This is a genomic window from Plantactinospora veratri (assembly GCF_036421995.1).
GTDB classification, from domain to species: Bacteria; Actinomycetota; Actinomycetes; order Mycobacteriales; family Micromonosporaceae; genus Plantactinospora; species Plantactinospora veratri.
In genome coordinates this window covers 57,672-114,778 of sequence record NZ_JAZGQL010000005.1, presented here as the reverse complement: position 1 = coordinate 114,778, position 57,107 = coordinate 57,672, and the positions used below count along the sequence as shown (strand labels likewise).

The window sequence follows — 57,107 nt, the reverse complement described above, 5'->3', positions numbered from 1 at the left end:
GGAACTCGTCGCCGCCTTCACCGAGGCGGTCGGGCCGGTACGCACCCGCGACGCCCCGCCCCGCCCCGGCGACGCGGCCGGCTCGTTCACCCGGAGCACCCGCTCCCGGCTGCTGCTCGACTGGAAGCCGGAGTATTCCGTCGCCGACGGCATCCGGCACGCCGTGCAGTGGTGCCGGATCCGGGACGAACTGCTCGGCATCCGCCGACCCGCCCTGCACCTGCACCACTCCGCCGGCCGCTGACCGCCGCTCCCGCCCGCCGAAGAGCTGTGCCGCCGACGGGCCGGAGCGGGACGGGTCAGGTCTTCGGCTCGGCCAGTGCCACTGCCAGCTCCTCGGCGATCAGGCCGACCTGCCAGCCCCGGGCGCCGTACCCGCGCAGGGTCTCGGCGACCGTGTCTGCGGTGATCTCCTCCGGCGGAATCCAGGCCAGCCGGCGGACCGAGTCGGGGGTGATCAGGTTCTCCGGCGGCAGGGTGTGCGCCGCGGCGATCCGGGTCACCACCTCACGGCACCGGGCCAGCCGGGCCGCCGCCACGGGGTCCCGTTCGGCCCAGCGGTGCGGCGGGGGCGGCCCGTCGACCGTCGGGCTCACCGGCAGCGCGTCGTCGGGCAGTTGCCGGGCGTCGGCGAGGGCGTCCAGCCAGGTCCGGACGAGCCGGCGTACCGAGCGGCCGCCGAAGCCGGGCAGCATCAGCAGGGTCCGCTCGTCCTTCGGGTCCATCTCGGCGGCGGCGATGATCGCGGCGTCGGGCAGCACCCGCCCGGGTGCCGAGTCGCGGCGGGCGGCGATCTCGTCCCGGGCGTACCAGAGCGACCGCACCCGGGCCTGCGCCCGCGCCCCGCGCACCCGGTGGATGCCGGAGGTCCGCCGCCACGGGTCCGGCCGCTGCCGGGCCGGCTGGGCGCCCCAGGCCACCAGCGCGGCGAACTCCTCGGCCGCCCACTGCGCCTTGCCCTGCCGCTCCAGCTCGGCCGCGAGCTTGTCCCGCAGCTCGGTGAGCATCTCCACGTCCAGCGCGGCGTAGGTCAGCCAGGACTCCGGCAGCGGCCGGCTGGACCAGTCCGCCGCCGAGTGGTGCTTCTCCAGGGTGAAGCCGAGCAGTTGCTCGGTCAGCGCGGCCAGGCCGACCCGTTCGAAGCCGGCGAGCCGGGCGGCCAGCTCGGTGTCGAAGAGGCGTCTCGGCCGGAGCCCGAGGTCGGCGAGGCAGGCGAGATCCTGACTGGCGGCGTGCAGCACCCACTCGGCGTCCGCGATCGCCTCGTCGAGGGTGCTCAGGTCGCCGAGCGGCAGTGGGTCGATCAGCGCGGTGCCGGCCCCCGCCCGCCGGAGCTGGACGAGGTAGGCGCGCTGGCTGTAGCGGTAGCCGGAGGCGCGCTCGGCGTCGACGGCGACCGGGCCGGTGCCGGCCGCGAATCGGGACACCACGGCGGCCAGGCCGTCGGATGTCTCGACCGGGGCAGGGGTGCCGTCGCGAGGGGTGAGAAGCGGTACGGGCCCGCCGGGCGTTGGGTCGGGCCCCACTGTCTCGGGATCCGGCGCGGACGCCGGAAGGCTGTGCGGCTCGTCCCCTGCTCGGCGTTGCGCGGCCCGACGGCGCAGGGGTGGTTCGTCGGTCACCTGACAACCCTAGTCTTCGCCGAGATTCGCCGTCGCGCAGCCGGTCCGGCGAGTCGGCTCCGGGACGCCTGGGACTGCCGAAGCGGTTGGGGCGTACGAGGTTCGGCGGAAGTTGCGACCGCTCAGGCGGCGCCGGCCGGCCGGGAGTGCGGCAGTGCGGTGACACCGGGCGGCGGCAGCCCGGCGGTGGAGGCCAGCAGCGTGCACCAGGCGAGCAGGTGTGCCCGCAGGTCGTCGTCGACCGGGGTCCAGGAGGCGCGGATCTCGATGTCACCGGCAGCCGGCGGGCCGGCCAGCTCACCGAACCGGGTCGACATGGTCTGGGTCACCGTCCCGCCGAGCGCCCGGTAGGCCGCGTCCCGCGCCTCCAGCGCGTCGGTGAGCCAGGTCCAGCCGACGGCGGGGAGCAGCGGGTCGGCGGCGAGGTCGATCTCCAGGTCGGCGGTGACGTAGGTGACCAGGCGCAGTGTCCCTTCCCAGCCCTCGTGTCCGGCCGGGTCGTGCAGCAGGATGAGCCGGCCGGTGGCCACCTCCTCGCCGTCGCGCCGCACGGTGGCGGCCAGTGCGAAGGCGTACGGGGCGAGCCGCTGGGGGGCGCCCACCTCCTCGAGTACGATCTCCGCGCGCGGCGCCGCCGACCGCAACCCGGCCACCGCACGGGCGAAGGTCTCGGGCTGGACGATCGGGGAGGCCATATCCGCAGCCTAAGCCGATCGTCGGCACCGTGGTGGGGCGCCGCGCCGGTCGGCCCGGCCGGTCCGCCCGGTGCCTGGCCCGCCGGGGTACGTCTGGCAGGCCACAAAACCCGGCGGTGCGCGTCGGCGGTATCGGGGCGCGTGGCACGATTGCGCCGATGAGCACCACGACTGCGGGCAATGCGGCCCGAGACGACCAGCCGGCGCCCGGTGGCCCGGCCGATTCGCCCTTCGTCCGGGCCTGTCGGCGGGAGCCGGTGCCGCACACCCCGGTCTGGTTCATGCGGCAGGCCGGGCGTTCGCTGCCGGAATACCGCGAGGTGCGGGCCGGGATCCCGATGCTGGAGTCGTGCCGTCGGCCCGAGCTGGTCACCGAGATCACCCTCCAGCCGGTACGCCGGCACGGCGTGGACGCGGCGATCCTGTTCAGCGACATCGTGGTGCCGGTCGCGGCCGCCGGGGTGGACCTGGACATCGTGCCGGGCACCGGTCCGGTGGTGGCCGAACCGGTACGCACCCTCGCCGACGTCGAGCGGATCCGGGCCATCGACCCGTCGGACGTGTCCTTTGTGGACGAGGCGGTCCGGCTGCTCGTCGCCGAACTCGGCGACACCCCGCTGATCGGCTTCGCCGGTGCGCCCTTCACCCTGGCCAGCTATCTCGTCGAGGGCGGGCCGTCGCGCAACCACGTACGCACCAAGGCGCTGATGCACGGCGCCCCGGACGTCTGGCACGCGCTGCTGGGCCGGCTGGCCGAGATCACCCTCGCCTTCCTGAGGGTGCAGATCGGCGCCGGCGTCTCGGCGGTGCAGCTCTTCGACTCCTGGGCCGGGGCGCTCTCCGAGGCCGACTACCGCCGGTTCGTGCTGCCGCACTCGACGACGGTGCTGGGCGGGCTCGCCGACGCGGGCGTGCCGCGGATCCACTTCGGGGTCGGCACCGCCGAACTCCTCGGCGCGATGGGCGAGGCCGGCGCGGACGTGGTCGGGGTGGACTGGCGTACCCCGCTGGACGCGGCGACGGTGCGGATCGGGCCGGACCTGGCGGTGCAGGGCAACCTGGACCCGGCCGTGCTCTTCGCGCCCTGGCCGGTGGTGGAGGCGGAGGTGCGCCGGGTGCTCGGCGAGGGCGCCGCCACCGCCGGGCACGTCTTCAACCTCGGGCACGGCGTGCTGCCGGAGACCGATCCCGACGTACTGACCCGGGTCGTCGCCCTGGTCCACGAGGCGTCCGCGAGCTGACCGGGAGGCGGGCACGGTGAACGACACGACACGGTCCGGCGGGCCGCGGATCGCCGTGGTCGGCGGCGGGATCACCGGGCTGGCCGCCGCGCTCCGGCTGCGGGACCGGCTCCCCGCCGACACCGAGATCACCGTGTACGAGCAGTCCGGCGCGCTCGGCGGCAAGCTGCGTACCGGGTCGCTGGCCGGATCGACGGTCGAGTTCGGCGCCGAGGCGTTCCTGGCCCGTGACCCGGCCGGCGGGGACTCGGCGGCGGTCGCGCTGGCCCGCCGGGTGGGGCTGGCCGACGCGCTGGTGCACCCGGCGATCGGGCGGGCCGCGCTGGCGATCGGCGGCGAGCTGCGGCCGATGCCCCCGGGCACCCTGGTCGGGGTACCCGGTGACCTGGCCGCGGTGGCTCCGGTGGCCCGGCCGGCGGCGGAGCGGGACACCGACGACGGCGGCCCGCTGCTCGGCCCGGACGCCGACCCGACGGTCGGCGAGCTGGTCCGGCGGCGGCTCGGCGACGAGGTGGTGGACCGGCTCGTCGACCCGATGCTCGGCGGGGTGTACGCCGGCCGCGCCGACGAGTTGTCGCTGGCGGCCACGATGCCGGGGCTGGCCCGGGCGGCCCGCACCGAGCCGACCCTGACCGGGGCGGTCCGGGCGGCGCTGGCCGCGGCGCCCCGACCGGCCGGCAGCCCGGTCTTCAGCACGGTCACCGGCGGGGTGAGCCGGCTGGTGGCCGCCACCGCCGAGGCGGCCCGGGCCGGGATCAGGCTGAACGCGGCCGTCCGGGAGCTGCTGCCCGTCCCGGACGGCTGGCGGTTGGTGATCGGCCCGACCCGCGACCCGGAACTGGTCGAGGTCGACGCGGTGGTGCTGGCCCTGCCGGCCCGGCCCGCCGCCCGGCTGCTCGGCGGGGTCGACGTGGCGGTCGGCGCGCTGGTCGGCCGGCTCGACTACGCCAGCGTGGGGCTGGTCACCCTCGCCCTGCCCGCCGAGGCGGTACTGCCGGCGGAGCTGTCCGGGTTCCTGGTGCCGGCGACCGAGGGCACCCTGGTCAAGGCGGCCACCTTCTTCAGCAGCAAGTGGGCGCACCTGCGCCGGCCGGACGGGATGCTGCTGCTGCGCGCCTCGGTCGGCCGGCACGGCGAGGAACACCTGCTGCAACGCGCCGACGACGAACTCGTCTCGGCGGTGCACCGGGAGCTGTCCGGGCTGCTCGGCACCGAACTGCCCGACCCGGTCGACAGCCACGTGCAACGGTGGGGCGGCGCGCTGCCCCAGTACGCCCCCGGCCACCTGGACCGGGTGGCCGCGGCCCGGGCGGCGCTGCGGACCGCGCACCCGACCCTGGCGCTGGCCGGCGCCGGCTACGACGGGGTGGGGATTCCGGTCTGCGTACGCTCCGGCGAGACCGCGGCCGAGGAGATCATCAAGGTGCTGGGAGTATCGAGGGTATGACTGCGGAACAGAGCGGTGGCGCGGAGCGGGCCGAGGCGGAGCAGACCAACGCGGCACGGCTGCGCGAGCTGAACGAGAGCATTCGCTACACCATGTGGTCGGTGTTCCGGGCGAGCGGCCCACTGCCCGAGGCCCGGGACGGCATCGCGGCCGAGGTCGAGTCGCTCTTCGAGGAGCTGGCCGGCAAGGACGTGGTGGTGCGGGGCAGCTACGACGTCTCCGGGCTGCGGGCCGACGCGGACGTGCTGATCTGGTGGCACTCGTCGTCCAGCGACGCGCTCCAGGACGCGTACGGGCGGCTGCGGCGTACCGCGCTCGGCCGGCAGCTGGTGCCGGTCTGGTCGCAGATGGCGCTGCACCGGCCGGCGGAGTTCAACAAGAGCCACGTACCGGCGTTCCTGGCCGGTGAGCCGGCCCGGGGCTACATCTGCGTCTACCCGTTCGTCCGCTCCTACGAGTGGTATCTGCTGCCGGACGCCGAGCGCCGGGAGATGCTGGCCGAGCACGGCAGGATGGCCCGCGGCTATCCGGACGTCCGGGCCAACACCGTCGCCTCGTTCGCGCTCGGCGACTACGAGTGGCTGCTCGCCTTCGAGGCCGACGAACTGCACCGGATCGTCGACCTGATGCGCGACCTGCGCGCCTCCCGGGCCCGCCGGCACGTCCGCGAGGAGGTGCCGTTCTACACCGGCCGGCGACGGAGCATCGGCGATCTGGTCAACGCGCTGCCGTAGCGGTCGTCACCGGCCCGACCACTGTGGACGGTACGGCGCCGGGGGTCAGGCCGGCTCCCGGCGCATCGGCACGTGCGGGATGCCGTCCTCGATGTACTCGGGACCGCTCACCGTGAAGCCGAAGCGGGCGTAGAAGTCGAGCAGGTGCGCCTGGGCGTCGAGCACGCACGACCGGGAGCCGACCATGGCCAGCGCCTCGGTCATCAGCCGGCCGGCGTACCCGCCGCTGCGGGCCTGCCGGGCCACCACCACCCGGCCGATCCGCTCCACCCCGTCCGGGTCGACGAGCAGTCGCAGGTACGCGATCGGTACGCCACCCCGGGCCAGCCACAGGTGCCGGGTGCCCGGCTCGACGTCCCGGCCGTCGAGTTCGGGATAGGCGCAGTCCTGCTCGACCACGAAGACGTCGACCCGCAGCTTCAGCAGGTCGTGCAGGGTCCGGGTGTCGAGGTCGGTGAAGGAGGCGATCCGGAACTGGACCCGGTCCGAGGGGTCCGCCACCAGCGGTGGTGTCTGCGACTGCTGCTGCATGCCGCGATGGTAGGCCGGTCCCGCCGGGGGCCGCCGCCGGGGCGGCCCGACGGCGTAAGGACCCGCGGCGTAAGGACCCGGTGGATGGCGGTTCAGGCCGGGCGGGCGCCGACGGCGTCCCGGATCTCCGCTCCGCGCTCGCCCTCGACCACCCGCGCGCAGTGCCCGCAGCAGAAGAACCGGCCGGAGACCTCGACGCCGTGCCCCATGATCCGGATGCCGCAGTGCTCGCAGACCGGGGCGAGCTTGTGCGCCGCGCACTCGAACGAGTCAAAGGTGTGCACGTCCCCGCTCATCGTGCGGACCTCGAACGCGAGCCAGTAGTCGTTGCCGCAGACCTCGCAGGTCGTCGCCATGTCTGATTCCCCCGTTTCACCGCTTTTGCGGTGATACTACGTGGTCGAGGGGTCGAGGCGCATCGAGATCGAGTTGATGCAGTACCGGGCGTTCGTCGGGGTGAAGCCCTCACCGTCGAACCGGTGCCCGAGGTGCGAGTCACAGTTGGCGCAGCGCACCTCGATCCGGACCATGCCGAGCGAGCGGTCCTCCAGATAGCGGATGGCGCCGGGCAGCGCCCGGTCGAAGCTCGGCCAGCCGCAGTGCGAGTCGAACTTGGTGTCGCTGGAGAAGAGTTCCGCCCCGCAGGCCCGGCAGTGGTAGGTGCCGGCGGTCTTGGTCTCCACGTACTCGCCGGTCCACGGGCGTTCCGTGCCCGCCTGGCGGAGCACCCGGAACTCCTCCGGACTGAGCCGGACCCGCCACTCCTCCTCGGTACTGGGCAGCCTGTTCTCCCGGTCGTCCCGGACACTGTTGTCAGCCATACCCCTACGGTACGGCGGAGATCCTCGGCCGGCTAAGGCCGGCGGAACCGTCGGAAAACAGCGGGAAACAACTGGTTAATCACCGCCCGGCGGCCGAGTCGTTGACAGGACATGCGGGCGGCCACCAGGCCGGGCGGGCAGAGACGGCGACGCGAGCACCGGCCGGTGCTGGCCGAGTTCCGGCTGACCTGGCGGCAGGCGGTGGTCCGGGGGCTGCGCTGGGGCGGTCTCGGCAGCGGTGCGCTGATCGTGATCGCCGGTACGCTGCCCGGGCACCGCCAGCTCTCCGAACTGGCCTGGGTCGCCGTGCTGGCCCCGCTGCCGCTCGGCGTGCTCTGTGGCGGGCTCGACCGGCTCCGGGCCCGGAGCCGGCTGGACGAGACGGGCCTGCGGGGCCGGGGGTACGGGGCGTACGCGTTCGTGGCCTGGCAGCGGGTGGTCGACGTCCGGGCGGAGCGCCGCCGGGGGCGTACCGTCGTCGCGGTCTATCTCGGCGACGCCGCGCCGCTGCGGCTGCACGCCCCGTACGACGGTGGCCTGCTGGACCGGGATCCCCGGTTCGAGCAGAAGCTCGTGCTGATCTGCCAGGTCTGGGAGGCGCACCGGCACGGCAGCCAGAAGCCGGAGGCGCGCCCGCTACGCTGAGCGGCCCCCTGTGCTGACCGGCCGCGCCGGCCGTCGGCGTCTCCGTGTCGGGTCACCTTCGTCGGACCGTTGGCATAGGGTCGGCGCATGGCTGGTGGCAGCGCGAAGGCGAAGCCCGTCGAGGTCGAGGTGGCCGGGCACACGGTACGGCTGAGCAGCCCGGACCGGGTCTACTTCCCCCGTCGCGGGTTCACCAAGAAGGACATGTTCGACTACTACCTCGCGGTCGGCGACGGGATCATGCGGGCGCTGGGCAACCGGCCGACGGCGTTGCAGCGCTTCCCCGAGGGCATCGAGGGGGAGATGTTCTATCAGAAGCGGGTGCCGGCCCGGGGCGTACCGCCGTGGATCCAGACCGCGAAGATCCAGTTTCCGAGTGGCCGGAGCGCCGACGAACTCTGCCCGGCCGACCTGGCGCACGTGGCCTGGGCGGCCCAGATGGGCACCGTGGTCTTCCACCCGTGGCCGGTCCGGGGCGTCGACGTCGACCGCCCCGACGAGCTGCGCATCGACCTCGACCCGCAGCCGGGCACCGACTTCGCCGACGCGGTCGAGGCGGCCGGCGAGGTGCACGGACTCCTGGACGAGCTGGGCGCGACCGGTTGGCCGAAGACCTCCGGCGGCCGGGGCGTGCACGTCTATCTGCGGATCGAGCCCCGCTGGACCTTCACCGAGGTACGGCGGGCGGTGATCGCGTTCGCCCGCGAGGTGGAGCGGCGCCGCCCCGACCTGGTCACCACCTCCTGGTGGAAGGAGCAGCGCGGCGAGAAGGTCTTCATCGACTACAACCAGATGGCCCGGGACCGGACGATCGCCTGCGCCTACTCGCTGCGGGCCAACGCCCGGGCCACCGTCTCCACCCCGGTCACCTGGGACGAGCTGCCGGACGTGGAACCGGACGACTTCGACCTGAAGACGGTGCCGGAGCGGGTGGCGAAGATCGGCGACCCGCACGCCGGCATCGACGACGCCCCGTGGGACATCAGCCCGCTGCTGGAGTGGGCCGACCGGGACGACCGGGACGGCTCCGGAGACCTGCCCTATCCGCCGGACCATCCGAAGATGCCGGGGGAGCCGAAGCGGGTCCAGCCGTCCCGGGACCGCGACCGCAAGGAGTGAGCGGATGCCGGGGCCGGGACGGCGGTTACGGCCGGACCTCGGAGGGCTTGCGGAACTGCTCCATCATCGCCGCGTAGTCGCTGCCGCCGTACCCGTCGGCGACGGCGCGGTCGGTCAGCGCCTTGACGACCTTCGGGAGGTCGGCATTGACGCCCAGGGACTCGCTCTCCTGCACCAGGTGCTCCATCGCGGCGAGGTGGGTGTCGATGGTCGCGTCCCGGACCTGGTAGTCGCCGTTGTCGACCTGCCGGGCCAGGTCGGGCAGCCAGTCGCGTACGGTCCCGGCCAGCGGGCCGGCGATCCCGGCGAAGGTCGAGGCGTCCACCCCCGCCGTGCCGACCAGGGCGGCACCGGAGAGGAAACCGTTCAGCACGCTCCACATCACGCCGAGCAGTGCCACGTCGTAGAGCGCGGAGAGGCCGTGGTCGGCACCCAGGTATGTCGTCCCGGCGCCGAGCAGTCGCAGGGTCGACTCGTGCTGGTCGAAGGTCGCCCGGGGTCCGCTGTACAACAGGGTGGCCTCCGCCGTGCCGATGGCCGGCGGAACAGCCATGATCGCCCCGTCGAGATAGCCGGCGCCCCGCCGGGCCATCCGGTCGGCGGTCTCCCGGGCCGCCGCCGAGGTGCCCGAGGTCAGGTTCACCAGGACCCGACCGTCGAGGGCGTCGCCGAGCGGGTCGAGGAGTTCGTGTACGGCGTCGTAGTTCGAGACGCAGACGAGTACGAGCGGGCTGGCCGCGACCGCGTCGGCGGGGGAGTCGGCGAGCCGGGCGCCCTCGGCGACGAGTTCTGCGGCCTTGTCTGCCGTCCGGTTCCACACGGTCGTGGGGTGCCCGTTGCGCAGGAATGTTCCGGCCAGCGCCCGACCCATCAGGCCCAGGCCGACGACGGTCACCGGAGTCGTGTTGGTGGTCATGGCAGAATCGTGAACCTTCACACCGGTATGAAGGTCAAGGAGGCGTGGGCCACATGCTGATCGGGGAGCTGAGTCGGCAGACCGGGGTCAACACCCACCAGTTGCGTTACTACGAGGCACAGGGCCTGCTCGAACCGGCGCGGGGGAGCGGCGGCTACCGCGAGTACGGCGCCGACGACGTGGTCACCGTGACCCAGATCAGGAGACTGCTGGAAGCCGGACTCTCCACACAGGAGATCCGATTCCTGCTGCCCTGCGCCACCGGCTCGGCCCCCGACCTGGAGCCCTGCCCCGAACTCCTGGAGATGCTGCGCGCCCGCCTGCACGGGCTGGACGAACGCATCGACACGCTCGCCCGGTCCCGGGACGCCCTGGTCGACTACATCGCGGTCACCGAGCGGCGGGTGATGACGGAAGAGGTCCCAGCCGCCTGAGGGCGATGCCGGAACCTCTCCCGCCGGATCAGTCCCGGGTCACCTTGGTCACAAAGGACCGCCACGCGCCGGGACCGAACGCCAGCACCGGCCCGGACCGGTCCTTGCTGTCCCGGACCAGCACCCGACCCGGCAGGTCGTCGGCCACCTCGACGCAGTCGCCGCCGTTGGGGCCTGAGCGGGTCGACTTGCGCCAGCGGGCGTCCGTCACGTCCATGTCTCCGCCACTTTCCTGATCATCTCGATGGACTGCTGGAGGGGTAGCGCCATGCCGCGCACGTTCTCCCACGCGTCCCGGATGATCAGGATGTCGCCGGGTCGTTCGGCGACGACCCCCTGGAGTTGGTTGTCCAGGTAGGCCAGTTCCCGACTGTCCGTCAACGTCGCGATCGTGAACGGGCCGGCCAGTCCAAGGTACGCCCCTGCGTTGTTCGCCACGACGTGGATGTACACGTTCGGGCGCTCGGCCATCGCCACCAGGTGGTCGAGTTGTTCCCGCATCACCTGGGGCCCGCCGATGCTCCGGTGGAGCACGGTCGCGTCGAGCACCGCGATGAACGTCGGCGGATTCTCCGCGTTGAGCACTTGCTGGCGGTCGATCCGAGCCTGCACCTGCTGCTCAAGCTGTGTAGAGGTCAGTCCTCCGGCGGCGAGCAGCGCCCGCGCGTAGGCTTCGGTCTGGAGCAGCCCGGGAATCACCAGCGGGTTGTAGGTCTTCAGGACGAGAGCATCTCGCTCCACCTCGATCCATGGCCGGAACCAGATGTGCACGCTCTCCAGTACATGGATCTTTGCCAGCATTCGGGTGAAGAGGCCGCCGGTTTCGAATACTCGGTCGACCGCTTCGAGGTATTCCTCGGTGGGCGGGCGTTGGCCGGTCTCCACGGACGAGACGTGGCTCCCGGAATACTTGATCGCTTTTCCGAAGTCTTCCTGACTCAGGCCACGCGACGTTCGCAAGATCCGCAGTTCAGTGATCAGGAACTCAGACATGCTGCCCACGATCGCTCACTCTCGATTGGGGATATCGGCGCAGTTCCGATCCGCCGGCACGCGAGACCGTCCTCGTTGGACTGCCGACCCTATGAGGTGGTGATTGAGCTGTAAACACCGAATCGCCGGGGTCGACGCGATGGGAAACGACTGAGCAACGGAGCTCCATGATCGAGCAAAGCGACGGTATTGCATTCGCCAGAGTCGCCGGGTAGGGCGACTCCGCCTTGCGGGGTCCGCCGCAGGGATGAGGCCGGCAGGCGCGAGTTCACCCCAATGGTGGTCACCGGCCCGGAAACCACCAGCTACGCTCCCTTCATCCGATTTCCTACTGGAGGGAGTACCGTGCGCCGCATCGTCAGAAGTGTGGTGACACCGGCGACCCTGGTCCTCGCGCTGGTCGCGACCCCGGTAGTGGCCCAGGCCGCCAGCCCGTTCGACCGCTATCTCGACCAGGAACTCAGCTGGGGTGCCTGCCTGTTCACGCCACCGGAGCAGGCCCGCCCGATGGAATGTGCCCTGGTCACCGTCCCCCGCGACTGGGCGGACCCCGACGCCGGTGTCGACCTGTCGGTCTCGATCAGCCGGACCAAGGCCACCGGTGAGCGCCTGGGCGCCATCCTGCTCAACCCGGGCGGCCCGGGGGGCCAGGGCAGCTCCCTGGCCGGGGCCCTGGCCGCGCTCCAACCGGCCGTGAACGAGCGGTACGACTTCATCGGCATGGACCCGCGCGGCACCGGCCACGAGGGCGGCACCGCTCCCGACCAGCTCGGACTGGTCTGCGAGATCCCGATCGGCCGGCTGTCGACCCGGACCGACCTGGACGCCCGGGACCGGTCACCGGAGAGCATCGCCGAGCACCAGAAGGCGCCCCGGGCCATCGCCGAGGCGTGCCAGAGCAAGGCGCTGACGCCGTTCATCACCACCTGGCAGACCGCGTACGACATGGAACTCATCCGGCAACTGCTGGGTGACTCCACGCTCAACTACCTCGGCTACTCCTACGGCACCTGGCTGGGCGCGAAGTACGCCTCGCTCTTCCCGGCCAGCGCCGGCAAGATGGTGCTCGACTCCAGCGTCAACTGGGAGGGCCGGCTCCAGGCGGCCTTCGAGGCGTTCCCGATGATCGGGCAGCGGCAGCTCGACGACGTCTACCTGCCCTGGGCAGCCCGGCAGTTTCCCGAGATCGTCGGCGACACTCCGGCCGAGGCGGCGCAGACCTGGGAGGCGGCCCGGGAGTACGCCAAGACTCTGGGCATCGCCGGTGACAACTACGACGCCATTTTCGTCGGCATGGGCGGCCAGCTGCAATGGCTCCTCGCGACCCTGGTCTTCACGGTCGTGGCGCAGGAGATGAACGGCGAGACCCCCGAGACCGGGTTGCCGGACGCCCTGCGGTCCGAGCTGGACGCGCTGGCCCGGACGGAGTACGGCGTGCCGCTGGCCGAGCTGACGGTACGGCGGATCGCGGCCGAGGTCCCCGAGGACTACGTGACGTTCCCCGGTACCCGGGTTTCCGTCGCCTGCGGCGACCAGCCCACCCGCTCCGCCACCTGGTACCGGAAGCTCAGCGACCGGCAGGGCCCCCGCTACCCGCTCTTCGGCTGGGCGTACGGGCTCTCCGAACCGTGCGGCTTCTGGTCGGACGCACCCCGGCAGACCCTGCCGAACCTCCCCGCGTCGGTCGCCTCGAAGATCCTGGTCGTGCAGGCCGAGTTCGACCCGCAGACCGGTTACGAGCAGGCGCGGGCGGCGGTCCGGGCGGCTCCCGGCGTCAGCATGGTCTCGATCGACGACGCCACCTTCCACGGGCAGTACGCCCTCGACGGCAACCCGTGCGTCGACGGAATGGTCAACGTCTTCCTGCTGCGCAACTCGCGCCCGTCCGACGCCACCTGCCCGGGGGTGCCGCTGCCGGGTGAGAACGAGGTCTATCCGGTCGCCGGCCCGGTGAAGCGGGACAACCGCAAGCTCGACCGCTCCGCAGCGCTCTCCGCCGAGAGCCTGCCCGAGCTGCGCGAGCAGGTACGGGATCGGATCGCTCGGGTCAACTCGGAGCGTCCCGTCCGCTGACGCTGTCGGTCGCCCCGTGGCCCGATCCGCTGGTCACGGGGCGACCGCGCACCACCCCGCGCCGCAGGGTCAGAGTGGCAGTTTCATGCCTTCGTGACTGGCTTCGAAGCCCAGTGCGGCATAGAACCGGTGCGCTTCGGTACGCCGCTTGTCGGTGGTCAACTGGACCAGCCGGCAGCCGCGTTCCCGGGCCTGGTCCACCGCCCAGTGCATCATCCGACGGCCGATTCCCCTGTCCCGCAGGTCGCGTCGGACCCGGACCGCCTCGATCTGCATCCGTTCGGCGCCGCGCCGGCTCACCCCGGGGATGAAGGTGAGTTGCATGGTGCCGACCGGTTCGCCGTCGAGTTCGGCGACGATCAGCTCGTTGCGCGGGTCGGCGTCGACCGCCTCGAAGCCGGCCCAGTAGGCGGCGTCGACCTCCTCGCCGATCGGCTCCGCCGGTTCCCGGCCCGCCGACACCTCGTCGTCGCGCAGCATCGCCACGATCGCGGGTACGTCCGCCCGACGTGCCGGTCGGAAGATCAGCTCACTCATGCCCGCCAGCGTGGCACATAGAATGCGATCAATGCCGGCTGCGACCGCCGGGGCGGCAGCCGTGTCGTCACGTCCCGCCGGCGATCAACTGGGTGCGCAGTGTCTCGGACACCCAACGTTCCCATCGCTGGGGTGACCAGCCACGGTCCCGGACGAGGACGAGATACAACTCGGGACTCAGTAGGCCGAACAGTATGTCTGCGGCCTCCCCGGCCGACAGTCCGGCGCGGGCGTCCGGCTTGGCCACCAGCGCCTCGGCGGCGGTGGCGTACACGGTGAACCGGGGGTCGGTTCCGCGTCCCCAGAGTTCGGCGATCTCCGGCTCGATCGTCGCGGCCGTCCGCAGCACCTCGGTGATCGGGGCGATCCGTTCGAGGATTCCGCGCGCTCCCGGGACGAGTTCCCGGAGTTGGCCGTCGACGGTGTCGGCGGCGATGGCCCGGCGGAACCAGGGCCGGTCCATCGTCGCGGTCGGTTCGTCGTCGCCCGCGATCGTGACGTCGCCCAGTTCCTTCAACACGTTCCGCTTGTTGCCGAACGTGAAGTAAATGGTCTGCACCGCGACCCCTGCCCGGTCGGCGATGTCCTGGAGGGCCGTCGCGCCGTACCCGTGTTCGATGAACAGCCCGCGGGCGGCCTCGACGATCTTCCGTCGGGTCTCTCTGGCCCGGTCGGCGCGTTTGCCCTTGACCTCGGTCACCGCTGTAGCTTATATCTAGAGTCCAACTCTAGAGTCAGACTCTAGTGGAACGGAGGAGGCAAGATGCGGGCGATCGTCAACATCCAGCAGTCCGAGGCGTGGAACGGCCACGAGGGCCGGCACTGGGCCGAGCAGGCCGAGCGGTACGACACGATGGCCGAGGGGATCAACGCTCCGCTGCTCGCGGCGGCCGGGATCGGCGACCGGGACCGCGTGCTCGACGTGGGCTGCGGTACGGGTCAGCTCACCCGTCAGGCAGCCCGCCAGGCCACCTCCGGAACGGTGCTCGGAGTCGACATCTCGGTCCCGATGCTGGCGCGGGCCCGGGCCGCCGCCGCCGAGGAGGGCCTCGGCAACGTCACCTTCACCCAGGGTGACGCGCAGGTGTACCCCTTTCCCACCAGTGGCTACGACGTGGTGATCAGCCGGGGCGGGGTGATGTTCTTCGACGATCACGTCGCCGCGTTCGCCAACCTCGGCCGGGCACTGCGGGCGGGCGGCCGGCTCGTCTTCGCCGGCCCGCAACCGGCGGGTTCGACCGGCGACCACGCGCGGGCGTTCGCGGCCCTCGGTCCGCTGATGCGCGAGCCCTCGCCGGCCGCGCGCGGGATGGGCTCCCTCACCGATCCGGACCGGATCCGCGAGGTCCTCGGCGCGGCCGGATTCGTCGACGTGTCGGTCGCGCCGGTGCCGGTGCCCGTGGTCTGGGGCCGGGACGCCAGCGACGCGGTCGAGTTCTACTTCTCCACCGGCCCCGTCCGGCACAACCTCGCCGGGGTCGCTCCGGCCACCGTCGAGCGGGTTCGCGACGAGGTACGGTCGGCACTGCGCGAGTACGAGACCCCGGCGGGCGTACGGCTGCGCGGCGGCATCTGGCTGGTCACGGCCACCACCCGGCCCTGACGACCCGCCCGGCCGACGGGGCGGGTCAGCGCGCCGGGCAGGTGGTGCCGGCGCTCGGCGGCCTGAGGTCGATCAGGTAGTCGTCGACGGCGTCGTTGATGCAGCGGGTCTGCGGATAGGCCGTGTGCCCCTCGCCCTGCCAGGTCAGCACCACGCCGACGTCGAGCATCTCGGCCAGCTTCGGCGTCTGCTCGTAGGGCGTGGCCGGGTCGCCGGTGGTGCCGACGACCACGATCGGCGGGGCACCGGTCGCCGGGCCGGTCGGGTACGGGTCCCGCTGGCCGGGCCAGAACTCGCAGCTCAGCATGCCCACCGCCAGCGGTGCGCCGAAGAGCGGGTATTTCCTGCGCCACTCCGACTGCAACGACCGGATCCGGTCGACGCCGACCTTGCGCTCCTCGTCGGCGCAGTTCACCGAGAGGTTGGCGTCGAAGAGGTTGGTGTAACTGCCGTCCTCGCCCCGCTCGGCGTACGAGTCGGCGAGTTCGAAGACCTCCTTCGGGTCCCCGTCGGCGAGCGAGTCGATCGCGGCGGCGAGCTTCTGCCAGCCCGCCTCCGTGTAGAGCGAGGAGATCACCGCGTAGAAGATCCAGCCGGCGGTGGCCTCCCGGCCGCCCTCGCCGCGTACCGGGGAGACCCGGGCCTTCTCCATCGCATCCGTCACCGCACCCCGGGCGTCGGCGGCGATCGGGCACCGGCCCGGGTTCTCCCCGCACCAGTTGGTGAAGTTGGTGAAGGCCCGCTCGAAGCCCTTGGCCTGGCTCTCCGAGCCGGCCACGATGTCCTGCTTCGGGTCGACCGCGCCGTCGAGCACCAGCGCCCGGACGTTGCGCGGGAAGAGCTGGGCGTACGTCGCACCGAGCAGGGTGCCGTAGGAGTAGCCGAGGTAGCTCAGCTTCTCGTCGCCGACGGCGGTCCGGATCGCGTCCATGTCGTGCGCGGCCTGCTCGGTCGAGTAGAGCCGCAGCCGCTCGCCGTACTTGCCGCCGCAGGTGTCCCCGATCCTCCGGTTCAACGCCACCAACTCGTCGAACTCCGCCTGGCTCGCCGGATCCGGCTCGAAGCCGAAGGCGCTGTCCAGGTCGGTGTCGGAGACGCACTTGACCGGCGAGGAGCGGCTCACGCCCCGGGGGTCGAAGCCGATGATGTCGAACCGCCGGGTCACCTCGTCGGGCAGCCCGCCGAAGCTGGCCCCGAACGACAGGTAGACCGCCGAGTCGATGCCGGAGCCGCCGGGCCCGCCCGGGTTGACCAGGAGCGAACCGATCCGGTCCTGCTGCTTCGCCGACCGGATCCGCAGCAGCGAGATCTCCAGCTTGTCGCCGCCCCCGCCGGTAACGCCGGCCGCGCTCCAGTCCGCGGGTACGGAGATGGTGGCGCAGTCGTACCGCATGTTGGCCGCGCCCCGGCCGACCAGCTTGCGGGGTACCTCCGGACAGGGCTTCCAGTCGGCGGCGCCCGCGCCGCCCGACGGGGCCGCCGGGCCACCGCGCTCGCTGCCGTCGTCGGGCCGGAACATCGGGATGGTGCAGCCGGCGACGAGCATCACGACGGCCAGGAGACCGGCCAGGGGCAGTCGGCGAAGGTGCGAGCGGGCCAAGAGAGATCCTCCGTGATCGTATCGACCGTCAGGCTACGCGCCGGAGGCGAGCGGGTCGCCGCGGAGCACCTGGTCGACGTCGAACCGGATCGGGCGGTCGAGTTGGTCGTACCCGCAGGAGGCCGGCTCCCGGTCGGGCCGCCAGCGGACGAACCGGGCGGTGTGCCGGAACCTGTCGCCCTCCATCGCGTCGTAGCCGACCTCGGCCACCAGCTCCGGGCGGAGCGGCTCCCACTCCAGGCTCTTGGTGCCGGACCACCGGCTCGGCCCACCCGGGATGCGCTGCCCGCTGGTGTGGTCGCCGTGCACCCACGGGTGCTCCTTGACGCCCTCGCGGTAGGGCGCCAGCTCGTCGAGCAGCTCGGCCCGGCGGGCGGCGCTGAACGACGCCGACACGCCGACGTGGTGCAGCGTGCCCGCCTCGTCGTGCAGGCCGAGCAGCAGCGAGCCGACCACCGGGCCGGACTTGTGCCAGCGGAACCCGGCGACCACCACGTCGGCGGTCCGGGTGTGCTTGACCTTGAACATGAGCCGCTTGCCCGGCTCGTAGGGGATGTCGGCGGGCTTGGCGACCAGCCCGTCCAGCCCGGCCCCCTCGAAGATCTCGAACCACCGGGCCGCCGTCTCCGGGTCGGTGGTGGTCTGGGTGACGTGCACCGGGGGTACGACCCCGCGCAGCGCCTCGACGAGGCGGGCCCGGCGCCGCTCGTAGGGCAGGTCGACCAGCGACTCGTCGTCGATGGCGAGCAGGTCGAAGGCGACCAGGTCGGCCGGGGTGGTCTCGGCCAGCATGTTGACCCGGGACGCGGCCGGGTGGATGCGCTGGCTGAGCAGGTCGAAGTCGAGCCGGGGCCCGCCGTCCGGGCCGTCCCGACGGATCACGATCAGCTCGCCGTCGACCGCGCAGCGGGTCGGTAGCTGCGCCCGGGCCTGCGCGACGACCTCGGGGAAGTAGCGGGTCATCGTCTTGCCGCCCCGGCTGGCCAGCTCGACCTCGTCACCGTCGCGGAAGACGATGCACCGGAAGCCGTCCCACTTCGGCTCGTAGCTCATCCCCGGCCCGGTGGGGATCGTCGGCACGCTCTTGGCCAGCATCGGCTCGACCGGCGGGTTGATCGGCAGCTCCACCCGGCCAAGTCAACCAGATGGGCGCGGTACCGGGGTGCCCCGCGCCGGTACCGGTCGTCCCATCGGCCCCATCGGGCGCAGAAGTTTCGCACCGACCACCGCGCGTGACGTGTTTTCGCAGGTCAGAGCTATCTTCGCCGGATGCGGGGCTGGGTGTGCGTCTGCTGCGGCCGATGGCAGGTGAGTGTCGAGCGGATCGCCGGGAGATACCTCTACCGGCTGGCGTACCGCTATCGCGCCGAGGTGGGCGGGGTGGACGTGGTCGGGGAGGTGGGCACGATCGCGGCGCTGGAACGGCTGCTGCTGGCCCGTACCCCGGTGACCCTGGCCGACCTCCGCGAACGTCCGGCCGGCCGGGCCTCGTGAACCGGTGCTGCGTTATCGGGGTCGTCGCGGTGCTACAGCGCCTTCGCGATCTCGGCCAGTACGTCGGCCGGGACCTCCACCGCGGTCTCGTGCGCCGGGATGTCGAGCTGGGCCAGCGCCTCCGGGTCGGAGACGCGCCAGCCCTGCACGATGAAGGTGTCACGGTCTGTGCGGTACAGCGACGGGCAGTTGTTCACCTGCGACTGTGCGGTCTTACGAATGAAAGTGAGCTTCACGATCGGGCCTTTCGCTCCTTTTTAAGCCGCTTTGGGACGGATGCCCCGGCGGTCTGTGTTGCATTATGCGGCTAATCAGGACGTTCGGGCACGGATCACAGCAACGTGGTGGCGTGAATGTAGGTGAATGGCCGATTCATCTCGCGCCGGATGCGGGGCTTTTTCTGCTATTGCGGCCGCGACGTCCCAGCTCAGGGACGGGTCTCGACCGGGGGTCGCCAGTCGGCGTACCGGGCCATCGAGCGGAGCGCCATCCGGGGTGGGGTCAGCCGCATCATCACGTTGCGTAATCCCACCGCCAGCGGATTGCGCAGCTGCTGACCGAACCGGCCCACCAGGTACGAGGCCCGGGCGACCTGCTGGCTGCGCGGGCGGCGCTCGGCGTCGTACCGGGCCAGCCCGGCCGGCACCTCGGTCCCGCCGGCCAGGCTCAGCCCGAGCACCACCGCGTCCTCGATCGCCTGGGCGGCACCCTGGCCCAGGTTCGGCGTCATCGCGTGCGCGGCATCGCCGAGCAGCGCGACGGCCCCCGTCACGTAGCTGCCCAGCGGAGTGCCGAGATGGTAGAGGTCGTTGCGGAGCACCCCCTGCGGGCTGGTCGCGTCCAACAGCGCCGGGATGGGCGCGTGCCACGCCCCGAAGCGCTCCCGGACCGCCCCGAACTCGTCCGCCTCGCGCCGCCCCTCCGGGGCGTTCACCGCGCCGAACCAGTAGACCCGGCCGTCGCCGAGCGGCACCATCCCGAACTCGGCACCCGGCGCCCAGGTGATCGCCACCAGCAGCTCGCCGGTCCAGGGCGCGTCCGTCACGCCCCGCCAGGCGGTGGTGCCGACGTAGACCGGCGGCGGCACGTCCGGCCACAACCGCCGGCGTACGGCGCTGCGCAGCCCGTCCGCGCCGATCAGCAGCTCGGCCCGGATCGTCTTCCGGCCGCCCCCGGCGAGATAGGTGACCTCGGCCGGCGGTCCGGCGACCACCTCGACCACCTCGGCCCCGGTGACCAGGGCGGTGCCCTCCGGCAGCGCGGCGCGGAGGATCTCGTGCAGCGTCGCCCGGTGGATGCCCAGCGACTCGGTGCCGAGCTGGTCGACCAGGTCGGCGGCCTCGATCCGGGACAGCCACCGGCCGTCGGCGGTACGGCTGCCGCCCGACGCCTCCACCCGACCGGCCGCCCGGATCTGCTCGTCGACGCCGAGCGCCGCCAGCCCGGTCAGCGCGTTGGACATCAGGGTGATGCCGGCGCCGACCGCCCCGAACTCGGGTGCCCGCTCCAGGATGGTCACCTGCCAGCCCTGCCGGCGCAGCGCCAGCGCGGCGCAGAGCCCGCCGATCCCGGCGCCGACCACCACTGCCGTGCGATCCACCATCGCGTCCACCTCCGGAACCCGTTCTTCTACAGCTGTAGAACGCCATACTACAGGCGTAGAAGAACCATCGGGAGGGAGCAGCGGGTGACCGCACGACGGGACCGGTTCGCCGTCATCACCGACGCCGCCATCGAGCTGGTGGCAGAGCTGGGCATGCGGGGACTGACCCACCGGGCGGTGGACGCCCGGGCCGGACTCCCACTCGGCTCCACCTCGGCGTACTTCCGGACCCGCAAGGCGCTCATCGAGGCCGTCGTACGCCGCCTCGCCGACCTCGACCGCGCCGACCTCGAAGCCACCGAGGTACCCGCCGAGGTGCTGACCGCCGAGCCGACCACCGGACCGGCGACCACCGGCCCGGCGGTTCCGCCCGACGGGTCCGGATCGCTCGGCGGGGGCGGACCGCTCGGACCCCGGGAACTCGACCAGCTCGCCGGCCAGATAGCCGGCCTGCTCGACCGCTGGCTGACCGACGGGCGTACCCGGACCCTGGCCCGGTACGCCTGCCTGCTGGAGGCCACCCACCACCCCGAACTGCGGGAGATCCTGTCGTACGGCACCGCCTCCCGGACCCAGGCCCGCGCGCTGCTGCGCCAGGCCGGAGCCGCAGACCCGGAGCGGAGCGGCAACCACCTCGTCGCCTGCGTGGACGGGCTGCTCTTCGACCGCCTCGTCGGTGCCGGCTCGCTGACCGCACCGGCCCCGGGGAGCGAGCAGAGCCGGCAGGACCTCTACCGGGCCGTCCGGACCGTACTGTTCGCGATGGCCGCCGCCGGCACCCCGGAGACCGACGCCCCGGCCGCCGGGAGTGCCTGACCGGGATGTCGAGCCCGGCGGCCGGTCCGGCGTCGGGTCAGCGACGGCGGGTGGGCCGGCGCGCCGGGACGGTCCGCCGCCGCCCGGCGAGGATGGCCGCCGCGCAGGTGCCGAGCACGATGCCGGCGAACGGCAGGAATCTGGCCACGGCTCTCACGACCGCCGCCCCCGCCTGCCGGTGCGGGCCGCCAGCCGCGCCCGCTGCGGTTCCACTGTGTACTTCGGATCCCGGGCCGAGACCATCCCCGCCTGAAAGATCCCGAACCGGAGGCAGATCGAGCCGGCCAGCAGCGCCGCCGCGCCGGCCGCCGTCACCGCCCGGCCACGCCCACCGCCGCCGGCCGCCACCGTCAGCGCACCCGCCGTGCAGAGCAGCTTGCCGGCCCGCAGCAACCCGCCGGCCAGGCCCTGCCGCATCGGTTCGGCGACCATGCCGAGCCGGCGCTCCATCCGGTACGCCGCCACGAGTTCGGCGGCGGTGCCGAAGACCGCCGCCCGGCGGGCCGGTCCCGCCTCCGCTGCCGGAGCGGCGAGCACACCCAGCGCCCCGGCCGAGGCCGCCGCCGAGCCCGCGAAGAGCACCGGCAACTCCCGGTACCCCTCGTGCCAGACCGGCACGGCGGTGTCCGAGAAGAGCGTCGCGGTGTACGAGGCGACCGCCGGCCCCAGCGCGGCGGCGCCGAGCGTACCGAGCCGACCGAGCCGGGGCAGCCGACCGGTGACCGCGCTGCCGGCGGCGAGCAGCGCCAACGGGCCGTACCCGGCGAGCAGCCAGGAGCCGACGCTCATCGGCGAGGTCACCTTGACCACCCGGAGCATGTGCAGGAACCGTTCCGGGCGGCCGAGGTCGTGCACCAGGGAGTAGAGCGAGCCGCCCAGCGCGACCGCCGCACCCGCCTTGAGACCACGGGCCAGCCCTGCCCGGCCGGTGAGGTCGGCCGCGGCGGCCAGGGTCGAGGAGGCGCCGGCCAGCCCGCCGAGGAAGAGATAGCCGCCGATGTCCGACGCCTGCCAGGTCGGCGGCTTGAGCACCGGACGGCCGTAGTACGACCGGAACTCGGCCCTCGGCACCATCAGCCGCTCGCCGCGCTGCCGCCGCCCCGGGCGGCCGGCGGAGCCGATCAGCGCGTCCCGCTCCACCGGCAGGTCGGGCGCGGTGTCGAGGCGTACGTCGGTGCGGGTCATCGGCGCGCTCCGGGAAGTGACACGGCGATCAGGGCGGCCAACAGCCCGGCGGCGACCAGCGCGGTCCGGCGCCACATCGCCGGCAGGTCCCGGGTGGTGACGACCGGGTCGGGCGGCAGCCCGTACACCTCGGGCTCGTCGAGCAGCAGGAAGAACGCGCCCGCCCCGCCGACCCCGTCGTACGGGTCGGCGCCGTAGAGCCGGGCGCTGTCCACCCCGGCGTCGTGCAGGTCCGAGACCCGGGCGGCGGCCCGGGCGCGCAGCTCGGAGAGTTCGCCGAACTGGATCGAGTCGGTGGGGCAGCTCTTGGCACAGGCCGGTTCCTGGCCGACCGAGAGCCGGTCGTAGCAGAGGGTGCACTTCCAGACCCGGCCGTCGTCCTCGCGCACGTCGAGCACCCCGAACGGGCAGGCCGGTACGCAGTAGCCGCAGCCGTTGCAGATGTCCTGCTGCACCACCACCGTGCCGAACTCGGTGCGGAAGAGCGAGCCGGTCGGGCAGACGTCCAGGCAGGCGGCATGGGTGCAGTGCTTGCACACGTCGGAGGACATCAGCCAGCGGAAATCCATCCCCGGTACGGCGTCGACGTGCCCGTCCGGCGGTGCCGAGCCGGGCATGCCGAGCGAGACGGCGGTCCGGCCGCCGGCCGCCCGGCGCAGCGCGGCGGGGACCTCGGCCGGGGCGAGCTGGGCCTCCTGCCGGCCGAGCCGGCGCGGCTGCTCGACGAAGGCGACGTGCCGCCAGCTGTTCGCGTCGAGCTGGCCGGTGTTGTCGTACGACATGCCGGTGAAGCTCAGCCCGTCCTCCGGGATCGCGTTCCACTCCTTGCAGGCCACCTCGCATGCCTTGCAGCCGATGCAGACGCTGGTGTCGGTGAAGAAGCCGACCCGTTCCGGTGGCTCGACGTAACCGCCGGCGATGGCCGGGTCGCGCAGCTCGCCGGTCGCCTCGCGCAGGTCGGGAGACATCCGCTCACACCTCCGTTCCGGTCGCGATGGTGATCCCGGCCCGGCGCTGGTAGTCCCGGACCAGCGCCACCCGCTCCGGCCCGCGCGGCCGCCGCCCGGGGCGGATGTCGACGGAGAAGGCCTTGCTCTCCTGGATGTGCGAGTTCGGATCCAGCGAGATCGAGCTGAGTTCGTTGGCCGCGTCGCCCCGGCTGTGGCCGTTCGGTCCCCAGTGGAACGGCAGGCCGATCTGGTGCACCACCCGCCCGTCGACGTGCAGCGGCGCGATCCGCTCGGTCACCAGCACCCGGGCCTCGACGGCGCCCCGGGCGGTGACGATGGTGGCCCAGCCGCAGTGCACCAGTCCGCGTTCGGCGGCCAGTTCGGGGGAGACCTCGCAGAAGAACTCCGGCTGCAACTCGGCCAGGTACGGCGTGTTCCGGCTCATCCCGCCCGCCGTGAAGTGCTCGGTGAGCCGGTAGGTGGTCACCACGTACGGGAAGACCTGCGCGCCGCGCTGCGAGCCGTTCGGGTGGTACTTGTTCTGCTCGTGCGGCCGGAGCAGCCGGGCCGGGTTGCGCTGCTGGCCGTAGAGCGGATTGTCCACAGGGGAGTCCTGCGGCTCGTAGTGGGTCGGCAGCGGCCCGTCGAGGACGCCGGCCGGCGCGAAGAGCCAGCCGAGCCCGTCGGCCTGCATGATGAACGCGTCGGTGCCGCGCAGCGCGGCCACCCCCCGGGCGCCCTCGGGCGGCTGGTAGTCCGGCGGCTTGCTCGGCTCGAAGTCGGGTATGTCGTACCCGGTCCACCGGCCGGCGTCGGCATCCCACCAGACGTACTTCTTGCGCTCGCTCCACGGCCGTCCGTCCGGCCGGGCCGAGGCCCGGTTGTAGAGCATCCGCCGATTCGCCGGCCAGGCCCAGGCCCACTCCGGGGAGACCCAGCTCTGCTCCTCGGCCGGCTTGCGCCGGGCGGCCTGGTTGATCCCGTCCTTGTAGACCCCGCAGTAGATCCAGCAGCCGCAGGCCGTCGACCCGTCGTCGGCGAGTTCGGTGTACGTCGACAGCGGCCGGCCGTCGGCGTCCCAGCCGTTGATCTCGGCGAGCACCGCCTCGGCGTCCGGCTCGCCCGTCCGGCCGATGGTCGGGTAGTCCCAGGTCAGATCGAGGATCGGCCGGTCCTTCGGATCGGTCGAGCCGGCCAGCTTCTGCCGGATGATCCGGCCCAGGTGGTACACGAACCAGAGGTCGCTGCGCCGGTCGCCGGCCGGCTCGACCGCCTGGTGACGCCACTGGAGCAGCCGGTTGGTGTTGGTGAAGCTGCCGTCCTTCTCGGTGTGCGCCGCGGCCGGCAGTACGAACACCTCGGTGCCGATCTCTTCGGTGACGAGTTCCCCGGAGGCGATCTCTGGCCCGTCCTTCCACCAGGTGGCGCTCTCGATCATGTTGAGGTCCCGGACGACCAGCCAGTCCAGCCTGGCCATGCCGAGCCGCTGCATCCGGGCGTTCGCCGAGCCGACCGCCGGGTTCTCGCCGAGCAGGAAGTACCCCTTGCAGGCGCCGCCGAGCTGCTCCAGGACCGTGTCGTAGTGCGAGTGGCTGCCGGTCAGCCGGGGCAGGTAGTCGAAGCAGAAGTCGTTCTCCGGCCGGGCCGCCGCCCCCCACCACGCCTTGAGCAGGCTGACCGTGTAGGCCCGCATGTTCGCCCAGAACCCCTTGCGGGCGGCGTCGGCGAGGATGAAGTCGGCCAGGGTCTGGGTCCGGTGCGCGTGCGGCATCGGGATGTAGCCCGGCAACAGGTTGAACAGCGTCGGGACGTCCGTCGAGCCCTGGATGCTGGCGTGCCCGCGCAGCGCCTGGATGCCGCCGCCGGGCCGGCCGATGTTGCCGAGGAGCAGTTGCAGGATGCTGGCCGCGCGGATGACCTGCGAACCGTCGGAGTGCTGGGTCCAGCCGACCGCGTAGACGAACTCGCTGGTCCGCTCCGGGCCGGAGTTGTCCACCAGGTGCCGGCACACCTGCCCGAAGACCTCCGGCGGGATGCCGCAGACCCGCTCGACCATCTCCGGGGTGTAGCGGGCGAAGTGCCGCTTGAGGATCTGGTAGACGCAGCGCGGGTCCTGGAGCGTGAGGTCACGGTGGAGCTGGCCGTCCAGGGCGGCGGTACCGGAGCCGAACTTCTCGCCCTCGCCGGACCCGTGCCCCTCGTGCTCCGCCGCCCCCTTCGGATCGTCCTGGAGGCTGTGCCCGGCCGCCACCCGGGCCTCGAACTGGCTGTCCCGCTCGCCGGTCGCCGAAACCAGTTGCACGTCCTCGTACTGCCAGCTCTCCTCCCGGTAGGTGTGGCTGTCCGGGTCGAAGCCGGAGAAGAGCCCGTCCAGGTCCTCGGTGTCCCGGAACCGTTCGTTGACGATGATCGACGCGTTGGTGTACGCCAGCACGTACTCCCGGAAGTCCTTCTCCTCGGTCAGTACGTGGTTGATGATCCCGCCGAGGAACGCGATGTCGGTGCCGGCCCGGATCGGCACGTACAGGTCGGCCAGCGCACTGGTCCGGGTGAACCGGGGATCGACGTGGATCACCGTGGCGCCCCGGGCCTTCGCCGCCAGCACCCACTGGAAGCCGACCGGGTGCGCCTCGGCGAAGTTGGACCCCTCGATCACGATGCAGTCGGCGTGCTGGAGATCCTGCATGAAGGTGGTCGCACCGCCGCGCCCGAACGACGTGCCCAGGCCGATCACGGTGGAGCTGTGGCAGACCCGCGCCTGGTTCTCCACCTGGATCACCCCGAGCGCGGTGAGGAGCTTCTTGATCAGATAGTTCTCCTCGTTGTCCAGGGTGGCGCCACCGAGGCTCGCGATGCCCATCGTCCGGGCCACCCGGAGCCCCTCGTGCTCCTCCTGCCAGGTCTCCCGCCGGGTCCGGATCACCCGCTCGGCGATCATCTCCATCGCGGTGTCGAGGTCGAGGTCCTGCCACTCGGTGGCGTACGGCGGGCGGTAGCGCACCCGGTCCAGCCGGCCCGAGTCGGTGGTCAGTTGCAGCGAGGCGGCGCCCTTCGGGCAGAGCCGTCCCCGGCTCACCGGCGAGTCGGGGTCCCCCTCGATCTGCACCACCTGTTCGTCCCGGACGTAGACGTTCTGGGCGCAGCCGACCGCGCAGTACGGGCAGACCGACTTCACCACCCGGTCCGCGTCGGCGGTCCGGGCGCGCAGCTCGGAACTGTGCCGCGACTTCACCGAGGCCGCCCGCCCGGTCCGGTCCGAACCGGTGAGCTGCCGCCAGACCGGCCACGAGCCGATCGGTAGACCGCGCACCTGCGCCTCCTGTCGTCGATGGCCGCCACCGCCGGCACTGAGCCACCGCGGCGGACCCGTTCGCTACCGGCCGGGTCGCCCCAGCCCGTCGGCCCGGGCCCGCTCCCGCATCCAGTCGTGCACCTGCCGGGACGACGTCGGGTTGAACTCGCGCGGATTCACCAGGGTCTGGGTGCGGGACGGCAGGACACCGGGGCGCTGCCGTTGCGCCCGGGTCACCGTGCCGCCGCCGTCGGCCGGGATCCCGGTGCCGACCAGGTACGCCTGCCCGGCCGGGATGCCCAGCTCGGCACCGATCTCCTGGTAACTCCGACCCAGGCCGACCAGGTGCAGCACCGCTTCCTTGCTCGCCACGCCGCCCCCCGCTCGCCGTGCCGGCCGACTCCGACCGACCGACCGCCAACCACCGACAAGCCTCTCATTTCGCCCAGGCCGCCGGAGCCGGTTCACGTGCAAGGAAGGGCCCCCGCTTATACAAAAAGCGATAAGCGGGGGCCCTTCCTAACGCTTCAGCCCGCCAGCGGAGTGTGCCCGGCCGGTACGGTCTCGTCGGCGGGCGGCGGTGGCGGCGGGGTGCCGTCCCCGAACGGGCGACCGCCGAGCGCCTCCCGGCCGTGCGGCTCCAGCCAGTTCCGCAGGTCCGGCCCGGCCGGCACGATCCCGGTCGGGTTGATGTCCCGGTGCACCTCGTAGTAGTGCCGCTTGATGTGGTCGAAGTCGATGGTGTCGCCGAAGCCGGGCGTACTGAACAGATCCCGGGCGTACGCCCAGAGCACCGGCTGCTCGGACAGCTTCTGCCGGTTGCACTTGAAGTGCCCGTGGTAGACGGCGTCGAACCGGACCAGGGTGGTGAAGAGCCGGACGTCGGCCTCGGTGATGGTCTCCCCGACCAGGTAGCGCTGCCCCTCCAGCCGGGCCGAGAGCCAGTCCAGCCGGTCGAAGAGCCGCCGGTACGCCTTCTCGTACGCCTGCTGGCTGCCGGCGAAACCACACCGGTAGACCCCGTTGTTGACGTCGGCGAAGACGACCCCGTTCACCTCGTCGATCTCCTCCCGCAGCGCCTCGGGATAGAGGTCGGGCGCACCGGAGCGGTGGTACGCCCGCCACTGCGTCGACAGGTCGAGGGTCATCTGGGCGAAGTCGTTCGTCACGACCTGCCCGGTCGGCACGTCCACGATCGCCGGCACCGTGATCCCCCGCTCGTAGCCGGGGAACCGGGCGAAGAACGCCTCCTGGAGCCGCTCGATGCCGAGCACCGGGTCCCGGCCGCCCGGATCGAGGTCGAAGGTCCAGCTCCGGGCGTCGTGGGTCGGCCCGGCGACCCCCATCGACAGCACGTCCTCCAGCCCGAGCAACCGGCGGACGATGATCACCCGGTTGGCCCACGGACAGGCCCGGCTCACCACCAACCGGTACCGGCCCGGCTCCACCGGATAGCCGTCCCGCCCGTCGGCGGTGATCCGGGTGGCGATGTAGCGCTGGTCCCGGGTGAACTCCCCACCCGGGTTGACATAGCTGCCGTCGGTGGCGTTGCCGCCGTCGCTGGCCCTGCTGCCCTCTGCGGTGTTCGACATTCCACCATCGTTCCCCAAACACTCCCCGGATCCACCGCCGAACGTCCCGAATCCACGCCGGGGCCCGGTGGCACGGGACGGTGCCGGAGTCAGCGGCGCATCAGCTCGTTGACCGCCCCGTAGTCCAGGGCACCGGCGAGGGCGTCGTAGCCGCCCGACCCGTACGCCTCCTCGGCGGCCCGCCGGACCACCGCGTACGCCGCCTCGGCCACCGCCGAGCCGAGGCTGACCCGGGCCACCCCGAGCCGGGCCAACTCGGGTACGGCCGGCGCACCGGGACCGGCGAGGATGTTCAGCGGTGCCGGAATGCCGGCGGCCAGTGCCGCCACCGTCTCCGGGTCGACCACCCCGGGCACGAAGATCCCGTCGGCACCGGCCCGGAGATAGTGGGCCGCCCGGTCGAGGGTCTCCGGCACCCCGCCGGTACCCCGCAGGAAGGTGTCGACCCGGGCGTTGACGTACAGCGGAATCCCGACCTCGTCCGCGACGGCCCGGGCGGCGGCCAGCCGGGCCGACTGGTCGGCGACCTCGCGCAGCCCCGGGCCGCCGCCCGGCGCCGCGTCCTCCAGGTTCACCCCGACCGCGCCGGCGGCCAGGACCGCGCGGACGGTTTCGGCGACCTGCTCCGGAGTGGCCCCGAAACCGGATTCGATGTCGGCGGTGACCGGCACCGAGACCGCCGCGGCGACCCGCCCGACGAGTTCGGTGGCCGGCTCCCGGCCCAGGACGTCGCCGTCCGGGGCGCCGAGGCTCCACGCCACCCCGGCGCTGGTCGTCGCGACGGCCCGCGCGCCGGCCGCCGCCACGATCCGGGCACTCGCCGCGTCCCAGGCGTTGACCAGCACCACCGGGTCGGCCGGGACGTGCAGGGAACGGAACAGTTCGGCGCGAAGACGTTGATCACTCATGGTGGCCAGTCTCCGCCGCCCGCACCGGTCGCCGTATTCTTTCAGCTCTGCCTAAAACGAGAGGTCGACGTGGTCTCCATCGGTCTGCCGGGCGGTGCCGTCGCCCGGATCCGCTTCGCGGTCTCCTGCCTCTGGGAGGTCGCGACCAGCGTCCGGGTGCTGCGCGACGCCGGTGACCACGCCGTGCACCTGCCCTGGGCGACCCGGGTACGCCCCCGGCTCGTCGACGCCGGCCTGCTCCCCGCCGGTGGTGCGCCCCCCGACCGGGCCGGAGGCGCGGCGGCGACCCAGGGCGGGCTGCTCTGGCAGCTGATCCCGGCCCGGCCGCACTACCTGCCCGACTTCCTCACCCCGGCACCCGAGGGACTCAGCCCGGACCTCGACACCGAACTCGCGACGCTGCTGGCCACCCCGGCCGAGGTGGTCCGGGCGGACCTCGACAGCTACCCCGGCCGGGACGCCCCGGCAGTGCGCCACCTGTACGCCGACCCGGCCGACGCGCTGCGCCGGCTCGCCGACGAGATCGTCCGGTACTGGCGGATCGCGCTCGCACCGGACTGGGCCCGGATCCGGCTGCTGCTCGACGCCGAGGTGCACCACCGGGCCCGGCGGCTCGCCGCCGACGGCGCCGCCGGACTCCTCAACGACCTGCACCGGCAGGTCCGCTGGGAGGGGGAGACCCTGGCCATCGCCCAGCAGCACTGCACCGCCGCCGACGTACCGGACGGGAACGGGCTGGTGCTGATCCCGTCCGTCTTCGTCTGGCCGTCGGTGGCGAGCGTCGCGGCCGGGCCGGCGCCGCAGCTCGCGTACCCGGCCCGGGGCATCGCCACGCTCTGGGAGACACCCCGGCAGGCACCCGAGAGCCTGGCGGCGGTACTCGGCCGGGGCCGGGCCCGGGTACTCGCCGAGATGCGGTCACCGCTCTCCACCACCGAGCTTGCCCGGCGTACCGGGCTCTCGGCCGGGGGCGTCTCGCAGCACCTCGCCGTGCTCCGGGCCGCCGGACTGGTGGCCACGCACCGGACCGGCCGGACCGTGCTGAACAGCCGTACCACCGTCGCCGAGGCGCTGCTCTCGGTGGCCGGCTGAGCCGTCCGGGCAGCTGCGGTACTTCTCCAGGTAGACCAGTCCGGGGCCGGTGTCCAGCGGCCGGTGCGCGTAGTCGACGTACCCGTGCCGGCGGTACAGCCGCAGGTTTTCCGCGCTGTCGGCGCCGGTGAACAGCTCGAACCGGCGTACCCGGTCCGGGCAGGCGGCCTCGACCGCGTGCAGCAACCGGCCGCCGATCCCCCGGCCCTGGAGGTCGGGGGCGACGGCGAGCCGGCCGACCTGCCCGGTCCCGTGCTGGAACCGGGCCCGGACCGCACCGACGAGCCGGGTGCCGAGCCGGGCGACCAGCACCACGCCGGTCCCGGGCGGCCGCGCGAGTACGGCCCGGATCTCGGCCAGCGTCTCGGTGAGCGGCGGCAGCCACGGATCCGCGTAGCGCTGCGCCTCGCTCAGGTAGGCGGCCCGCTGCACGGTGAGGATCTCACCGGCGTCGGCCACCGTCGCCGGTTGCACGACGATCGAGCGGGCCGTGGCGGTGGACTCCGGCACCGCAGGCTGCTGCGGGGACATCCCAGCAGGCAACCAGGTCCGCCCCGGCCCCGGCTGCCCCGGCCGGCGGCTGTCCCACCGGTTAGGCTGCCGAGCGGAAGCGACGCCGTACCCGTGGCCACCCGGCGGGTACCCGCGGGAGGAGGCGTCAGGCGATGCCCGGACTGACCTATCCGGAGGTCGGCGCCACCCGCACCGGCCGGCTGCCGGCCGGATACCGGCACCTGCGCTACCGGGCCGCCCTGCCCCCGGGCGCGTTCGAGCTGGCCGGCGAGGCGGTGCTCAGCTGGCGGATGCACCGGGCCATGGGGGTGCGGATCGACGCCAGTGCGCCCCGGGCCGAACCGGGCTGCACGGTCACCGCCGGGCTCGGGCTGGGCCGGCTGCGGCTGGCCGCCCCCTGCGAGGTGGTCTGGGCGGTACGCGACGAGCATCGGGCCGGCTTCGGCTACGGCACCCTGCCCGGACACCCGGTACGGGGCGAGGAGGCGTTCCTGGTGCAGCGCCTCGACGACGGCGGGGTGCGGTTCACCGTCACCGCGTTCAGCCGGCCCGCCGGGCCGCTGGCCCGGGCCGCAGGTCCGCTGCTGCCGCTCTTCCAGCGCGGGTACGCCTGGCGCTGCGCGTCGGTGCTCCGCCGGCTGGCCGCCCGCTGAGCCGGACAGGGGCGGCGGCCGGCCCCCGGCGGTCAGAACCGGGCGAAGGAGCGGAGCGGCATCCGGGGACCGAACCGGGGCGCGTGGTGGCCACCGGCCTCCAGCAGCCGGCAGACCCGACCACGGTGGCCCCGGAACGGCTCCAGCAGGGCCAGCATCCGGGCGTCGTCGCCGCGCGCCTCGCCGGCCAGCGCCCAGGCGACCATGTTCGGGATGTGGTAGTCGCCGACGCTCACCGCATCCGGGTCTCCGAAGGCGATCCGGACCACCTCGGCGGCCGTCCACGGTCCGATCCCGACGATGGCGGTGAGCCGGCGGGTCGCCTCGGTCGGGTCGGCGCACCGTTCCAGCCGGTCCGCCTCGGCCGCCGCCCGGCGCAGCGTCTCCGCCCGCCGCTGCTCCACCCCGAACGGGTGGAACACCCAGTAGGGCTGGCCGGCGATCACCGCCGGCTCGGGCGGTACCCAGAGCCGGGGCAGCGGTCCGGGGGCGGGTACGCCGAACCGGCGCACCGTCGCCGAGTACGCCCGGAAGGCCTCCTTGCCGGTGACCTTCTGCTCCAGGATCGCCCGCAGCAGCCGGGGGAAGATCTGCCCGGTGGCCGGCAGTCGCAGCCCCCGGTGGGTGTTGGCCAGTCGCGCCACCAGCGGGTGTGCGGCGGCGAGCCGGTCGAAGCCGGTCAGGTCGTCGTGGAACCCGGCCACGGCGTCGGCCCGGTCCACCACCCAGCCGCCGCCCGGCCCGTAGCCGTCGGCGACCAGGTCGCCGCCGACCCGGCGCAGCGCCAGCGTCCCCGGCCCGTCAGGGGTACGGCTGGCCCACCAGAACGTGCCGTCGACGAACCGGGCGCAGGGGTCGTGTGCCCCCATCGCCAGCGACCCGACCGAACCGTCGAGGTGGTAGCGCTGCGGCGGTCGCAGCAGCCGGCTCGCGGTCGGCCCGGTGGCGGTCACCCGGACACTCTGCCACGGGGGACGGGGCGGTCCACAGCGGCGGGCCGGCCGCCGGGGTGCCCCGGCCCGGAGAGTGGGCGGACCGGGCCCACGACGGGACGGCACCGGAACGCCCGTGCGCGTTCCGGTGCCGTCCGGCCTCAAGCGGTGTCAGGTGGGTCCGATCCGGTCCTCCTCCTTCCGGTCTCTCGTCGTCGGACTTCCCTGGTGGCGGCGGGGTCGGGGGACCAGGCACCGCCGGTGGTGCGGGGTGTGGCGGGAGCGTTTCACCGCTGCGGCCGCCGGCCGGCCCGAGCCGGCCGGGATCACCTGACGGTGATCCGGACTACGTCGAAGGCCGGCACCTGGTTGGCGCGGGTCATCATCGGGACCCGGTGCGAGCCGTCACCGGCCCACACCGCGCACTGCGCGGTTCCCCGCTGGGTCAGCCCCGGCACGGTCACCGTGACGGTGTCCGGCTGGGCACCACCCCGGCCGTCCTCGGTCGCCACGAAGAACGCCGGGACCGGCGCCGGGTCCGGCGCGGAACGGTTGCTGCTCAGCATCCGGCAGGCGGAGTGGAAGTGGCCGCGGACCAGGCCCTCCTCGGTGAGGAAGGAGCTCTCCTTGTAGTAGCCACCCTGCCCGGCCGGCAGGAACCGGTCCCGGACCAGGTTGCGGGTGCTGACCCGGAGCGTGAACTGCTGGTTGACCCGGACCGAGTTCGGCGCCTGGGTGATCAGCAGAGAGGGGTTCTGCTCCGGGGAGCCGACCTCACCGAACGCGGTGCCGACACAGCGGGGGCCGTTCTGGAAACCGTCGTGCGTCTGGAGGTCGCTGTCCGCGCAGTCCGCGCCGAGCGGCTCCAGCGCGGCCGGGTTGCCCGGCGCGGCGCTGCTGCTGGTACCCGGGCTGGGCGTGCAGTTGGCGCTGCCACCGCCCGGCCGACCGCGCTGGGCCAGGGTGCCCGGCTCCTGTCCGTCACCGGGGTGCTGCACGGCACCGTGGTCGTGGTACGACCGGGTCTGCGGCTTCGCCGCCGTGCCCGGACCCTCTGCGGCGGCCGAGGAGGACGGGTTCGCCGTGCCCGGGGCGCCGGTCGGCGCGCTCGTCGACGGCGCGCTGGTCGCCGGGGCCGGGGCGGTCGGGCAGGGCTTGGCCGCGGAGGGCCGGTTCCGGCCCCAGGTGCCGGCGTTCGAGACCTGGGTGACCGTGACGATCGCGCCGAACACGCCCAGCGTGGCCAGCACGGCGATCAGGCGCTTGTTGCGTGGTGGTCGGTTCGAGCGCCGCCGTGAGGAGCGGACGGGGGTGTTCTTCACGTGGTGCCACCTCTTCCTTAGAGGGTTCGGTCAGCGAGGTCGGATTTCAGCGGGACCAGGCTGATGGTGCCGAGGACCGGAGGGTCCTCGGCGAGGGCGGGATGCTGGGCAGGCCGGCGACGAGGCGGGCCCGGAGGCCGGCTATCGGCGCGCTGTCGACCCGGCGGGGGTCACCGGGCGCGGCGCCGGCCACGGAGATCGGCGAAGCGGAGGGACGATCGTAGTCGCCGCGTGGCAACGCGTATATCGTCTCCATCTTCCCGCCTTTCCGAATATTCAGCCGGTAACGGTGCGAAAAAAACCGTACGGAATGCGTTGGCTGAGAGTCAAACCGTGGTAGAGAAGATAGGGATCTCTTGAGGTCCACTTAAAAGGAACTTATGTTTCGGGGGGCTAACCATCGGCGGGGCCGCCGGAGGCTGTCGCCGGTGGTCGAGGTGACCCTCCTGTGTGGTCGGTCCGGCCGGCTCCCGGACAGTCCGCGACGCCGGCCCCGGACAGGGCCGGCGTCGCAGCCGGACAGCGACGGTTGCCGCACGTCGCGTCCGGGACCACGGCGACGACCGACCGCGCCTACCCTGGCAACGGCCGGCCGCCGGGTCTGTGCGGCAGCACCCGTGGGTCGGCTGGTCAGTAGCCGGACCCCGTCTGTTCCCCGGCCTCCGCCGGCGGCGGGGCGACCGGCTTCGGCTTGCCGGTCGGCAGGCAGCTGAGGTTCTTGGTACCGGCCGGGGTCACCACGAACCAGGTGCCGCCGACGCCCTGGCCCTTCCACTGTCCGGGCTTCTTGTCACCGATGTAGCGGTACACCGGCCAGCCGCCGATGGTGATCTGCCTGGTGCCGTCGGGCCGGACGACCGTGCCGACCTTGTCCGCGGCGACGCCCTTGACACTCGGCGTGCCGTTGGTGAGCGCGGCCGGCCACACCCGGGCGCACTCGCCGACGCAGGTCGTCGTCGGCGGCTTCGCCGAGTCCCGGTCGAAGCGGTAGAGCACCCAGCCCTTGTCGTCGGTCACCACCTGACCCATCCGGGGGACCCGCTTGCCGACCAGGCCGGCGGTGACGTCCACCTCGGCCACCTCGACGGGCTGCGGGGTCGGCTCGGCGGCGGGTTCGGGGGTCGGCTCGGCGGCCGCGTTCGCCGCCGGCTTCGCGTTGCCGGCGGCACTGGTGTTCGGGGTGGTTCCCGCAGGTGCGCAGGCCGTCAACGCGGCCAGCGCCGCGCCGGCCAGTACGACGCCGGTACGCTTCGTCGGTGCCACGTCCCCTCCTCTGCTGGACAGGTTGCCGGGAAGTACGGCCACTTCGGCCGCCCGGTTGAGCCAATTCGTAGTGGACAATTTCACAGCGAAAACGTTGAACTTCTGCCGCGCGCCGTACGTACAAATCAAGAGCCGTCGTGACCACGTGCTTTCCGTCGCCGGTAAATCTCTGACGGTGCGGCACGACGTGATTCGGGCGCGCAATTGTCCGAGCCGTGATGGCGCCGGGACGACGCCTGTGGTCGGCTTGGCCCCGTGCGAAACTCCCAGGCCCGTCAGGCCGGCACGGTCACCAGGGGGTCCGTCGACCCGTCGTCGTCGATCACCTGCACCTGGAACCCGACGATGTCGTCCAGGTCGCTGGAGGTGGCGGTCTCCAGCATCAGCGGGTTGGGCTGGGTCTTCGTGCCGTAGCCGCCCGGCGGCACCTTCCAACTGGAGAGGGCCTCGGTGTCCCCGTTCTTGTGGATCGCCACCAGCCGGCACACCTTCGGGCCGGACAACCCGCTCAGCGCGTAGGAGACCCGGGTGCCCCAGGGTGTCGAGCCGAGGATCACCTCCATGCGCACCCCGCTGTCCGGATCGGTGGCGGTGAACCGCTCGCCGGTCGGCGCCGGCCGGCCGGTGGCCCCCGGGCTGCCGGTGACCGTGCCGGCGCCAGGCGGCTGCGCGGTCGTCGTGCCCGGATCGGCGATCCGGGTCCCGGCGAAGAGCGCCAGGCCGGTCAGCATCGCCAGCAGCACCACACCGGCCGCGAGGCTGTAGAGCCGCCGGCTGCGGGCCCGCCGCCGGTCCGCGCCGACCGCCGCCACGACCCGGTCGAAGAGCAGGCCGTCGGACTCGGCGCGCTCCGCCACCACCAGGTCACGGCCGTCGACCTCGCCCAGCATGTCCACCACCGGCAGCAGCGACTCCAGCTCCAGCCCGCACTGCGGGCAACTCGCCAGGTGCTCCTCGAAACGCACCGTGTCGCGCTCGTCCAGAACGCCCAGGGCGTACGACGCGACGTCCCAGTGGATCTCGGCGTTCACTCGGTCACCCCCCGCTCCACGAGGGCTGCCCGCAGTGCCCGCAGCGCGTAGTAGACCCGGGACTTCGCGGTGCCGAGCGGCAGCCCCAACTCCTCGGCGGCCTCCGGCACCGTGCGCCCCCGGAAGTACGTCGCCACCAGCACCTCCCGGTGCGGCTGGCTCAGCGTGCGCAGGGCGTCCGTGATGGTCATCATCCGCAGCACCCGGTCCGTGTCGTCCGACTCGGAGAAGCCCTCCAGATCGCGGTCGTACGTCTCGGCGGGTCGGGCCTGCTCGCTGCGATGGTCGTCGATCACGATCCGCCGGGCGACGGTGACGAGCCAGGGACGCAACGACGACTGGCCGTGGGTGCCGAGCCGGTGTGCGTTGCGCCAGGCGCGTAACAGCGTCTCCTGCACCACGTCCTCGGCGCGCTGGCGGTCGCCGCCGGTCAGCCGCAGGACGAACATCAGCAGAGGTTTGGCATGTTCCTCGTAGAGCACGCGAACGAGCTCGTCGGAGTGCCTGTTCTCGGCGGGGGTCGAATTGTGGCGGCCGGCAGCCGGTCGCGGTGTCACCGGCCCATCATTCCGTCCGGCCGGCCGCGCGTCGAGACTTTTCCGGTACCGAATTGACCGGCGTTGCGAGGTGGCGCACATTCGCCCCGGCATGACCGTGTCGCCATACCATCCGCCGGCTACCGCCTGCATCCCACCCATACCTCCGCGTCGAAGGCGCGTGAGCCGGCCCCCGCCTGGGGTCCGGTCGATCCCGCCGCCGAGAAGTACGGACTCCGGGCCGGGCCGGATCAACGCGGCTCGGAGAAGTTGTGCCAAAGCTGCACCTCGGCGGCCGTGACGTCCGATGTGTCCGGCTAGCGGGCGATGTCGAAGCTCCCCGGCGGCGGCGGTGCGGAGGACCGGGCGGCGCTGTCGACGACCACCCGGGCACCGTCGGCGAACCGGTCCAGGTCGGCGCCGGCCAGCACCCGGCCCGGGAACCAGTCTCCGGCGGTACGCCGGACCAGCTCCGGCACCGGCAGTTCGGCCCGGCTGGCGGCCAGCACCAGGTTGCCGTACCGGCGGCCGCGCAGCACCGCCGAATCGGCGACCAGGCAGATCTCGGGGAGTACGGCCCGGACGGTGGCGACCTGGGCGCGGGCGTACCGCAGCGGTGGGCCGTCCGCGACGTTGACCACGTGTACGCCGCCGGGGCGCAACACCCGGGCCGCCTCGGCCGCGAACTCCACTGAGGTCAGATGTGCCGGGGTGCGGGCTCCGGCGAAGACGTCGGCCACCACCACGTCGTAGCTGCCGTCCCGGATGGTGCCGAGCACCTCCCGGGCGTCGCCGACCCGGACCCGCAGCCGGGGGTCGGCCGGCCAGGGCAGTTTCTCCCGGACCAGGTCGACCAGGGCCGCGTCGACCTCGACGACCCGCTGGGTCGAGCCGGGCCGGGTGGCGCAGAGATAGCGCGGCAGGGTCAGCGCCCCGCCGCCGAGGTGCAGCACCCGGAGCGGCTCACCGGCCGGCGCGACGAGGTCGAGCACGATGGCGATCCGGCGGACGTACTCGAACTCCAGGTGGGTCGGGTCGGTGAGGTCGACGTGCGACTGCGGCGCCCCGTCGACCAGCAGCGTGTACGAACCCGGCCGGTCCGGGTCCGGGCGCAGCTCCGCCAGGCCGCTCGCCACCTTCACCGCGAGCGCGTCGGCCCGCCGTTTCCGCCCCACCGGTGAAGTATCGCCGCCGGGCGTCCCGGCCCGGACGGGGGTTGGCGGAACGAGCCGTTGCGCACCCGTCGGGTCAACCGGTGAAGGCCGCCGGGGCGGCCCGGGTGGTGGCCAGGGTGAGGGCGCGGTGCAGCAGCCGGCCGTCGCCGAGCCGGGCCCGCAGCCGGCGTTCCAGCCCGGCGATCGGGATCAGGTTCTGCGGGGCCCGGGGGTCCTTGTAGGGCGTGGAGGCGAACTTCGGCAGCGTGACCAGGGAGAGGTCAGCCAACTCGATCGCCTGCTGCTCGGCCAGCTCGGCCGAGCACTCGACCCGGACGATCCCGGCCCACGGGCCGCGCCCCGAGCCGGGCAGCCGCAGATACCAGGAGTAGCCGCCCCAGGCCGTACCGAGCCGGAAGACCGGGGAGCGTTCCCGGGCGGCCAGCCCGGTGACCAGCGCGGTGTGCCGGGCCTCCAGGTACTGGCTGTGCTGGGTCTTGATGTAGCCGAGGGTGCGCGGCAGTTGCCGCCGGCTGCGCAGCGGGCCGTCCACCACCAGCAGGTCGCCGTCGTCCCGGACCGCGCCGGAGACCTTCACCTCGAGCGCGGTCAGCGGCCCCTGGACCGCCGCCGGCAGCTTGCTCAGCTCGCCGGTCCCGCTGAGCCGGTGTACGGCGTACCGGATCTGCCCGGCGACCACGTCCTGCGCCGACGGGCTGGCGGTGAAGAGTCCCCGTTCCACCTCGGCACCGGCCAGTTCGGCGGCACCCCGGCGCAGGTCGCAGCGGACCACCCCGGCGGCGTACGAGGCGGCCAGGCCGGGGTAGGAGGTGCCGTCCGGTTCCTCGGTCCAGACGCTGGCGTCGATCCGGCGTACCCCGTCGACCAGCAGCACCACGTCCGGCGGCTCGATGGTGTCCGGGGCGGCGAGCGGGCGCCACTCGTCGGCGGGCAGCTCGACGTCGGTCTGCACCTGGGCACTGCTCGGTGCCGCCGGGCCACCGGCCGCCTCGAACGAGGCACCGTAGGCCGGGTCCCAGGCGTCGACGAAGAGCCGGGTGCTCACCGGCCGGTCCGTTCGACCCGGGAACTGCGGGCGTCCTTGCGTACCTCGAACCGGACCGGGATCCGCTCCGCCAGCGCCGGTACGTGGGTGACCACCCCGACCATCCGGTCGCCCCGGGCGGCGAGGTTTTCCAGGGTGGCGGCGACGGTGTCCAGGGTCGCCGCGTCCAGGGTGCCGAAGCCCTCGTCGAGCACGATCGACTCCAGGCTGGCGGTGGTGGTCGAGAGCCCGGCGAGTTGCTCGGAGAGGGCCAGCGCCAGCGCCAGCGAGGCCTGGAAGGTCTCCCCGCCCGAGAGTGTCCGGACCGCCCGGCGCAGCCCCGCGTCGTGGTGGTCGAGGACGAAGAACTCGCCCTTGTCGTGCGCCAGATCGTATTGCCCGCCGGTGAGTTCGCGCAGGATCCGGGAGGCCCCGTCGACCAGCATGTCGAGCGCCTCGGCCAGCAGCCACCGCTCGAAGTTGTTGGCCCGCAGGTGCCCGGCCAGCGCCTTGGCGATCCGGGACTCCCGCTCGTGCCCGGTCCGGCGTTCGGTCAGCTCCCGGGCCTGCTCCCGGCGCTCGACCAGCCGGCGGTGCTCGGCCTCGGCCCGCTCGAGCGCGACCACCGCCAGCCGGACCGGGTCGGCGTCGGCGGCCGGCCGGTCGAGCCCGACGGCGGTGAAGAGGGCGGCGATCCGTTCCGCGACCGCGTCGACGGTGCCGTGTGCCTCGGTCACCGCCGAGGCGGCGCCGGCCCGGTTCGCCCGCCGCTCCTCGCCGGCCCGGGCCGCCCAGTCGGCGAGCCCGGCCCAGGCGGCGGTCACGTCCGCCCGGTCGGCGGCCGGCGGACCGAACCGGGCCACCGCGTCCCGCACCGTGTCGAAGGCGTGCCAGGCACCCCGCAGCCGCTCCTCGGCCGCCTCCACCCCGGCCCGGGTCCGCCGGGCGGTCTCCCGGGCCGCCCGTACCGCCCCGCCGGCCGCCTCCAGGTCACGGCGGAGCCCGGCGAGCAGGTCGAGCCGCTCGCGCAGCGCGGCCGGGCCGGGGGAGTCGGCGAGCCGGGCGTCGAGGTCGGCGAGCCGGGCGGTGAGCTGCTCGTGCCGGGCCCGGGCCTGGTCGAGGGTGCGTTCCAGCTCCCGGGCGGCCCGGTCCCGCTCGGCGACCAGCCGGTCGGCGGCGTCGGCGGCGGCCCGGGCGGCCTCGCCGGCCTGCTTCGCGGCGGCCACCGCCGAGCCCTCCGGCAGCGGCGGCACCTCGGTCACCGGCTGGGTGCAGACCGGGCAGGGCGCCCCGGCGTGCAGGTGGGCCCGGAGCGCCGCCGCCCGGTCGGCGGTCTGCGCCTCCTGGTAGGCGGACCGGGCCGCCTCCAGCTCCGCCCGGGCCCGCTCCGCTCCGGACCGGGCCGCCTCCAGCGCGGCCACCGCCGCGTCGTGGTCGGCACCGGCCGAGTCCAGCGCGCCGGCCAGCGCCGCCGCCTCGCCGGCCACCTGCTTGCGTTCGGTGTGCGCCTGTTGCAGCAGCCGCAGCGCCGCCGGGTCGCCGGCGCCGGCCAGTTCACCGCGGAGCTTCTCCTCGCGTTCCTCGGCCACGGTCACCGCCGCCGACGCCTCGGTCGCGGCTTCCCGGGCGGCCGCGACCGCGTCGGCGACGACGGCGAGGTCCCGGGGCGGCCGGACCCGGGCCAGCTCGGCGAGTTCGGCGTCGAGCGCGGCGAGCCCGCGCTCCGCCTCGGCCGCGGCGGTACGGGCGGCCCGCAGCTCGGGTACGGCGGCGTCGACCCCGTCGGCCAGCTCCCGCATCGCCTCCACCCGGCCGGCGGCGGCCGCCAGCGTCTCGTCGTCGATCCCGGTGAGCCCGTCGAGCATCCGGTCGACGGCCTCCAGCGCGGCGTCGGCCCGGGCGGCCCGCGCGGTCGCCCGCTTCTGCACCTCCTCGTAGACGCCGAGGCCGAGCAGGTTGACCAGGATCTGCTGCCGGGTCGCCGGCTTGGCGTGCAGGAAGTCGGCGAACTGCCCCTGCGGCAGCAGTACGCAGCTGGTGAACTGCTCGTACGGCAGCCCGACCGCCTCCAGCACCGCCTCGTCCATCTCGGCCGGGGTACCGGCGACCACCTCACCGAGGTCCTCCGGGCTGAGCCCGGTGTCCAGCTTCGTCACGTCGAAGCCGGGCGGCATCAGTTGCAGCCCCGCGTTGCCGGTCTTGACGTTGCCCCGGCTGTCCCGCCGGACCACCCGGGTCGCCACGTAGCGGGCACCGGCGGACTCGAAGACCAGTCGGACCCGGGCCTCGGCGGCCGACGGGGCCAGCGCGTTGGCGATGCCCCGGGCGCCGCCCCAGCGCGGCACCGTGCCGTAGAGGGCGAAGCAGATCGCGTCGAGCACGCTGGACTTGCCCGAACCGGTCGGCCCGACCAGGGCGAAGAAGTCCGCGTCGGTGAAGTCGACGGTGGTGGCGTCCCGGAAGGCGGTGAAGCCGGCCAGGTCGAGCCGGAGCGGACGCACTATTCGGTCGCCTCCTCGTCCATCACTTGGTCGCCTCCTCGTAGAGTTCGTCGAAGAGTTCGCGTACTCCGTCGTCGGTCTGGCCCCGGCTGGTCAGGTAGTCGGCGAACAGCTCCCGGGGGGAGCGTCCGGCCCGCTGCGCGGCCCGGCCCGCACCGGAGGCCGGCAGCATCTCCGGGTCGATCCGCACCTCCAGGGCCCGGGGGAGCAGTTCCTGCACCTCCTCGCGCAGCCCGGCTCGCGGCGCCTCCCGGACGAAGACCCGCAGCCACGCCGTGCCGTCGTCGACCTTCGCCAGCTCGGCCAGGGTGCCGCGTACGGTGCGCAGCGGCGCCGCCGCCGTGATCGGTACCTCCCGGACCCGGGCGGCGGTCCGGGTGCTCACCTCGACGATGCTGACCGAGGGGCGGTTCTCCTCCTCGCCGAAGTCGATCGGCAGCGGGCTGCCGCTGTAGCGGATGTGGCAGGGGCCGAGCACCTGCTGCGCCCGGTGCAGGTGACCCAGTGCCACGTAGTGCGCGTTGCTCGGGAAGACCGAGGCCGGTACGGCGTAGTTGAGCACGGTGTGCGCCTCCCGCTCACCGCCGCCGGTCCGGGCGCCGACCACGGTCAGGTGCCCGGTGACCAGGTGCACCCGGTCGGCGGAGTCGAAGCTCTCGGTCAGCCGGCCGAGCACCCGCCCGACGTGGTCGGCGTACGTCTGCACCGCCTCGGCGGCGGTCAGCTCGTACATCTCGACGGCGCGGACCGCGTACCGCTGGGAGAGGAAGGGGAGCGCGACCAGCCGCCACGCCTCGCCGTCGGCGGTGGTCCCGTCGATGACGTGCTCGGCCGGGTTGTCCCGGACGCTGCCCCGCAGCGCCACTCCGGCGGCCTCGGCCCACGGCCGCAGCGCGTCCAGGGCCGGGCCGTTGTCGTGGTTGCCGCCGATCGCGACGACCTGGGCGCCGGTGCGGCGCAGCGCGGAGAGCGCCCGGGTGACCAGCCGGGTCGACTCCGGGGTCGGTGCGGCGGTGTCGTAGAGGTCACCGGCGACGATCACCAGGTCGGGGGACTCGGCCTGGGCGACCTCGACCAGCTGGGCGAGGGCGTCCCGGTGTTCGCCGACCCGGGACTGTCCCTTGAGGACCTTGCCGACGTGCCAGTCGGAGGTGTGCAGGATCTTCACGCCACCACCTGCCTAGAAGGGGATGTCGTCGTCGGAGAGCACGCCCGACCGGGAGCCGACCACGGCGAACGGGTCGGCGGCCTGGGTGATCGAGCGGAGCGTCCCGGTGGGTGCGGTACCGGCCTCGGAGACCCGGGTCGCCCAGGCCGGGAAGGGGAAGTCCAGGCAGAGCGGCACCGGGATGTCCGGCTGGTTGACGAACATCGTGCCCGGCTTGGCCAGCAGTGCCCGCTGCCGTTGCGCGGCGGGGAGGAAGCCGTACTCCGGGCGGGACGCCTCGGCCGGGTCGAGCCGGCCGACCACCCGGATCGCCGAGTTGGTGACGATGCGCCGTTCCACCTCGCTGGCGGTCTGCTGCGCCCCGATCAGGATCACCCCGAGCGAGCGGCCCCGCTCGGCGATGTCCAGCAGCACCTCCTTGATCGGCGAGGAGCCCTCCCGGGGGGCGTACTTGTTCAGTTCGTCGAGGACGACGAAGAGCAGCGGCTTGGCGGTGCCGGCCTTCTCCTTGCGCTCGAACTCGGTCTTCAGGGTCACCCCGACCACGAACCGCTGCGCCCGGTCCGGCAGGTTGTGCAGGTCGACCACGGTCACCTGGGCGCTCTCGGCGGTGTTCACGCTGTGCGGCCGGCGGGTGGCGAGGTCACCCCGGATCAGCCGCGCCAGGTCCTTCTTGCTGCCGATCAGTCGCCGGGCGAAGGCGTTGACGGTGCCCATGTTGACCGCGCTGCCGGCCCATTCCGAGCGGGTCTCGTCGTCGGTGAGCTGCTCGACGATGTGGTCGACCAGGTCGGGGTAGGAGTTGATCCGTACCCCGTCGACGCTGACCCCGCCGTCGGCGGGCTGGGCGTACCGGTGCAGGTGGGCGGCGACCGAGTGCACGACCATGGTGTATTGCTGGCGCTCGTCGTCGGCGTCGGCGAAGACGTACGGCAGCAGGCGGTCGGCGCAGAACTCGGTCAGCGTCCAGTAGAAGCTGTCGACCCCGGAGAGCCGGCTGCTCACGTCGGGGGTGCCGGAGGAGTCGCCGGCCCGGGGCGGGGCGTAGACCCGGACGTCCGGGAACGCCCCGGCGTCGAGCCCCAGCTTCGCGTACGTCTCCGTGGTGGCGGCGTCCAGCCGGCTGTTCGGGTGGTCGAGGAAGAGCAGGTCCTCGCCCTTGACGTTGAAGATCAGTGCCTTGGCGTTCACCGCGTCGCCGCCGAGCACGCCCGAGCGGAAGACCGAGTAGAGCAGGAAGGTGGCGAAGCTGGTCTTGGTGGCCACCCCGGAGATGCCGGAGATGGAGACGTGCGCGCCGCGGCTGCCGTCCAGGAAGTCGGCGTTGAGGTAGACCGGCACGCCATCCCGGCCCATCCCCATCGGCACCCGGCGCTCCATCCGGTCGAAGTGCAGCGCCGCCGACCGGGCCTCGCCCTCGGCCCGGTAGACCACCGCCCCGGGGGAGGGCGGGACGTAGAACTCCGGATCGACCCGGGTGGTGGTGATCTCGGCCGCCTCCTGCACCATCGCCGGCAGGGTGCCGTCGGCGATGGCGAAGACGTCGGAGTCGAACTGCGCCCCCTCGTGCCGGGCCCGGACCTGGGTGACCACTCCGGCGATGGTGACCGGTTCCCGGTCGGGCAGCTCGCGGCGGGTCACCACCACGTCGTCGAGCTGGAGGTAGCTGCCCGGGGTGACGGCCGTCCAGAACTGCAGGGGCGTGGCGTCGGCGGTGCCCAGCACCCGGCCGACCGCCGCACCCGGACCCTCCGGGGAGCTGTCGGTCACCGCGCAACTCCGCTGGGTGTCGTCCCGGTCGGTGTCGCGCCGGTCAGGGTGAGAATCTGGTCAAGACACACGAGTCGCATCCTGCCTCACTAGTACGACACCGTGCCAACGCGGCGCGGCGGCACCAGTCTCCTGCGCCATGATGACCCTCAATCCACCCGTCGGCCCGGGCAACACGCCGCACCGCCCGGGCCGGCGCCGGCCGGCTCAGCCTCGGGCGTACCGGAGCAGCAGCTCGTCCCCGGCGGCGAGGACGTGCCGCAGCGACATCCCGTGCGGTGTGGTGGTCGGCCCGGCGGTGATCCGCCCGGCGCCCGGACCGGTCAGCATCGGCGCCACCGTCAGGCAGACCTCGTCGACCAGGCCGGCGGCGGTCAGCGAGCCGAACAGGTGCGGCCCGCCCTCGCAGAGCAGTTGGCCGTGCCCTCGGCGGTGCAGCTCGGCCAGGCCGGCGGCCAGGTCGACCTGCTCCGCACCGTGCCGCAGCAGCTCGGCGACGTCGGCGAGCCCGGCCGGCGCCTCGGCCCGCTCGGAGGTGAGCACCACCGGCCGGACCGGGGCGTCCGCGAAGGCCGCCGACTCCGGGTCGAGGTTCAGCGCCCGGGAGACCACGACCATCGTCGGGTACTCGGCCAGCCCGTGCTCCCGGCGCCAGGCCCGGCGCCGCTCGTCCAGCCGGAGTGCCCGGTACGCCTCGTGCCGCAGCGTGCCCGCGCCGACCAGCAGCACGTCGCAGACCATCCGGAGCAGCCCGAAGACCCGCTTGTCCGGCGCGGAGGAGAGGCCGGCGGAGTGGCCGTCCAGCTCGACCGCGCCGTCGATGCTGGCGACGAAGTTCATCCGGAGATGGGGCCGGTCGAGGCGCGGATAGAGCGCGATCAGTGCCGGCTCGTCCAGGGCAGCCGACATCGGCTCAGGCCACAACCGGGTTATTCCGACATTCCCGGTCATTCGCTGGCCGGACCGGTGACCGGAGGGACGGGTGCGGGGGTACGGTGCTGGCAGTCGCACCAGTTGCGGCCCCGGCAGTCGTCGTGCCTGTCGTCCCGGCAGGCTCGGCAGATCATGCCGGTAAGCCTATGCCGAGAGGGTGGGAGACGATGCGCCGTCAGATCTTCCAGCTCAAGGTGTCGCTCGCCGACGTCACACCGCCGGTCTGGCGGCGGGTGCTGGTGCCGGGCGGCTACACCCTGGACCGGGTGCACCGGCTGTTCCAGTCCGTACTGGGCTGGCAGAACTGCCATCTGCACTCGTTCGACATCGACGGGGTGCAGTACGGCGTACCGGATCCCGAGGGGGAGCTGACGCTCCGCGACGAGCTGGACACCCGGCTGGACGCGGTGGCGACCAAGGGTGGTCGCTTCCTCTACACCTACGACTTCGGCGACTGGTGGGAACACGACGTGATCGTCGAGGACGTCTTCGGCGCCGATCCCGACGAGCGGTATCCGGTCTGCTCCGCCGGTGCGGGGGCCTGTCCGCCGGAGGACATCGGCGGCCCGTACGGCTACCGCCGGTTCCTCGCCGCGATGGCCGACCCGGACCATCCGGAGCACGAGTCGCTGCGCGACTGGCTGGGGCGGCCCTTCGACCCGTCGACTTTCGACCCGGGCCGGGCGAGCACCCTGGCCCGCTGGCTGAGCTGACCCGGATACGCCCCGGCGTGGCTCGGTCACGAGGGTCGCGGGCGACGGTCCGTCGACGGCCACTGTGGAGCGCTGGCGGGTGCGGCGGGTGCCATCTGATCCGCCGGTGTCGGGCCGGAGGTCGGCCGGCGCGTTACCTCGGGGATAACGCCCGCTTTGAGGGTGAGTGACCCAGCGCCGACGGTAACGAAATGGGAACGCTCCCAGATGCCCATTGACACCCCCGAAACGCGCCGGCAATCTCATGGGAGCGCTCCCGGCGGTTTGTGGCCCAGGCCACACGATCGTCGAGGTGGCGGCAAACCGAATCCCATGGCACGGCGCCGGGCGTCCCCGCCCGGCGCCGGTCGGCGGGCGGACACAGCACCTTCGCGCCACCGCACGACCCGGGACACCGGCATCAGCAGCACGGTCGACACACATGAATCTCCGACACCACCACAACACGAGTTACCCACCTGAGAGGGGTCAGGGATGAGCGTCATCAGGCGCCGGCTCCGCACCGTCGCGGTCGCCGCGCTCGCCGCGGGCGTGGCTCTCGGCAGCACGGCGTGCAGCAAGAGCGACAACGATGGGTCCACCGGCGAAGGGGGACAGGTCAAGCTGGTCCTGCAGACCTTCCAGAACTTCGGTTACGACCAGGCGATCAAGGACTTCGAGGCCGCCAACCCCAACATCAAGGTCGAGCACCAGAAGATGGGCGAGCTGCGCGACTTCCAGCCGAAGCTGGTGCAGTGGCTCGCCGCGGGCAGCGGTGCCGGCGACGTGGTCGGGCTCGAAGAGGGCGTGCTGCTGGGGTACGTGCAGAACCACGACAAGTTCGCCAACCTGCTGGAGCTCGGGGCCGACGAGCTGAAGTCCAACTTCCCGGAGTGGAAGTGGAACAACGCCCTGACCCCGGACGGCAAGAAGCTGATCGGGCTCGGCACCGACGTGGGCGGCCTGGCCATGTGCTACCGCAAGGACCTCTTCCAGCAGGCCGGCCTGCCGACCGACCGCGAAGAGGTCTCGCAGCGGATCAGCACCTGGCAGGACTACATCGCGCTGGGCAAGGAGTTCAAGGCCAGCGGCAAGGCCAAGGCCGCCTGGCTGGACAGCGCGACCAGCCTGATGCAGCCGCACGTCATGCAGAACTCCGAGACGTTCTTCTTCGACAAGGACAACAAGTTCATCGGCGACACCAACCCGGTCGTCAAGCAGACCTGGGACATGGGCCTGCAGATGGCCGCCGACGGGCTGACCGCCAAGGCGCAGCGCTGGAGCGCCGACTGGGACGCCGCCTTCAAGAACTCGGCGTTCGCCACCATCCCGTGCCCGGCGTGGATGACCGAGGGCGTCATCGCCCCGAAGTCCGGCCCGGCGAACGCCGGCAAGTGGGACATCGCCAAGATCCCCGGCGGTGGCGGTAACTGGGGCGGCTCCTACCTCGCGGTGCCGGCGCAGACCAAGCACCCGAAGGAGGCCTACCTGCTGGCCAAGTACCTGACCAGCAAGGAGGGCCACCTGGCCGCGTTCAAGGAGGCCGGTGCGATGCCGTCCGACATCGCCGGCATCGAGGACCCGGCGTTCAAGGACAAGAAGAGCGAGTATTTCAGCGGCGCCCCGACCGGCGAGATCTTCGGCGAGAGCGTCAAGAACATGAAGCCGGTCTTCCTCGGCGCCAAGCACCAGCAGATCTGGGAGACGGTGGTCGAGCCGCAGATGCAGGCGGCCGAGCGCGGCCAGCTCAGCTCGGACGCCGCCTGGAAGAAGGCGATGGACGAGGCCAAGAAGCTGACCAGCTAGGTCGACCGGTGACCTGCCGCGCCCACGGGTGAGCAGTGCCCGTGGGCCGGGGGGGGGGGGGGGGGCCCCCCCCCCCCCCCGGGGGGGCCCCGCCCGCGCCCCCCCCCCCCCCCCCCCCCCCCCCCCCCCCCCGGCCCCCCCCCCCCCGCCGGCGCGCCCCCCGCCCCCCCCCCCCCCCCCCCCCCCCCCCCCCCCCCCCCCACTCCGCTCCGAACCCCGCGCGGAATATGTTGCTCGCCATATGAGTTGTCGAGCAGAAGATATTTCACCTAGAGTTCCTGTCGGTTGACCGACGGGGCGCGGAGGTAAGCAATGCCTGATTACGGCCATGAGCTGCTGTTCGGGGCGTTCATCACGCCCGGTGCGGAGACGCCCGAGCGGGTGGTGGAGCTGGCCGAGCTGGCGGAGTCGGCCGGACTGGATCTGGCCACCTTCCAGGACCATCCCTACAACCCCGGGTTCCTCGACACCTGGACCCTGCTGAGCTGGGTCGCCGCCCGTACCGAGCGGATCCGGGTCTCGGCCAACGTGCTCAACCTGCCGCTGCGCCCGCCGACGGTGCTGGCCCGGGCCGCCGCCAGCCTCGACCTGCTCTCGGGAGGCCGGTTCGAACTCGGGCTGGGCGCCGGGGCGTTCTGGGACGCGATCGAGGGCATGGGCGCCCGCCGGCTCGGCGCCGGCCCGGGGGTGGCGGCGCTCCGGGAAGCGATCGACGTGCTGCGCGGGGTGTGGGACACCGCCACGGCGGGACCGCTGCGGCTGCCCGGCGAGCACTATCCGGTACCCGGAATGCGGCGCGGCCCCGCACCGGCGCACGAGATCGGGATCTGGCTGGGTGCGTACAAGCCCCGGATGCTGGCGCTGACCGGCGGCAAGGCCGACGGGTGGCTACCGACCCAGGAATACCTGGACACCCCCGACCGGGTCACCGCCAACCGGTTGATCGACGAGGCGGCCGTCGCGGCCGGGCGCGATCCCCGGCAGATCCGCCGACTGCTCAACATCATGCAGGTCGACTTCTCCGCCACCGGGCGCGGCTTCCTACAGGGTCCGCCCGCGCAGTGGGTCGACCAGCTGCTCCCGCTCGTCCTCGACGAGGGGTTCAGCGCGTTCCTGATCGGCCGGGACGACCCGCGCCTGCTCCAGACCTTCGGCCAGGAGGTGGCACCGGCGCTGCGCGAGGCGGTCGCCACCGAGCGGCGCAAGAACGGGACCGCGACCGGGCCGGTCCGACCCGCCGTCGCGCTGGCCCGGCGGCACCGGGGCATCGACTACGACGCCCTGCCGGCAACCCTGGCCGCGCGGGCGGTCGAACCCGGCGACCCGGAGTACGACCGCGTCCGGCACAGCTACAGCCGGCAGGGCTCACCCGCGCTGGTGATCCGGCCGGAGAGCGCCGCCGAGGTGGCGCAGGCGCTCGGGTACGCCCGTTCGCAGGGCGTGACGATCTCGGTACGCAGTGGCGGGCACGGCATCAGCGGCCGCTCCACAAACGACGGCGGCATCGTGCTGGACCTGTCGAGACTGGACCGGGTCGAGGTGCTCGACCGGGCAACCCGGCGGATCCGGCTGCAACCGGGTGCCCGGTGGGGGCACGTCGCCCGGGCGCTCGCCCCGCACGGCCTGGCGATGAGCTCCGGCGACTACGGCGACGTCGGCGTCGGCGGGCTCGCCACCACCGCCGGGATCGGCTACCTGGTCCGGAAGTACGGGCTGACCATCGACCACGTCGTCGCCGCCGAGATCGTCACCGCGGACGGGCGGCTGCTCCGGGTCGACCGGGACCACCACCCCGACCTCTTCTGGGCGGTACGCGGTGCCGGCGGCAACTTCGGCGTGGTCACCGCCCTGGAACTGGAGGCGTACGAGGTCGGCAACGTCGTCTACGCCCAGCTCGTCGTGGAGGCCTCGGAGACCGCCGAGCTGCTCCAGCGCTGGGGTGGGCTGGTCGAGAACTCCCCCCGGGAGATCACCAGCTTCCTCTCCCTCTTCCCCGCCCGGCGCGGCGGCCCACCGGTGGCCCAGGTCACGCTGGTCTACGCCGGTGACGACGTCGAGGCGGCCGAGGCGGCGCTGAGCCCGTTCCTGGAGATCGGGCCGGTCCTCGACCAGCAGGCCCAGCTCGTGCCCTATCCGGCGATCGTCGCCCCGCCCGGCAACCAGCATCGGGGCCAGGGGCTGGTGGACAGCCACAGCGGCCTGCTGCACCACGTGACCGCACCGGCCGCGACCGCGATGGCGAAGATGATCCGCTCCGGCGACGTACTGGTGATGCAGTTCCGCTCCGTCGGCGGCGCCGTCAACGACGTCGCCCGGGACGAGACCGCCTATCCACACCGGACCCAGAACTTCTCGGTGCTCGCCGCCACCGTCCCGCAGCGGCGGTCCCGGCTCGACCGGCTCTGGGCCGGGCTCTACCCGCACCTCGACGGCATGTACCTCAGCTTCGAGGTGGACACCGCACCGGAGCGCCTGCTGGACGCGTTTCCCGAGCCCACCCTCGGCCGGTTGCGCGCGCTCAAGGCGGTCTACGACCCCGACAACGTCTTCGACCGCAACTTCCCCATCCCGCCGGCCGACACCGCCGACCAGGGCGGCGACGACGGGTCGGCCGACGAGGAGGGAGCCGGCCCCGGTCGGTGAGACCGGCCGGGGCCGTCGGCGGGCGGCCGTCGGCGGGCGGCCGCCCGCGCCGGGTTCCCGGCGCCGCACGCTGTGCCCGCCCCCGATCCGCCGGGCCAGTTCGTCGGGCCAGGTGCCGGGCAGCCGGGTGCCGGGCAGCCGGGTTCCGGGCAGCCGGGTCAGGCGGCCGCGTCGAGCCGGGCCCGCTGTTCGGCGGTGAGCACCAGCGCCACCCCGGCCAGGGCCTCCCGCAACTGTGCGACCGTGCTCACCCCGACGATCGGGGTGGCGGCCGGACTGCCGCCGGTCAGCCAGGCCAGCACCACCTGGTTGCGGTTGGTGCCGGTCTCGGCGGCGATCTCGTCGAGTACGGCGAGCCGGCGCTCGGTACCCGGGTGCTCGTACTCCGGCGGCAGCGGCTTGTCCGCCCGGGTGTACTGGCCGCCGAGCAGCGGCGTGTACGCCCAGAGCGACATCTCGGGGTGGCACTCCAGGTAGTCGACCACCTCGTCGCTGACCGCACCGAACCGGTGCACCACGCTGGGTCGGGTGCCGGGGCGGGGCCGGAGATAGCTGAGCTGCTGCTGCACCGCCGTGAACCCGGTCATCCCGTTCGTCCGGGCGATCTGCCGGGCCCGCTCCACCTGCCAGATGGCGTAGTTCGAGCAGCCGAGCGCGCCGACCGTACCGGCGGAGACGAGTTCGTCGAAGGCGGCGACCGTCTCCGCCAGCGGTGTGTGGCGGTCCTCCTTGTGCGCCCAGTACAGGTCGACGTGGTCCACACCGAGCCGGCGGAGACTGCCCTCGATCCCATTCTTGATCACCGACGCGGACAGCCCCTCCGCGGTCTCCGGGAACCGGCCGGCCACGAGGGGCTCGCACCCCACCTTGGTGCTGATCTTGATTCGGTCGCGTACCCCCGGACGCCGGGCCAGCCAGCGGCCGAGCAGTTCCTCGCTCTGCCCGCCGTACCCGCTGGGGTCCGCCCAGAAGGCGTAGCAGTTCGCCGTGTCGATCCAGGTGCCGCCGGCCTCGACGAAGTGGTCCAGGAGTTCGAAGGAGCGCCGCTCGTCCTGGACGGTGCCGAAGAGCATGGCGCCGAGCGCGATGTTGTAGGTCATGTCTGGAACGGTAGGCGCGATCGGCCGGGCGGTACGCTCCAATACCGTGGCAGATTTCCAGACCAATTCGGCGTGGGCCACCCTGCTGGAGATCGAACCCCGGGAACGGGCCCGGCGTCCCCTGCACGACCGGCTGACCCGGGCGTTGCGGGCGGCGATCCGGGACGGCCGGCTCGCGACCGGCGCCGCCGTACCGCCCAGCCGGGCGCTCGCCGAGGAACTCGACTGCTCGCGCTGGGTGGTGACCGAGGCGTACGCGCAACTGGTCGCCGAGGGCTACCTGGCGGCCCGGGTCGGCTCGGCCACCCGGGTCTCGTGGTCGCCGGAGACCGTGCCGGCACGCCGCCGCACGCCGCCCGGGACGGCGCTGCCACCGCTGCGCTACGACCTGGCGCCCGGCCTGCCCGACCTGCGGGCCTTCCCCCGCCGACGCTGGACCGAGGCGGTGCACACGGTCACCGGCTCGGCCGCGCGGTACGACCTCGGCCCGCCCGACCCGGCCGGCCACCCGGCGCTGCGCGGCACGCTCGCCGAATACCTGCGGCGGTCGCGCGGCGCCGACGCACAGCCCGGGTCGGTGCTGGTCTGCGCCGGCATCACCGACGGGCTGTTCCGGATCTGCCGGGCGCTGCGGGCGGAGGGGATCGCCGAGGTGGCGGTGGAGGAGCCGGGCTGGAGTCGGCTCCGGGACGCGGCGGCGAGCGCCGGGCTGCGCACCGTCCCGGTCCCGGTGGACGAGGACGGGCTGCGGGTGGCCGAACTGACCGGGGCGGGCGGAGCGCGGGCGGTGGTGGTCGGCGCGGCACACCAGTTCCCGACCGGGGCCATGCTCAGCCCCGGCCGCCGGGCCGAACTGGTGCGCTGGGCGCGGGCGGTCGACGGGTACGTCGTCGAGGACGACTACGACGCCGAGTTCCGCTACGACCGCCGGCCGATCGCGGTGATGCAGGGCCTGGACCCGCGCCGGGTCTTCCTGGTCGGCTCGGTCAGCAAGACCCTCTCCCCCGCCCTCGGTCTGGGCTGGACGGTGGCGCCACCGGCCCTGCTGCCGGCGCTCCGGGCGGCGAACGCCGTCGCGGCGCCCCCGCCGGTACTGGACCAGCTCGCCCTGGCCACCTTCATCGACCGGGGCTGGTACGACACACACCTGCGCGCGGCCCGGCGCCGGTTCCGGACCCGGCGCGACCTGCTGCTGGGCGAACTCGCCGCCCGGGTGCCGGACGGCCGGGTGGCCGGCACCGCCGCCGGGCTGCACGTCCTGCTGCACCTGCCGGCCGGCACCGACACCGCGGCGGTGGTCTCAGGGGCGGAGGCGGCCGGACTGCGGCTGGCGGCCCTCGACGCGTACCGGGTGGAGCGGGCCGGGTCACCCGCGCTGGTCCTCGGGTACGGCAACATCACCGACGCCGAGATCCCACCGGCGGTCGGGCTGCTCCGGGCCGCCCTCGACGCGGCAGCGGCGACCGGCCGACGCCGCTAGGAGCCTGCCGAGGTCTCGGTTGGGCACGAACGGCCAGGGTCAGGGCACCAGCCGCAGGTGGCTCTGCCGGCCGTTCACCTCGATCTCCCAACGCCGGTCGAAGCCCTGTACCCCGTTGAGCTGGATCCGCCCGAACCGCTCGGGAACGTCCGGGTTCAGCACGAATCGCCCGTCGACGGCCTCCAGCCCGAACATGGTCCGCAGGAACAGCAGCGGCGCGGCGCTGGCCCAGGCCTGCGGATTGCAGGCGGTCGGGTACGGCACCGGCACCCGGCCGAACGAGCGGTCGTAGCCGGAGAACGCCTCCGGCAGCCGGTTGTCGGAGTACCGGGCCGCCTCCAGCATCGCCTCGATGATCCGGTTCGCCTCCGCCCGGAAGCCGTACCGGGCCAAGCCGTGCGCGACGAGCGAGTTGTCGTGCGGCCAGACGGTGCCGAGGTGGTAGCCGATCGGGTTGTAGCCGCGATCGTGGGTCGAGAGCGTACGCACGCCCCAGCCGGAGAAGAGTTCCTCGGACATGAGCTGTCGGGCCAGGATCGCGGCCCGCTCCGCGGGCACGATGCCGCTCCAGAGCAGGTGTCCCATGTTGGAGGTCATCGCGTCGATAGGTTGTTTGTCCCCGTCCAGCCCGAGGGCGTAGTAGCCGCCCCGCCCGTCGAGCCAGAAGTCCCGGTTGAACCGGTCGGCCAGCCCGGCGGCATCGGCGCGCAGCCGCCGGGCCAGCTCCGGATCCGCGTACGGCCCGTCGGCGAGTTCGGCCATCCGCAGCTTCGCGTCGTAGGTGTAGCCCTGGATCTCGCAGCTCGCGATCGGCAGCACCGGAATCGTCCCGTCGGCGGCCTGCACCCCGTTCCAGGAATCCCGCCAGCACTGGTTGCCCAACCCCTGGGTGGACCGGGTGGCGTACTCGACGTAGCCGTCGCCGTCCGAGTCGCCGTACTCGTCGATCCAGCGCAGCGCCGCGTAGGCGTTCTCCCGCACGTCGTACAGGAGCTGGTCGTCACCGGTCCAGCGCCAGTACTCCGAGAGCAGCACCAGCCAGAGCTGGGTGGTGTCGGCGGCGCCGTAGTACGGGTTGTGCGGCTTGACGCCGAGCCGGGTCAGCTCGCCGCTGCGGTACTCGTGCGGCATCTTCCCCGGTTCCCGGTCGGTGAAGTCGTCCAGCTCGGTGGCCTGGTGGTCGGCGAGGGTCAGCAGGGTGCCCCGGGCGAGTTCCGGCCCACCGATCAACGCCTGGTACGCGGTGATCACCGCGTCCCGCCCGAAGAGCGTGAGGAACCAGGGCAGCCCGGCGGCGGTGATGACGACCCGCTGCCCGGCGACCTCCTTCTCGACCCGCATCGAGACCAGGTCGGCCACGGACTGGTGGTAGACGTCGCGGACCAGGTCCGAGTCGGTGTGCACCTCGGGTCGGCTGGCCCGCCACCGGCTGGTCGAGTCGCCGTCGCCGTCGACCTCGAACACCTCGCCGAACTCGCGGCGGGTGGGCACCACGTCGATGTTGGCGTACCGCAGCGGCACGTGCAGCTCGACCTGCCAACCCTCGCCCGGGTGCAGCACCAGGTCCCAGACCAGGTCGTCGCCCTCGACCCGGGTCGCGGGCGGCACCGCCAGGACCTCGGTGCGGACGGTGAACCCCTCGTTGGCGTAGCCGAAGCGGAGCCGGGAACCGTCGGTCGCGTGCTCCCTGCGGATCTGCCCGGACCGGTCCCGGAGCTGCTCCTTGATTTCGAAGAGGTCGGCGAAGTCGGCGTCGACGGCGAGCCGCAGTTCGATCGGCACCGGCTCGTCGGCGAAACACTGCACCGCGATCCGCTCGAACATGCCCTCGCCGACGAACCGCTGCCGGCGGATCCCGACCCGGTTGGCGGGCAGCTCCGGCAGCTCGGCGTTGGACAGGAAGAACGCCGCCGAGTACGGGTCGACCGAGCTGGACCCGAGCAGCAGCGGCCGGACGCCGCCCAGCAGGAGCTGCCAGCGGCTCAGGAACCGGGTGTCCTCGTGGACCAGCCCGCCGATCGAGCCGGCCGGCACGTCTCCGACCGCGTCGGAGAGCATGAACGACAACCCGTCGAGTACGCCGATCGCGTCCGGGCCCAGCTCGGGCGGAAGATCCCGATCCGTCCCGCTCGGCACCCGGCCGCCTGGCGGCGGCTCGGGGCTCGGGTCGGCGGGGGTGGGCCGCCGTCGACCGGTCGTCGTCACGCGCACCTCCGAGAGGAGAAGCGGATTGCGTGCATATAACCCGTAATGGTACTGGCCGGTGTCTCCGGGACCGGCCCGAACGCCAGGAACGGGAAACGGGCGGGGCCGCCGCCAGCGGGATGCTGACGGCGGCCCCTGGAGACCGGTGGATCTGCCCGGTACCGGCTACGGTGCGCCGGGTGGCACCACCCGGACGACCGCCCACTGGTTGCGGTGGCCGGGCTGGAGCAACTCGAACCGGACGCCGAGGTCCACCCCGGCATCACCCGGATTGCCGGTGCCGGTCACGACTCCGCCACCCAGGTCGAGGCCGTACTGGCTCCGCGCCGGCTTGCCGTTGCGGTCCACGGTCCGCACCGAGTAGGGCGCGTTTCCCTCGGAGGGGACCACGACCGACGCGTCGGCGTCCCGGAAGAAGAGCGGGCTCTCCGCGTCGAGGTCCGGGCGGTACTCGATGCCCGGGTACCAGCCCTTCGCGTCGGTGAAGGACCTCACCCCGGGCTGGGACCCGAACTTGGTGCAGTACGCGCTGAACGGCTCGTTCGGCGCCTCGAAACACTCGGTGAACGGGTAGGTCCTGCCGAAGCCGAACGCCGCGTTCGACGACTGCGGCCGCGAGGGCAGGTTGTCCAGCCCCGACGGGTCCTTCGCCGCCGCCGTGCCCTGCCGGCGGTACGGGTCGAAGTGCGAGTCCACGATCAGCAGACCGCCCTTGGCGCCGATGCTCGGCGGGTCGTAGAGGTTGTCCAGGACCAGGTTCAGGTTGCCGTAGCTGGTGTCCCGGTACCAGACGAGCATGCCGGGGGCGTTGTAAGGCACCCGGTCCACCTTCCAGGCACCGTCCCGGTTGTAGTTCGTCTGGTACGCGTACTTCAGACCCTCGTCGAAGCCGTCGTGGTTGCGCCACTCGGCGAGGTAGTAGTGCGCGTAGGAGAACTCGCCGGGCGAGATGCTCCAGCCGGTACCGGTGGTGTTGGTGAAGGTGCCGACCGTCGCGGTCCAGCCGTTGGCACCGCTCTCCACGTCGTCCGACCAGACGGTCGCGCCGTCGGCGGTCACCGAGAAGTCGTCGGTGAACCAGCCGGTGTCCTCGAACGCGGCGTCGGTGGCGTACCGCAGTCGCAGTTGGACGGTCTGGCCGGCGAAGCCGGTCAGGTTGACGTAGTCGTGCCGCCACTGCCCGCCGGTACTGCCGGTCAACCCGTACTTCTTGTCGCCGTAGTCGTGCAGCCGGCCGTTCGGGTCGGGGTCACCGTCGTCGGTGGAGACGAGGTTGCCGGCCGCGTCGAAGACCTTCTGCTCGGCCCAGGTGCTGCCACCGTCGGTGGAGACCTCGACGAAGCCGTAGTCCCAGTCCTCCTCGATGGAGTAGTTGTTCCAGAGCCAGAACCGCACGTCGGAGCCGGCCGGCACCTCCAGGGAACGGGTCAGCCGCACGTCGGCCCAGGACTGGTCGTTGTTCGTCCACCACTGACCCTCCCCGCTGTGCGGGGTGGAGAGGGTGATCTGCTTGGCCGGCAGGTTCACCCGGACCCCGTCCTCGGTGCCGACCGGGGTCCGCGAGGTCTGCCCGAGCTTGACCCGGGCCGGGTCGTCGCCGGGGTTCAGGATCACCGGGTCGGCCCAGCCGAGCACGAACTTGTCCCAGAGACCCATGTGGGTGGGGATGCCCTGGAAGATCGGGCCGGTGTGCGAGCCGGACGACATCAGGTCCCAGAAGTCGACGTCCGAGTCGCCGCCCGAGCCGATGTCGTAGAGATCGGGCAGGCCGAGGTCGTGGCCGTACTCGTGGGCGAAGACACCGACGCCGGAGTCCTCCGGCTGGACGATGTAGTTGCTGATCATCTTGTCGGTGCCCGGGATGGTGTGGCCGGGCACGATCGCGGACGAGTGCGCCCAGATCGCGTACGGCCCCTCGGCGCCGCCGCCGCCGGACTTGTCCTCGCCCGCGTGCACCAGCACCAGGTGGTCGATGACGCCGTCCGGCTCGTTGAGGTTGCCGTCGCCGTCGGCGTCCGCGACATCCTCGATGTCGTAGTCGGCCCACGGGAAGTCCGGGTTCTGCGCGGCCAGCACGTTGACCGCGTCGACGCCGAGCGCGCCGGGACCCGCCGGGTTGTCCGGGTGCCCGTTCATGTCCTGGCTGGCCCCGGCCACCCACTCGCCGTCGGCCTGGGTGCAGGTGTCGGCGCCGTACCACGCCTCGGAGTGCGGCACGGTCACCCAGGGGGTCGCCTCGCCGCTCACCGTGTACGCGCCCTTGGACATCTCCAGGTACATGTTGCGCATCGTGTAGCCGCGCAGGTCGATGCCGCGCCGGCCGTCCGGGCCGCGCAGGTCGGTGCGGACCCGCTCGGTGATGCCCTCCCGGCTGTAGAGCATCTTGTTGTAGAACTCGGTGGAGAAGTCCGGCACCC

General features: G+C 73.0%; 51 protein-coding genes and 1 pseudogene (2 of these 52 cut by a window edge). 17 read left to right on the top strand and 35 right to left on the bottom strand.

What is annotated here, in order from left to right; all coding sequences use genetic code 11:
* Window positions 1-244, top strand: the 3' portion of a protein-coding gene (galE, locus tag V1634_RS06700) for a UDP-glucose 4-epimerase GalE (protein WP_331206868.1). The gene continues 794 nt to the left of window position 1, outside the view; only the last 244 of its 1,038 coding nucleotides appear in the window; its start codon lies beyond the left edge, outside the window; it ends in the stop codon at window positions 242-244.
* A gap of 55 nt (window positions 245-299) precedes the next feature.
* Here galE and V1634_RS06695 read toward each other — a convergent pair whose 3' ends face one another.
* A complete protein-coding gene (locus V1634_RS06695) occupies window positions 300-1,622 on the bottom strand; it encodes a ribonuclease D (protein ID WP_331206867.1) in 1,323 nt (440 codons plus the stop codon).
* A gap of 122 nt (window positions 1,623-1,744) precedes the next feature.
* Window positions 1,745-2,317 carry a DUF3000 domain-containing protein gene (locus V1634_RS06690; protein WP_331206866.1) on the bottom strand — a complete coding sequence of 191 codons (573 nt, stop codon included), beginning with the start codon at window positions 2,315-2,317 and terminating at the stop codon, window positions 1,745-1,747.
* Window positions 2,318-2,475: 158 nt separating this feature from the next.
* Here V1634_RS06690 and hemE point away from each other — a divergent pair, with 158 nt between their 5' ends.
* Genes hemE through hemQ form a run of 3 tightly spaced genes read left to right on the top strand, consistent with a single transcriptional unit; the run spans window position 2,476 to window position 5,739 of the window.
* Window positions 2,476-3,558, top strand: a complete 1,083-nt coding sequence (hemE, locus tag V1634_RS06685) for a uroporphyrinogen decarboxylase (protein WP_331206865.1) — start codon at window positions 2,476-2,478, stop codon at window positions 3,556-3,558.
* 16 nt (window positions 3,559-3,574) lie between these two features.
* Window positions 3,575-5,005, top strand: a complete 1,431-nt coding sequence (gene hemG, locus V1634_RS06680) for a protoporphyrinogen oxidase (RefSeq protein ID WP_331206864.1) — start codon at window positions 3,575-3,577, stop codon at window positions 5,003-5,005.
* A complete protein-coding gene (gene hemQ / locus V1634_RS06675; protein ID WP_331206863.1) occupies window positions 5,002-5,739 on the top strand; it encodes a hydrogen peroxide-dependent heme synthase in 738 nt (245 codons plus the stop codon). The genes hemG and hemQ overlap by 4 nt, the downstream gene beginning before the upstream one ends.
* Window positions 5,740-5,784: 45 nt before the next feature.
* Here the strand turns inward: hemQ and V1634_RS06670 are convergent, their stop codons facing one another.
* From V1634_RS06670 to msrB, 3 genes are all read right to left on the bottom strand, one after another.
* A complete protein-coding gene (locus V1634_RS06670) occupies window positions 5,785-6,270 on the bottom strand; it encodes a GNAT family N-acetyltransferase (protein ID WP_331206862.1) in 486 nt (161 codons plus the stop codon).
* 92 nt (window positions 6,271-6,362) lie between these two features.
* Window positions 6,363-6,626, bottom strand: a complete 264-nt coding sequence (locus V1634_RS06665; protein ID WP_107258665.1) for a Prokaryotic metallothionein — start codon at window positions 6,624-6,626, stop codon at window positions 6,363-6,365.
* A 36-nt stretch (window positions 6,627-6,662) separates the two neighbouring features.
* The gene (gene msrB, locus V1634_RS06660) at window positions 6,663-7,091 is read right to left on the bottom strand and encodes a peptide-methionine (R)-S-oxide reductase MsrB (RefSeq protein ID WP_107258666.1); all 429 of its coding nucleotides are present in this window, start codon (window positions 7,089-7,091) and stop codon (window positions 6,663-6,665) included.
* Between the two features lie 165 nt (window positions 7,092-7,256).
* On the opposite strand from msrB, the gene V1634_RS06655 reads away from it, so the two are divergent.
* Together V1634_RS06655 and ligD are read left to right on the top strand one after the other, a co-directional pair.
* Window positions 7,257-7,736: a hypothetical protein gene (locus tag V1634_RS06655; protein ID WP_331206861.1), complete on the top strand. Its 480-nt coding sequence runs from the start codon at window positions 7,257-7,259 to the stop codon at window positions 7,734-7,736.
* Window positions 7,737-7,823: 87 nt separating this feature from the next.
* Window positions 7,824-8,855, top strand: a complete 1,032-nt coding sequence (gene ligD / locus V1634_RS06650) for a non-homologous end-joining DNA ligase (protein WP_331206860.1) — start codon at window positions 7,824-7,826, stop codon at window positions 8,853-8,855.
* A gap of 25 nt (window positions 8,856-8,880) precedes the next feature.
* On the opposite strand, the gene V1634_RS06645 is transcribed toward ligD, so the two are convergent.
* A complete protein-coding gene (locus V1634_RS06645) occupies window positions 8,881-9,771 on the bottom strand; it encodes an NAD(P)-dependent oxidoreductase (RefSeq protein WP_331206859.1) in 891 nt (296 codons plus the stop codon).
* Window positions 9,772-9,824: 53 nt separating this feature from the next.
* Here V1634_RS06645 and V1634_RS06640 point away from each other — a divergent pair, with 53 nt between their 5' ends.
* On the top strand, window positions 9,825-10,205 hold the full coding sequence (locus V1634_RS06640; RefSeq protein ID WP_331206858.1) for a MerR family transcriptional regulator: 381 nt from the start codon (window positions 9,825-9,827) through the stop codon (window positions 10,203-10,205).
* 28 nt (window positions 10,206-10,233) lie between these two features.
* Here V1634_RS06640 and V1634_RS06635 read toward each other — a convergent pair whose 3' ends face one another.
* Together V1634_RS06635 and V1634_RS06630 are read right to left on the bottom strand one after the other, a co-directional pair.
* Window positions 10,234-10,422, bottom strand: coding sequence for a DUF397 domain-containing protein (locus V1634_RS06635; RefSeq protein ID WP_331206857.1), 189 nt, complete (start codon window positions 10,420-10,422; stop codon window positions 10,234-10,236).
* Window positions 10,413-11,198, bottom strand: a complete 786-nt coding sequence (locus V1634_RS06630; RefSeq protein WP_331206856.1) for a helix-turn-helix domain-containing protein — start codon at window positions 11,196-11,198, stop codon at window positions 10,413-10,415. Before V1634_RS06630 ends, V1634_RS06635 begins: the two co-directional genes overlap by 10 nt.
* A 345-nt stretch (window positions 11,199-11,543) precedes the next feature.
* Here V1634_RS06630 and V1634_RS06625 point away from each other — a divergent pair, with 345 nt between their 5' ends.
* Window positions 11,544-13,271 (top strand): alpha/beta hydrolase, encoded by a 1,728-nt coding sequence (locus V1634_RS06625; protein ID WP_331206855.1) that lies wholly within the window; start codon window positions 11,544-11,546, stop codon window positions 13,269-13,271.
* 69 nt (window positions 13,272-13,340) lie between these two features.
* Here V1634_RS06625 and V1634_RS06620 read toward each other — a convergent pair whose 3' ends face one another.
* Both V1634_RS06620 and V1634_RS06615 read right to left on the bottom strand, forming a co-directional pair.
* Complete coding sequence (locus V1634_RS06620) at window positions 13,341-13,808, bottom strand: GNAT family N-acetyltransferase (RefSeq protein WP_331206854.1); 468 nt, start codon at window positions 13,806-13,808, stop codon at window positions 13,341-13,343.
* 67 nt (window positions 13,809-13,875) lie between these two features.
* Complete coding sequence (locus tag V1634_RS06615; RefSeq protein ID WP_331206853.1) at window positions 13,876-14,508, bottom strand: TetR/AcrR family transcriptional regulator; 633 nt, start codon at window positions 14,506-14,508, stop codon at window positions 13,876-13,878.
* A gap of 63 nt (window positions 14,509-14,571) precedes the next feature.
* Between V1634_RS06615 and V1634_RS06610 the strand changes: the two genes are divergently transcribed.
* Window positions 14,572-15,411: a class I SAM-dependent methyltransferase gene (locus tag V1634_RS06610; protein ID WP_331206852.1), complete on the top strand. Its 840-nt coding sequence runs from the start codon at window positions 14,572-14,574 to the stop codon at window positions 15,409-15,411.
* A gap of 25 nt (window positions 15,412-15,436) precedes the next feature.
* Here V1634_RS06610 and V1634_RS06605 read toward each other — a convergent pair whose 3' ends face one another.
* Complete coding sequence (locus V1634_RS06605; protein WP_407951729.1) at window positions 15,437-17,011, bottom strand: alpha/beta hydrolase; 1,575 nt, start codon at window positions 17,009-17,011, stop codon at window positions 15,437-15,439.
* A 33-nt stretch (window positions 17,012-17,044) separates the two neighbouring features.
* On the bottom strand, window positions 17,045-18,139 hold the full coding sequence (locus V1634_RS06600) for an ATP-dependent DNA ligase (RefSeq protein ID WP_331206851.1): 1,095 nt from the start codon (window positions 18,137-18,139) through the stop codon (window positions 17,045-17,047).
* A gap of 141 nt (window positions 18,140-18,280) precedes the next feature.
* Between V1634_RS06600 and V1634_RS06595 the strand changes: the two genes are divergently transcribed.
* Window positions 18,281-18,505: a hypothetical protein gene (locus V1634_RS06595; protein WP_331206850.1), complete on the top strand. Its 225-nt coding sequence runs from the start codon at window positions 18,281-18,283 to the stop codon at window positions 18,503-18,505.
* Window positions 18,506-18,537: 32 nt separating this feature from the next.
* On the opposite strand, the gene V1634_RS06590 is transcribed toward V1634_RS06595, so the two are convergent.
* Together V1634_RS06590 and V1634_RS06585 are read right to left on the bottom strand one after the other, a co-directional pair.
* Window positions 18,538-18,741, bottom strand: coding sequence for a hypothetical protein (locus V1634_RS06590; protein WP_101370542.1), 204 nt, complete (start codon window positions 18,739-18,741; stop codon window positions 18,538-18,540).
* Window positions 18,742-18,932: 191 nt separating this feature from the next.
* Entirely contained in the window at window positions 18,933-20,108 is a 1,176-nt protein-coding gene (locus V1634_RS06585; RefSeq protein ID WP_331206849.1) for an FAD-dependent oxidoreductase, read from the bottom strand.
* Between the two features lie 84 nt (window positions 20,109-20,192).
* On the opposite strand from V1634_RS06585, the gene V1634_RS06580 reads away from it, so the two are divergent.
* Entirely contained in the window at window positions 20,193-20,924 is a 732-nt protein-coding gene (locus V1634_RS06580) for a TetR/AcrR family transcriptional regulator (protein WP_331206848.1), read from the top strand.
* A 153-nt stretch (window positions 20,925-21,077) separates the two neighbouring features.
* On the opposite strand, the gene nrfD is transcribed toward V1634_RS06580, so the two are convergent.
* The 6 genes from nrfD to V1634_RS06550 all read right to left on the bottom strand — a co-directional run bounded on the left by nrfD (window position 21,078) and on the right by V1634_RS06550 (window position 28,851).
* A complete protein-coding gene (gene nrfD, locus V1634_RS06575; protein WP_331206847.1) occupies window positions 21,078-22,109 on the bottom strand; it encodes an NrfD/PsrC family molybdoenzyme membrane anchor subunit in 1,032 nt (343 codons plus the stop codon).
* A complete protein-coding gene (locus tag V1634_RS06570) occupies window positions 22,106-23,077 on the bottom strand; it encodes a 4Fe-4S dicluster domain-containing protein (protein ID WP_331206846.1) in 972 nt (323 codons plus the stop codon). Before V1634_RS06570 ends, nrfD begins: the two co-directional genes overlap by 4 nt.
* 4 nt (window positions 23,078-23,081) lie before the next feature.
* Window positions 23,082-26,369 (bottom strand): formate dehydrogenase, encoded by a 3,288-nt coding sequence (fdh, locus tag V1634_RS06565; protein WP_331206845.1) that lies wholly within the window; start codon window positions 26,367-26,369, stop codon window positions 23,082-23,084.
* Between the two features lie 63 nt (window positions 26,370-26,432).
* Complete coding sequence (locus V1634_RS06560) at window positions 26,433-26,723, bottom strand: hypothetical protein (RefSeq protein WP_331206844.1); 291 nt, start codon at window positions 26,721-26,723, stop codon at window positions 26,433-26,435.
* A 155-nt stretch (window positions 26,724-26,878) separates the two neighbouring features.
* Window positions 26,879-27,943: a glutathione S-transferase family protein gene (locus tag V1634_RS06555; protein ID WP_331206843.1), complete on the bottom strand. Its 1,065-nt coding sequence runs from the start codon at window positions 27,941-27,943 to the stop codon at window positions 26,879-26,881.
* An 89-nt stretch (window positions 27,944-28,032) separates the two neighbouring features.
* A complete protein-coding gene (locus V1634_RS06550; RefSeq protein WP_331206842.1) occupies window positions 28,033-28,851 on the bottom strand; it encodes an isocitrate lyase/PEP mutase family protein in 819 nt (272 codons plus the stop codon).
* A 69-nt stretch (window positions 28,852-28,920) separates the two neighbouring features.
* On the opposite strand from V1634_RS06550, the gene V1634_RS06545 reads away from it, so the two are divergent.
* Entirely contained in the window at window positions 28,921-29,943 is a 1,023-nt protein-coding gene (locus tag V1634_RS06545; RefSeq protein ID WP_331206841.1) for an ArsR/SmtB family transcription factor, read from the top strand.
* Window positions 29,944-29,964: 21 nt separating this feature from the next.
* Here the strand turns inward: V1634_RS06545 and V1634_RS06540 are convergent.
* Window positions 29,965-30,474 (bottom strand): annotated as a pseudogene (locus V1634_RS06540) (GNAT family N-acetyltransferase); the annotation flags it as partial.
* Between the two features lie 134 nt (window positions 30,475-30,608).
* Between V1634_RS06540 and V1634_RS06535 the strand changes: the two are divergent.
* A complete protein-coding gene (locus V1634_RS06535) occupies window positions 30,609-31,109 on the top strand; it encodes a DUF1990 family protein (RefSeq protein ID WP_331206840.1) in 501 nt (166 codons plus the stop codon).
* A gap of 32 nt (window positions 31,110-31,141) precedes the next feature.
* Here V1634_RS06535 and V1634_RS06530 read toward each other — a convergent pair whose 3' ends face one another.
* The 11 genes from V1634_RS06530 to V1634_RS06480 all read right to left on the bottom strand — a co-directional run bounded on the left by V1634_RS06530 (window position 31,142) and on the right by V1634_RS06480 (window position 44,782).
* Complete coding sequence (locus tag V1634_RS06530) at window positions 31,142-32,062, bottom strand: DNA-3-methyladenine glycosylase family protein (RefSeq protein WP_331206839.1); 921 nt, start codon at window positions 32,060-32,062, stop codon at window positions 31,142-31,144.
* A gap of 305 nt (window positions 32,063-32,367) precedes the next feature.
* On the bottom strand, window positions 32,368-33,363 hold the full coding sequence (locus V1634_RS06525) for a Pecanex-like protein 1 (protein WP_331206838.1): 996 nt from the start codon (window positions 33,361-33,363) through the stop codon (window positions 32,368-32,370).
* A 630-nt stretch (window positions 33,364-33,993) separates the two neighbouring features.
* Window positions 33,994-34,626 carry a COG4315 family predicted lipoprotein gene (locus V1634_RS06520; RefSeq protein WP_331206837.1) on the bottom strand — a complete coding sequence of 211 codons (633 nt, stop codon included), beginning with the start codon at window positions 34,624-34,626 and terminating at the stop codon, window positions 33,994-33,996.
* Window positions 34,627-34,901: 275 nt separating this feature from the next.
* A complete protein-coding gene (locus V1634_RS06515; RefSeq protein WP_331206836.1) occupies window positions 34,902-35,657 on the bottom strand; it encodes a zf-HC2 domain-containing protein in 756 nt (251 codons plus the stop codon).
* The gene (locus V1634_RS06510; RefSeq protein ID WP_331206835.1) at window positions 35,654-36,346 is read right to left on the bottom strand and encodes a sigma-70 family RNA polymerase sigma factor; all 693 of its coding nucleotides are present in this window, start codon (window positions 36,344-36,346) and stop codon (window positions 35,654-35,656) included. Before V1634_RS06510 ends, V1634_RS06515 begins: the two co-directional genes overlap by 4 nt.
* 164 nt (window positions 36,347-36,510) lie before the next feature.
* Window positions 36,511-37,368 carry a spermidine synthase gene (locus V1634_RS06505; RefSeq protein WP_331206834.1) on the bottom strand — a complete coding sequence of 286 codons (858 nt, stop codon included), beginning with the start codon at window positions 37,366-37,368 and terminating at the stop codon, window positions 36,511-36,513.
* Between the two features lie 73 nt (window positions 37,369-37,441).
* On the bottom strand, window positions 37,442-38,413 hold the full coding sequence (locus V1634_RS06500; protein ID WP_331206833.1) for a hypothetical protein: 972 nt from the start codon (window positions 38,411-38,413) through the stop codon (window positions 37,442-37,444).
* Entirely contained in the window at window positions 38,410-40,893 is a 2,484-nt protein-coding gene (locus V1634_RS06495; RefSeq protein ID WP_331206832.1) for an SMC family ATPase, read from the bottom strand. Before V1634_RS06495 ends, V1634_RS06500 begins: the two co-directional genes overlap by 4 nt.
* 22 nt (window positions 40,894-40,915) lie before the next feature.
* The gene (locus V1634_RS06490) at window positions 40,916-42,061 is read right to left on the bottom strand and encodes an exonuclease SbcCD subunit D (RefSeq protein ID WP_331206831.1); all 1,146 of its coding nucleotides are present in this window, start codon (window positions 42,059-42,061) and stop codon (window positions 40,916-40,918) included.
* 12 nt (window positions 42,062-42,073) lie between these two features.
* Complete coding sequence (locus tag V1634_RS06485; protein WP_331206830.1) at window positions 42,074-43,831, bottom strand: ATP-binding protein; 1,758 nt, start codon at window positions 43,829-43,831, stop codon at window positions 42,074-42,076.
* Between the two features lie 207 nt (window positions 43,832-44,038).
* A complete protein-coding gene (locus tag V1634_RS06480) occupies window positions 44,039-44,782 on the bottom strand; it encodes a pyrimidine reductase family protein (protein ID WP_331206829.1) in 744 nt (247 codons plus the stop codon).
* Between the two features lie 149 nt (window positions 44,783-44,931).
* Here V1634_RS06480 and V1634_RS06475 point away from each other — a divergent pair, with 149 nt between their 5' ends.
* From V1634_RS06475 to V1634_RS06465, 3 genes are all read left to right on the top strand, one after another.
* Window positions 44,932-45,477, top strand: a complete 546-nt coding sequence (locus V1634_RS06475) for a plasmid pRiA4b ORF-3 family protein (protein WP_331206828.1) — start codon at window positions 44,932-44,934, stop codon at window positions 45,475-45,477.
* 474 nt (window positions 45,478-45,951) lie between these two features.
* Window positions 45,952-47,262 carry an extracellular solute-binding protein gene (locus V1634_RS06470; RefSeq protein ID WP_331206827.1) on the top strand — a complete coding sequence of 437 codons (1,311 nt, stop codon included), beginning with the start codon at window positions 45,952-45,954 and terminating at the stop codon, window positions 47,260-47,262.
* A gap of 312 nt (window positions 47,263-47,574) precedes the next feature.
* On the top strand, window positions 47,575-49,905 hold the full coding sequence (locus V1634_RS06465; RefSeq protein ID WP_331206826.1) for an LLM class flavin-dependent oxidoreductase: 2,331 nt from the start codon (window positions 47,575-47,577) through the stop codon (window positions 49,903-49,905).
* A gap of 158 nt (window positions 49,906-50,063) precedes the next feature.
* On the opposite strand, the gene V1634_RS06460 is transcribed toward V1634_RS06465, so the two are convergent.
* Window positions 50,064-51,005, bottom strand: a complete 942-nt coding sequence (locus V1634_RS06460) for an aldo/keto reductase (protein WP_331206825.1) — start codon at window positions 51,003-51,005, stop codon at window positions 50,064-50,066.
* Window positions 51,006-51,051: 46 nt separating this feature from the next.
* On the opposite strand from V1634_RS06460, the gene pdxR reads away from it, so the two are divergent.
* Complete coding sequence (gene pdxR, locus V1634_RS06455) at window positions 51,052-52,485, top strand: MocR-like pyridoxine biosynthesis transcription factor PdxR (protein ID WP_331206824.1); 1,434 nt, start codon at window positions 51,052-51,054, stop codon at window positions 52,483-52,485.
* Window positions 52,486-52,524: 39 nt separating this feature from the next.
* Here pdxR and V1634_RS06450 read toward each other — a convergent pair whose 3' ends face one another.
* Together V1634_RS06450 and V1634_RS06445 are read right to left on the bottom strand one after the other, a co-directional pair.
* Entirely contained in the window at window positions 52,525-54,690 is a 2,166-nt protein-coding gene (locus V1634_RS06450) for an amylo-alpha-1,6-glucosidase (RefSeq protein WP_331206823.1), read from the bottom strand.
* Window positions 54,691-54,855: 165 nt separating this feature from the next.
* Window positions 54,856-57,107: the 3' portion of an immune inhibitor A domain-containing protein gene (locus V1634_RS06445; protein ID WP_331206822.1), read on the bottom strand. Its footprint extends 589 nt past the window's final position; 2,252 of the gene's 2,841 nt are visible here — the last part of the coding sequence; the start codon falls outside the window, past its right edge; the stop codon is at window positions 54,856-54,858.

Bases quoted from the DNA above. Each gene is read 5' to 3' on its own strand.
- V1634_RS06630 (WP_331206856.1), bottom strand. From the start codon at position 11,198: ATGTCTGAGTTCCTGATCACTGAACTGCGGATCTTGCGAACGTCGCGT.
- V1634_RS06460 (WP_331206825.1), bottom strand. From the start codon at position 51,005: ATGACCTACAACATCGCGCTCGGCGCCATGCTCTTCGGCACCGTCCAG.
- V1634_RS06555 (WP_331206843.1), bottom strand. From the start codon at position 27,943: ATGTCGAACACCGCAGAGGGCAGCAGGGCCAGCGACGGCGGCAACGCC.
- hemE (WP_331206865.1), top strand. From the start codon at position 2,476: ATGAGCACCACGACTGCGGGCAATGCGGCCCGAGACGACCAGCCGGCG.
- V1634_RS06690 (WP_331206866.1), bottom strand. From the start codon at position 2,317: ATGGCCTCCCCGATCGTCCAGCCCGAGACCTTCGCCCGTGCGGTGGCC.
- V1634_RS06480 (WP_331206829.1), bottom strand. From the start codon at position 44,782: ATGACCGGGAATGTCGGAATAACCCGGTTGTGGCCTGAGCCGATGTCG.
- V1634_RS06570 (WP_331206846.1), bottom strand. From the start codon at position 23,077: ATGTCTCCCGACCTGCGCGAGGCGACCGGCGAGCTGCGCGACCCGGCC.
- nrfD (WP_331206847.1), bottom strand. From the start codon at position 22,109: ATGACCCGCACCGACGTACGCCTCGACACCGCGCCCGACCTGCCGGTG.
- V1634_RS06640 (WP_331206858.1), top strand. From the start codon at position 9,825: ATGCTGATCGGGGAGCTGAGTCGGCAGACCGGGGTCAACACCCACCAG.
- hemQ (WP_331206863.1), top strand. From the start codon at position 5,002: ATGACTGCGGAACAGAGCGGTGGCGCGGAGCGGGCCGAGGCGGAGCAG.
- V1634_RS06550 (WP_331206842.1), bottom strand. From the start codon at position 28,851: ATGAGTGATCAACGTCTTCGCGCCGAACTGTTCCGTTCCCTGCACGTC.
- msrB (WP_107258666.1), bottom strand. From the start codon at position 7,091: ATGGCTGACAACAGTGTCCGGGACGACCGGGAGAACAGGCTGCCCAGT.
- V1634_RS06465 (WP_331206826.1), top strand. From the start codon at position 47,575: ATGCCTGATTACGGCCATGAGCTGCTGTTCGGGGCGTTCATCACGCCC.
- V1634_RS06470 (WP_331206827.1), top strand. From the start codon at position 45,952: ATGAGCGTCATCAGGCGCCGGCTCCGCACCGTCGCGGTCGCCGCGCTC.
- V1634_RS06585 (WP_331206849.1), bottom strand. From the start codon at position 20,108: ATGGTGGATCGCACGGCAGTGGTGGTCGGCGCCGGGATCGGCGGGCTC.
- ligD (WP_331206860.1), top strand. From the start codon at position 7,824: ATGGCTGGTGGCAGCGCGAAGGCGAAGCCCGTCGAGGTCGAGGTGGCC.
- V1634_RS06610 (WP_331206852.1), top strand. From the start codon at position 14,572: ATGCGGGCGATCGTCAACATCCAGCAGTCCGAGGCGTGGAACGGCCAC.
- V1634_RS06475 (WP_331206828.1), top strand. From the start codon at position 44,932: ATGCGCCGTCAGATCTTCCAGCTCAAGGTGTCGCTCGCCGACGTCACA.
- V1634_RS06670 (WP_331206862.1), bottom strand. From the start codon at position 6,270: ATGCAGCAGCAGTCGCAGACACCACCGCTGGTGGCGGACCCCTCGGAC.
- V1634_RS06535 (WP_331206840.1), top strand. From the start codon at position 30,609: ATGCCCGGACTGACCTATCCGGAGGTCGGCGCCACCCGCACCGGCCGG.
- V1634_RS06595 (WP_331206850.1), top strand. From the start codon at position 18,281: ATGCGGGGCTGGGTGTGCGTCTGCTGCGGCCGATGGCAGGTGAGTGTC.
- V1634_RS06635 (WP_331206857.1), bottom strand. From the start codon at position 10,422: ATGGACGTGACGGACGCCCGCTGGCGCAAGTCGACCCGCTCAGGCCCC.
- V1634_RS06510 (WP_331206835.1), bottom strand. From the start codon at position 36,346: ATGCAGGCGGTAGCCGGCGGATGGTATGGCGACACGGTCATGCCGGGG.
- V1634_RS06620 (WP_331206854.1), bottom strand. From the start codon at position 13,808: ATGAGTGAGCTGATCTTCCGACCGGCACGTCGGGCGGACGTACCCGCG.
- V1634_RS06645 (WP_331206859.1), bottom strand. From the start codon at position 9,771: ATGACCACCAACACGACTCCGGTGACCGTCGTCGGCCTGGGCCTGATG.
- V1634_RS06665 (WP_107258665.1), bottom strand. From the start codon at position 6,626: ATGGCGACGACCTGCGAGGTCTGCGGCAACGACTACTGGCTCGCGTTC.